This window comes from Burkholderia sp. AU45388 (assembly GCF_030481585.1).
Classification (GTDB): Bacteria; Pseudomonadota; Gammaproteobacteria; order Burkholderiales; family Burkholderiaceae; genus Burkholderia; species Burkholderia sola.
This window is the reverse complement of record NZ_JAUJPV010000023.1, coordinates 56,721-113,414: the sequence shown is the minus strand read 5'-3', so window position 1 is coordinate 113,414 and position 56,694 is coordinate 56,721. Positions and strand designations below refer to the sequence as shown.

General features: G+C 66.9%; 54 protein-coding genes and 1 tRNA gene (2 of these 55 running past the window's edge). 14 read left to right on the top strand and 41 right to left on the bottom strand.

The features are described 5' to 3' along the window. The 20 genes from QZM72_RS28560 to QZM72_RS28465 all read right to left on the bottom strand — a co-directional run. Window positions 1-1,043: the 5' portion of an NADH-quinone oxidoreductase subunit M gene (locus QZM72_RS28560; protein WP_089468013.1), read on the bottom strand. Its footprint begins 448 nt before the window's first position; the window shows 1,043 of its 1,491 coding nt (coding positions 1-1,043); it begins with the start codon at window positions 1,041-1,043; the stop codon falls past the left edge of the window. A gap of 18 nt (window positions 1,044-1,061) precedes the next feature. Beyond that, window positions 1,062-3,122: an NADH-quinone oxidoreductase subunit L gene (gene nuoL / locus QZM72_RS28555; protein ID WP_089468014.1), complete on the bottom strand. Its 2,061-nt coding sequence runs from the start codon at window positions 3,120-3,122 to the stop codon at window positions 1,062-1,064. A gap of 17 nt (window positions 3,123-3,139) precedes the next feature. After that, a complete protein-coding gene (nuoK, locus tag QZM72_RS28550) occupies window positions 3,140-3,445 on the bottom strand; it encodes an NADH-quinone oxidoreductase subunit NuoK (RefSeq protein ID WP_006478272.1) in 306 nt (101 codons plus the stop codon). Window positions 3,446-3,463: 18 nt separating this feature from the next. Next, entirely contained in the window at window positions 3,464-4,114 is a 651-nt protein-coding gene (locus QZM72_RS28545) for an NADH-quinone oxidoreductase subunit J (RefSeq protein WP_089468015.1), read from the bottom strand. Window positions 4,115-4,219: 105 nt separating this feature from the next. Continuing rightward, the gene (gene nuoI, locus QZM72_RS28540; protein ID WP_006484869.1) at window positions 4,220-4,708 is read right to left on the bottom strand and encodes an NADH-quinone oxidoreductase subunit NuoI; all 489 of its coding nucleotides are present in this window, start codon (window positions 4,706-4,708) and stop codon (window positions 4,220-4,222) included. Window positions 4,709-4,718: 10 nt separating this feature from the next. Beyond that, the gene (nuoH, locus tag QZM72_RS28535; protein ID WP_089468016.1) at window positions 4,719-5,786 is read right to left on the bottom strand and encodes an NADH-quinone oxidoreductase subunit NuoH; all 1,068 of its coding nucleotides are present in this window, start codon (window positions 5,784-5,786) and stop codon (window positions 4,719-4,721) included. Next, window positions 5,787-8,117 (bottom strand): NADH-quinone oxidoreductase subunit NuoG, encoded by a 2,331-nt coding sequence (gene nuoG, locus QZM72_RS28530; RefSeq protein WP_301739757.1) that lies wholly within the window; start codon window positions 8,115-8,117, stop codon window positions 5,787-5,789. Between the two features lie 85 nt (window positions 8,118-8,202). After that, a complete protein-coding gene (gene nuoF / locus QZM72_RS28525; protein WP_017331620.1) occupies window positions 8,203-9,525 on the bottom strand; it encodes an NADH-quinone oxidoreductase subunit NuoF in 1,323 nt (440 codons plus the stop codon). After that, window positions 9,522-10,007 carry an NADH-quinone oxidoreductase subunit NuoE gene (nuoE, locus tag QZM72_RS28520; RefSeq protein ID WP_006478266.1) on the bottom strand — a complete coding sequence of 162 codons (486 nt, stop codon included), beginning with the start codon at window positions 10,005-10,007 and terminating at the stop codon, window positions 9,522-9,524. The genes nuoF and nuoE overlap by 4 nt, the downstream gene beginning before the upstream one ends. A 184-nt stretch (window positions 10,008-10,191) precedes the next feature. Next, a complete protein-coding gene (locus QZM72_RS28515; protein WP_006478265.1) occupies window positions 10,192-11,445 on the bottom strand; it encodes an NADH-quinone oxidoreductase subunit D in 1,254 nt (417 codons plus the stop codon). A gap of 9 nt (window positions 11,446-11,454) precedes the next feature. Continuing rightward, complete coding sequence (locus QZM72_RS28510; protein WP_006478264.1) at window positions 11,455-12,057, bottom strand: NADH-quinone oxidoreductase subunit C; 603 nt, start codon at window positions 12,055-12,057, stop codon at window positions 11,455-11,457. Window positions 12,058-12,078: 21 nt separating this feature from the next. After that, entirely contained in the window at window positions 12,079-12,558 is a 480-nt protein-coding gene (locus QZM72_RS28505; protein ID WP_006398799.1) for an NADH-quinone oxidoreductase subunit B family protein, read from the bottom strand. A 62-nt stretch (window positions 12,559-12,620) separates the two neighbouring features. Next, window positions 12,621-12,980 (bottom strand): NADH-quinone oxidoreductase subunit A, encoded by a 360-nt coding sequence (locus QZM72_RS28500; protein WP_006398798.1) that lies wholly within the window; start codon window positions 12,978-12,980, stop codon window positions 12,621-12,623. Between the two features lie 153 nt (window positions 12,981-13,133). Then, a tRNA-Leu gene (locus QZM72_RS28495) sits at window positions 13,134-13,218 on the bottom strand. 110 nt (window positions 13,219-13,328) lie between these two features. Beyond that, window positions 13,329-13,706, bottom strand: coding sequence for a preprotein translocase subunit SecG (gene secG / locus QZM72_RS28490; protein ID WP_089468018.1), 378 nt, complete (start codon window positions 13,704-13,706; stop codon window positions 13,329-13,331). 72 nt (window positions 13,707-13,778) lie between these two features. Beyond that, window positions 13,779-14,534 (bottom strand): triose-phosphate isomerase, encoded by a 756-nt coding sequence (tpiA, locus tag QZM72_RS28485; protein ID WP_089468019.1) that lies wholly within the window; start codon window positions 14,532-14,534, stop codon window positions 13,779-13,781. A gap of 140 nt (window positions 14,535-14,674) precedes the next feature. Further along, window positions 14,675-15,694: an NAD(P)H-quinone oxidoreductase gene (locus tag QZM72_RS28480; RefSeq protein WP_301739756.1), complete on the bottom strand. Its 1,020-nt coding sequence runs from the start codon at window positions 15,692-15,694 to the stop codon at window positions 14,675-14,677. A gap of 149 nt (window positions 15,695-15,843) precedes the next feature. Further along, window positions 15,844-17,991 (bottom strand): polyribonucleotide nucleotidyltransferase, encoded by a 2,148-nt coding sequence (gene pnp, locus QZM72_RS28475; protein ID WP_050016459.1) that lies wholly within the window; start codon window positions 17,989-17,991, stop codon window positions 15,844-15,846. Between the two features lie 290 nt (window positions 17,992-18,281). Continuing rightward, window positions 18,282-18,551, bottom strand: a complete 270-nt coding sequence (gene rpsO / locus QZM72_RS28470; protein WP_006398792.1) for a 30S ribosomal protein S15 — start codon at window positions 18,549-18,551, stop codon at window positions 18,282-18,284. A gap of 107 nt (window positions 18,552-18,658) precedes the next feature. Next, entirely contained in the window at window positions 18,659-19,918 is a 1,260-nt protein-coding gene (locus QZM72_RS28465; protein ID WP_301739755.1) for a branched-chain amino acid ABC transporter substrate-binding protein, read from the bottom strand. A gap of 166 nt (window positions 19,919-20,084) precedes the next feature. Between QZM72_RS28465 and QZM72_RS28460 the strand changes: the two genes are divergently transcribed. The 3 genes from QZM72_RS28460 to QZM72_RS28450 all read left to right on the top strand — a co-directional run bounded on the left by QZM72_RS28460 (window position 20,085) and on the right by QZM72_RS28450 (window position 23,229). After that, the gene (locus QZM72_RS28460; RefSeq protein ID WP_089468023.1) at window positions 20,085-20,597 is read left to right on the top strand and encodes a hypothetical protein; all 513 of its coding nucleotides are present in this window, start codon (window positions 20,085-20,087) and stop codon (window positions 20,595-20,597) included. A gap of 383 nt (window positions 20,598-20,980) precedes the next feature. Then, window positions 20,981-21,640, top strand: a complete 660-nt coding sequence (locus QZM72_RS28455; RefSeq protein ID WP_301739754.1) for a carbonic anhydrase — start codon at window positions 20,981-20,983, stop codon at window positions 21,638-21,640. A 38-nt stretch (window positions 21,641-21,678) separates the two neighbouring features. Further along, window positions 21,679-23,229, top strand: a complete 1,551-nt coding sequence (locus tag QZM72_RS28450; RefSeq protein ID WP_089468025.1) for a SulP family inorganic anion transporter — start codon at window positions 21,679-21,681, stop codon at window positions 23,227-23,229. An 87-nt stretch (window positions 23,230-23,316) separates the two neighbouring features. Here the strand turns inward: QZM72_RS28450 and QZM72_RS28445 are convergent, their stop codons facing one another. The 6 genes from QZM72_RS28445 to QZM72_RS28420 form a co-directional block, all read right to left on the bottom strand. Beyond that, window positions 23,317-24,861, bottom strand: a complete 1,545-nt coding sequence (locus QZM72_RS28445; RefSeq protein WP_089468026.1) for a 2-isopropylmalate synthase — start codon at window positions 24,859-24,861, stop codon at window positions 23,317-23,319. 327 nt (window positions 24,862-25,188) lie between these two features. Beyond that, complete coding sequence (gene pssA, locus QZM72_RS28440; protein WP_089468027.1) at window positions 25,189-26,061, bottom strand: CDP-diacylglycerol--serine O-phosphatidyltransferase; 873 nt, start codon at window positions 26,059-26,061, stop codon at window positions 25,189-25,191. A gap of 15 nt (window positions 26,062-26,076) precedes the next feature. Continuing rightward, complete coding sequence (locus QZM72_RS28435; RefSeq protein ID WP_006491035.1) at window positions 26,077-26,721, bottom strand: phosphatidylserine decarboxylase; 645 nt, start codon at window positions 26,719-26,721, stop codon at window positions 26,077-26,079. Window positions 26,722-26,860: 139 nt separating this feature from the next. Next, entirely contained in the window at window positions 26,861-27,877 is a 1,017-nt protein-coding gene (ilvC, locus tag QZM72_RS28430) for a ketol-acid reductoisomerase (protein ID WP_034190794.1), read from the bottom strand. A gap of 106 nt (window positions 27,878-27,983) precedes the next feature. After that, a complete protein-coding gene (gene ilvN / locus QZM72_RS28425; RefSeq protein ID WP_006398781.1) occupies window positions 27,984-28,475 on the bottom strand; it encodes an acetolactate synthase small subunit in 492 nt (163 codons plus the stop codon). A 111-nt stretch (window positions 28,476-28,586) separates the two neighbouring features. After that, entirely contained in the window at window positions 28,587-30,350 is a 1,764-nt protein-coding gene (locus QZM72_RS28420; RefSeq protein ID WP_089468028.1) for an acetolactate synthase 3 catalytic subunit, read from the bottom strand. A gap of 355 nt (window positions 30,351-30,705) precedes the next feature. Here QZM72_RS28420 and QZM72_RS28415 point away from each other — a divergent pair, with 355 nt between their 5' ends. The 11 genes from QZM72_RS28415 to QZM72_RS28365 all read left to right on the top strand — a co-directional run bounded on the left by QZM72_RS28415 (window position 30,706) and on the right by QZM72_RS28365 (window position 40,195). Next, entirely contained in the window at window positions 30,706-31,269 is a 564-nt protein-coding gene (locus QZM72_RS28415; RefSeq protein WP_027784998.1) for an RNA polymerase sigma factor, read from the top strand. Continuing rightward, window positions 31,266-31,685, top strand: a complete 420-nt coding sequence (locus QZM72_RS28410) for a DUF3619 family protein (protein WP_089468029.1) — start codon at window positions 31,266-31,268, stop codon at window positions 31,683-31,685. Before QZM72_RS28415 ends, QZM72_RS28410 begins: the two co-directional genes overlap by 4 nt. Before the next feature lie 26 nt (window positions 31,686-31,711). Next, on the top strand, window positions 31,712-32,479 hold the full coding sequence (locus QZM72_RS28405) for a DUF3106 domain-containing protein (protein WP_301739753.1): 768 nt from the start codon (window positions 31,712-31,714) through the stop codon (window positions 32,477-32,479). Between the two features lie 6 nt (window positions 32,480-32,485). Next, entirely contained in the window at window positions 32,486-32,992 is a 507-nt protein-coding gene (locus QZM72_RS28400) for an RDD family protein (RefSeq protein WP_301739752.1), read from the top strand. A gap of 227 nt (window positions 32,993-33,219) precedes the next feature. Continuing rightward, a complete protein-coding gene (locus tag QZM72_RS28395) occupies window positions 33,220-34,158 on the top strand; it encodes a UDP-2,3-diacylglucosamine diphosphatase (protein ID WP_301739751.1) in 939 nt (312 codons plus the stop codon). A gap of 28 nt (window positions 34,159-34,186) precedes the next feature. Further along, on the top strand, window positions 34,187-35,221 hold the full coding sequence (locus QZM72_RS28390) for a glycosyltransferase family 1 protein (protein WP_301739750.1): 1,035 nt from the start codon (window positions 34,187-34,189) through the stop codon (window positions 35,219-35,221). Continuing rightward, entirely contained in the window at window positions 35,218-35,754 is a 537-nt protein-coding gene (locus tag QZM72_RS28385) for a diacylglycerol kinase (RefSeq protein WP_089468034.1), read from the top strand. The genes QZM72_RS28390 and QZM72_RS28385 overlap by 4 nt, the downstream gene beginning before the upstream one ends. Before the next feature lie 202 nt (window positions 35,755-35,956). Further along, window positions 35,957-36,715 carry a TetR/AcrR family transcriptional regulator gene (locus QZM72_RS28380; protein WP_050016436.1) on the top strand — a complete coding sequence of 253 codons (759 nt, stop codon included), beginning with the start codon at window positions 35,957-35,959 and terminating at the stop codon, window positions 36,713-36,715. After that, on the top strand, window positions 36,712-37,293 hold the full coding sequence (locus QZM72_RS28375) for a TIGR00730 family Rossman fold protein (protein WP_089468035.1): 582 nt from the start codon (window positions 36,712-36,714) through the stop codon (window positions 37,291-37,293). Before QZM72_RS28380 ends, QZM72_RS28375 begins: the two co-directional genes overlap by 4 nt. A 22-nt stretch (window positions 37,294-37,315) precedes the next feature. Then, a complete protein-coding gene (locus tag QZM72_RS28370; protein WP_301739749.1) occupies window positions 37,316-38,077 on the top strand; it encodes an SDR family oxidoreductase in 762 nt (253 codons plus the stop codon). A 225-nt stretch (window positions 38,078-38,302) separates the two neighbouring features. Beyond that, the gene (locus QZM72_RS28365) at window positions 38,303-40,195 is read left to right on the top strand and encodes a glycosyltransferase family 39 protein (protein WP_301739748.1); all 1,893 of its coding nucleotides are present in this window, start codon (window positions 38,303-38,305) and stop codon (window positions 40,193-40,195) included. Window positions 40,196-40,372: 177 nt separating this feature from the next. Here QZM72_RS28365 and QZM72_RS28360 read toward each other — a convergent pair whose 3' ends face one another. The 15 genes from QZM72_RS28360 to QZM72_RS28290 form a co-directional block, all read right to left on the bottom strand. After that, window positions 40,373-40,990 carry a DUF924 family protein gene (locus tag QZM72_RS28360; RefSeq protein WP_301739747.1) on the bottom strand — a complete coding sequence of 206 codons (618 nt, stop codon included), beginning with the start codon at window positions 40,988-40,990 and terminating at the stop codon, window positions 40,373-40,375. Further along, window positions 40,987-41,718, bottom strand: a complete 732-nt coding sequence (locus QZM72_RS28355; RefSeq protein WP_089468038.1) for an alanyl-tRNA editing protein — start codon at window positions 41,716-41,718, stop codon at window positions 40,987-40,989. Before QZM72_RS28355 ends, QZM72_RS28360 begins: the two co-directional genes overlap by 4 nt. A gap of 104 nt (window positions 41,719-41,822) precedes the next feature. Beyond that, window positions 41,823-42,233: a group II truncated hemoglobin gene (locus QZM72_RS28350; protein ID WP_089468039.1), complete on the bottom strand. Its 411-nt coding sequence runs from the start codon at window positions 42,231-42,233 to the stop codon at window positions 41,823-41,825. Between the two features lie 43 nt (window positions 42,234-42,276). Beyond that, complete coding sequence (locus tag QZM72_RS28345; RefSeq protein WP_367620043.1) at window positions 42,277-44,781, bottom strand: ABC transporter permease; 2,505 nt, start codon at window positions 44,779-44,781, stop codon at window positions 42,277-42,279. Window positions 44,782-44,888: 107 nt separating this feature from the next. Further along, on the bottom strand, window positions 44,889-45,506 hold the full coding sequence (locus QZM72_RS28340) for a DUF4126 domain-containing protein (protein WP_089468041.1): 618 nt from the start codon (window positions 45,504-45,506) through the stop codon (window positions 44,889-44,891). A 217-nt stretch (window positions 45,507-45,723) separates the two neighbouring features. After that, entirely contained in the window at window positions 45,724-46,044 is a 321-nt protein-coding gene (sugE, locus tag QZM72_RS28335) for a quaternary ammonium compound efflux SMR transporter SugE (protein WP_089468042.1), read from the bottom strand. Window positions 46,045-46,179: 135 nt separating this feature from the next. After that, complete coding sequence (locus QZM72_RS28330; RefSeq protein ID WP_089468043.1) at window positions 46,180-46,461, bottom strand: DUF333 domain-containing protein; 282 nt, start codon at window positions 46,459-46,461, stop codon at window positions 46,180-46,182. Window positions 46,462-46,611: 150 nt separating this feature from the next. Continuing rightward, window positions 46,612-47,310 (bottom strand): two-component system response regulator KdpE, encoded by a 699-nt coding sequence (kdpE, locus tag QZM72_RS28325; protein ID WP_060259571.1) that lies wholly within the window; start codon window positions 47,308-47,310, stop codon window positions 46,612-46,614. Then, a complete protein-coding gene (locus QZM72_RS28320) occupies window positions 47,303-50,158 on the bottom strand; it encodes a sensor histidine kinase KdpD (RefSeq protein WP_301739745.1) in 2,856 nt (951 codons plus the stop codon). Before QZM72_RS28320 ends, kdpE begins: the two co-directional genes overlap by 8 nt. 152 nt (window positions 50,159-50,310) lie before the next feature. After that, window positions 50,311-50,892, bottom strand: coding sequence for a potassium-transporting ATPase subunit KdpC (gene kdpC / locus QZM72_RS28315; RefSeq protein ID WP_301739744.1), 582 nt, complete (start codon window positions 50,890-50,892; stop codon window positions 50,311-50,313). A gap of 25 nt (window positions 50,893-50,917) precedes the next feature. After that, window positions 50,918-53,002 carry a potassium-transporting ATPase subunit KdpB gene (kdpB, locus tag QZM72_RS28310; protein WP_089468046.1) on the bottom strand — a complete coding sequence of 695 codons (2,085 nt, stop codon included), beginning with the start codon at window positions 53,000-53,002 and terminating at the stop codon, window positions 50,918-50,920. Window positions 53,003-53,054: 52 nt separating this feature from the next. Beyond that, the gene (kdpA, locus tag QZM72_RS28305) at window positions 53,055-54,860 is read right to left on the bottom strand and encodes a potassium-transporting ATPase subunit KdpA (protein ID WP_089468047.1); all 1,806 of its coding nucleotides are present in this window, start codon (window positions 54,858-54,860) and stop codon (window positions 53,055-53,057) included. Continuing rightward, window positions 54,857-54,949: a K(+)-transporting ATPase subunit F gene (gene kdpF, locus QZM72_RS28300; protein WP_006752209.1), complete on the bottom strand. Its 93-nt coding sequence runs from the start codon at window positions 54,947-54,949 to the stop codon at window positions 54,857-54,859. The genes kdpA and kdpF overlap by 4 nt, the downstream gene beginning before the upstream one ends. Window positions 54,950-55,294: 345 nt before the next feature. Further along, window positions 55,295-56,269 (bottom strand): quinone oxidoreductase, encoded by a 975-nt coding sequence (locus tag QZM72_RS28295; RefSeq protein ID WP_089468048.1) that lies wholly within the window; start codon window positions 56,267-56,269, stop codon window positions 55,295-55,297. 172 nt (window positions 56,270-56,441) lie between these two features. Then, on the bottom strand, window positions 56,442-56,694 hold the 3' portion of the coding sequence (locus QZM72_RS28290) for a methylglyoxal synthase (protein WP_301739743.1). Its footprint extends 140 nt past the window's final position; only the last 253 of its 393 coding nucleotides appear in the window; its start codon lies off the right edge, out of view; its stop codon occupies window positions 56,442-56,444.

Here is a 56,694-nt window from a genome sequence, read left to right as displayed (position 1 = left end):
CCGATGCAGAGGAACATCGCGCCCGACACGAAGCCGTGCGAGATCATCTGGATGATCGCGCCTTCGACGCCGAGCTGGTTGAAGATGAAGAAGCCGAGCGTGACGAAGCCCATGTGCGCGATCGACGAATACGCGACCAGCTTCTTCATGTCGGCCTGCACCATCGCGACGAGGCCGATGTAGATCACCGCGATCAGCGACAGCGTGATCACGACGGGCGCCAGGAAGTGGCTCGCGTCAGGCGTGATCGGCAGCGAGAAGCGCAGGAAACCGTAGGCGCCGAGCTTCAGCATGATCGCCGCCAGCACGACCGAGCCGCCCGTCGGCGCTTCCACGTGCGCGTCCGGCAGCCACGTGTGCACCGGCCACATCGGCACCTTCACCGCGAACGCGAGGAAGAATGCAATGAACAGCAGGATCTGCGGCGTCATCGCGATCTTCGCGTTCTGCCACGTCGCGAGGTCGAACGAGTGGGTCTGCGTGTACAGGTAGATCAGCGCGACCAGCATCAGCAGCGAACCGGCCAGCGTGTACAGGAAGAACTTGAACGCCGCATACACGCGGTTCGGGCCGCCCCACACGCCGATGATGATGTACATCGGGATCAGGGTCGCCTCGAAGAACACGTAGAACAGCAGGCCGTCCGCCGCCGAGAACACGCCGATCATGATCCCGGACAGGATCAGGAACGCCGCGAGGTACTGCGCGACGTTTTCGGTGATCACCTCCCACGCGGCGATCACGACGATCACCGTGATCAGCGCGGTCAGCACGACGAACCACATCGAGATGCCGTCGACGCCGAGGTGATACGCGATGTCGAAGCGTTCGATCCAGGTCGACTTCTCGACGAACTGCAGCGCAGCCGTGCTCGAGTCGAAGCCCGTGATCAGCGGGATCGTGACCGCGAGGCCGAGCAGCGCGCCGATCAGGGCGACCCAGCGGGCCGTCCCCGGATTTTTGTCGTTACCCACCGCCAGCACGAGGAGGCCGAAAACGATCGGCAGCCAGATCGCGGTACTGAGAATCGGAAAAGCGTGCATTAGTGTTGTCTCCCCGCCTTATTTGCCGCCGAGCGTTACAAACAGGGTCAGGAGCCCCAGCATGCCGATGATCATGGCGAACGCGTAGTGATAGATGTAACCGGATTGGAGGAAGCGGATCACGCCGGCGAACCAGCCGATGAACCGGGCGCTGCCGTTGACGAGGCCGTCGATCACCACGACGTCGCCCTCCTTCCACAGGCCGCGGCCGATCGCCACCGAACCGCGGGCGAACACCACTTCGTTGATCTTGTCCAGGTAGTACTTGTTGTCCAGCAGCGTGTAGATCGGGCCGAACGCGCGGCGGATCGACGCCGGCAGCTCCGGACGCTTCAGGTACAGGAACCACGCGACGACCACACCGGCGAGCGCGAGCCACACCGGCAGGCCCGACACCGAGTGCAGGCCCATGCCGACCCAGCCGTGGAATTCTTCGGCCATCTCGGCCAGCGCCGGGTGGTTTTCGCCGATGAAGATCACCTTGTCGAATGCGACGCCATGCTGGAAGAAATCGCCGAACAGCATCGGGCTGATCGCGATCGCGCCGATGATCACCGACGGGATCGCCAGCAGGACCAGCGGCACCCACACGACCCACGGGGTCTCGTGCGGCTCGTGCGCGTGGTCGTCATGACCGTGGTCGTGGCCATGGCCGTGATCGTCGTGGCCATGTGCGGCGGCCATGCCCATCGGCGATTCCGGATGCTTCGGCTGACGGAAACGTTCTTCGCCGTGGAACACCAGGAAGTACATGCGGAACGAGTACAGCGCCGTGACGAACACGCTCGCGACGACCGCGAAGTACGCGAAACCCGAACCCGGCAGGTGCGACAGCTTCACCGCGTCGATGATCGAGTCCTTCGAGTAGAAGCCCGAGAAGAACGGCGTGCCGATCAGCGCGAGCGAACCGACGAGCGACGTGATCCACGTGATCGGCATGTACTTGCGCAGACCGCCCATGTTGCGCATGTCCTGGTCGTGGTGCATGCCCATGATGACCGAGCCGGCGCCGAGGAACAGCAGCGCCTTGAAGAACGCGTGCGTCATCAGGTGGAACACGGCGACCGGGTAAGCGGACACGCCGAGCGCGACGGTCATGTAACCGAGCTGCGACAGCGTCGAATACGCGACCACGCGCTTGATGTCGTTCTGGACGATGCCGAGGAAGCCCATGAAGAGCGCCGTGATCGCGCCGATCACCGTGATGAACGACAGCGCGGTATCCGACAGCTCGAACAGCGGCGACATGCGCGACACCATGAAGATGCCGGCCGTGACCATCGTCGCCGCGTGAATCAGCGCCGAGATCGGGGTCGGGCCTTCCATCGAGTCCGGCAGCCACACGTGCAGCGGGAACTGCGCCGATTTACCCATCGCGCCGATGAACAGGCAGATACAGGCGACGGTCAGCAAGCCCCAGTCGGTGCCCGGGAAGTGCAGGCTCGCGAGTTCCGCGCGCTTCGCGAACACTTCGCCGTAGTTCATCGAGCCGGCGAACGCGAGCAGCAGGCCGATGCCGAGCAGGAAGCCGAAGTCGCCCACGCGGTTCACGAGGAACGCCTTCATGTTCGCGTAGATCGCGCTCTCACGCGTGAAGTAGAAGCCGATCAGCAGGTACGACACCAGACCCACCGCTTCCCAGCCGAAGAACAGCTGCAGGAAGTTGTTGCTCATCACGAGCATCAGCATCGAGAACGTGAACAGCGAGATGTACGAGAAGAAGCGCTGGTAGCCGTCTTCTTCCGCCATGTAGCCGATCGTGTACACGTGCACCATCAGCGAGACGAAGGTCACGACGACCATCATCATCGCGGTCAGCGAATCGACGAGGAAGCCGACTTCGAGCTTCAGCGAACCGACGTTCATCCATTCGTAGACGGTCGCGTTGAAACTTGCGCCGCCCATCACGTCGAAGAAGACTTTCGCCGACAGAAGGAACGCGATCAATACGCCGAGGATCGTGATCCGGTGTGCGCCCTTGCGCCCGACTGCGTTCCCGAACAGCCCCGCAATCAGCGAGCCGGCCAGCGGAGCGAGCGGAATCGCCAGCAGCAGGTTTTCATTGAGTGTCGTTGACATAACAGCGTTGCCTGAAATTAACCTTTGAGCTGATCGAGATCCTCGACATTGATCGTGTCGAGCTTACGGAACAGGGTCACCAGAATCGCGAGGCCGATCGCGGCTTCCGCTGCGGCGACGGTCAGCACGAAGAACACGAAGATCTGGCCGTGCACGTCGCCGAGGTAATGCGAGAACGCGACGAAGTTGGTGTTCACCGCCAGCAGCATCAGTTCGATCGACATCAGGATGATGATGACGTTGCGGCGGTTCAGGAAGATCCCGACGATCGCGATCGCGAACAGGATCGCGCCGAGCACAAGGTAGTGAGCAAGGGTCAGCATGGTTTTCTTTTCCTCCGCTTAGCCGTTGGTGCCCGAACCGGCTTCGCTCTGCGCCGTTTCCGGCAGCGGCTTGTCCGCTTCCATCTTCACGAGGCGCACGCGGTCGTTGCGGCGCACCTTGACCTGATCCGACACGCGCTGGCGCTTGCTGTCCTTGCCCTTGCGCTCGGTCAGCCCGATCGCGGCAATGATCGCGACCAGCAGCACGAGACCGGCGATTTCGAACGCGAAGATGTAGTCGGTGTAGATCACCTTGCCGATCAGGCGCGTATTCGACCAAGTGGCCATCTCGCCCGTCGCCATCGCATGTACGGTATGCGTGTCGCCGTAGCCGCGCCACAGGATCAGCGCGGTTTCGATCACGATGATCGCGCCGACCACGGTCGCCATCGGTACGAAGCGCTTGAAGTCGCGGCGCAGGTAGTCGATGTTGATGTCCAGCATCATCACGACGAACAGGAACAGCACCATCACCGCGCCCACGTAGACCAGAACCAGCAGGATCGCGAGGAACTCGGCTTCCAGCAGCATCCAGATCGCAGCGGCGTTGAAGAACGCCAGCACAAGGAAAAGCGCAGACGCCACCGGGTTGCGCGAAGTGATCACCTTCAGCCCTGATACCACCAGGAGCAGCGCGAAGATGTAGAACAGTACGGTCGTGAATTCCATGATTACCGGTTCATCGTTAGGCCATAGTCAGGCGCGGCTTGCGGAACGCCCGCACCCGTCGCGGCGGCTCGGCCCGTTCATGCCGGGCCGGCACTGCAAACACAATCAACGATACGGCGCGTCGGCAGCCTTCGCCGCTGCGATGTCCTTCTCGTAGCGATCGCCCACCGCAAGCAGCATATCCTTCGTGAAATACAGGTCGCCGCGCTTTTCGCCGTGGTACTCGAGAATCTGCGTCTCGACGATCGAATCGACCGGGCAGCTCTCTTCGCAGAAACCGCAGAAGATGCACTTCGTCAGGTCGATGTCGTAGCGCGTCGTGCGGCGCGTGTTGTCGGCGCGCGTTTCCGATTCGATCGTGATCGCGAGCGCGGGGCACACGGCCTCGCACAGCTTGCATGCGATGCAGCGCTCTTCGCCGTTTTCATAGCGGCGCAGTGCATGCAGCCCGCGGAAACGCGGCGAAATCGGGGTCTTCTCTTCCGGGAACTGCACGGTGAACTTGCGCTTGAACGTGTAACGACCGGTCAGCGCGAGCCCCTTCAGCAGCTCGGTCAGGAAGAAGGTCTTAAAGAAGTGTTGGATAGCCGTCATGATTTCGTCCTTACTTCGCCCAGATGTTCAGCGGCGACATCATCCAGAAGCCGACCACGATCACCCAGACCACCGTGACGGGCAGGAACACCTTCCAGCCCAGACGCATGATCTGGTCGTAACGGTAGCGCGGGAACGTCGCGCGCACCCAGATGAACACCGACAGCAGCGCGAAGACCTTCAGCACGAGCCAGAAGATGCCCGGGATGAACGACAGGAATTCGAACGGTGCATCCCAGCCGCCGAGGAACAGCGTCGCAGCCAGCGCCGAGATCACGATCATGTTGATGTACTCGGCGAGGAAGAACAGCGCGAACGCCATGCCCGAGTAATCGATCATGTGACCCGCGACGATCTCCGACTCCCCTTCCACCACGTCGAACGGGTGACGGTTCGTTTCGGCGATGCCCGAGATGAAGTAGACGACGAACGCCGGCAGCAGCGGCAGCCAGTTCCACGACAGGAAGTTCACGCCGTGGCCGGCGAAGAAGCCGTGCTGTTGCGAACCGACGATTTCCGACAGGTTCAGGCTGCCGGCCGTCATCAGCACGAGCACCAGCGCGAAGCCCATCGAGATTTCGTACGACACCATCTGTGCCGCGGCGCGCATCGCGCCGAGGAACGCGTACTTCGAGTTCGACGCCCAGCCGGCGAGAATCACCGCGTACACGCCGATCGACGAGATCGCCATCGCGTACAGCAGGCCCGCGTTCACGTTCGCGAGCACGGCTTCCGCCTGGAACGGAATCACGGCCCACACGGCGAACGCCGGCACGACGGTCATCACCGGTGCGATCAGGTACAGCCAGCGGCTGGCGGCGCTCGGCTGAATGACTTCCTTCAGCAGCAGCTTCAGCACGTCGGCGATCGGCTGCAGCAGGCCGCCGGGGCCGACGCGGTTCGGGCCGAGACGCACGTGCATCCAGCCGATCAGCTTGCGTTCCCACAGAATCAGGTACGCGACGCACAGCAGGATGACGACGGAGACGACGAGGATGCGCACGACTGCCCACACCGTCGGCCACGCGAAGCCGAGAAGCTCGGCCCCGCCCGCGTTGATCGTATCGAACAAGCTCATTTACGCCTTCTCCACCACCAGTTCACCGGACAGGCTGCCGAGCGCCGCGCCGGCAGGCGTCGCCGCCGACACGCGAACGACCGTCTCCGCAAGATTCGCGTCGCGCACGGCCGGCAACTGCACCGCACGCTCGCCCTGGCGCACGCGCACGGCGTCGCCTTCCTTCAAGCCCAGCTTGTCGAACAGCGCGGCCGGCAGGGCTGCGGCGTTCGCCGCCTTCGCGGCGGCCGTCAGGTGCAGCGCACCTGCGCGGCGCACGAGTGCGTCGGCGTGATAGATCGGCACGTCGGCCAGGCGCTCGAAACCGCCGTTCGCGGCATTCGCCGCGGCACGGGCCGGCGCGACCGACGTCTGGTTCGACAGGCGGCCCGCGACGCCGGCTTCGCCGAGCGCGGCGACACGCACTTCTTCCGCGGTCTCGTATTCGAAGTTCGGCAGGCCGAGCAGGCTGCCGAGCACGCGCAGCACCTTCCAGGCCGGACGCGTGTCGCCGAGCGGGCGCACGACGCCGTTGAAGCTCTGCACGGTGCCTTCGGCGTTGACGAACGTCCCGGCCGTTTCGGTGAACGGCGCAACCGGCAGCAGCACGTCGGCGTAGTCGAGGCCGTGCTTGAACGGCGACATCACGACGACCATTTCCGCCTGGTTCAGCGCGGCCAGTGCCTGCGCCGGATCGGCGGTATCGAATTCCGGTTCGACGTTCAGCAGCACGTAGCCCTTGCGCGGCTGCGCGAACGCCTCGCGTGCGTTCAGGCCGCCTTCGCCCGGCAGGGCACCGACGACGTGCGCGCCGACCGTGTTCGCCGCTTCCGTCAGGAAGCCGAACGTGGCGCCGGTGTTCTCGGCGATCCACTGCGCGACGGCGTGCAGCTTCGCGAATTGCGGATGACGGACCGCCACGTTGCCGAGCAGCACCGCGCGGCGCTCGCCGTTCGCGAGCGACTGCGCGACGGCTTGCGCGGCCGGCGATGCGGTGACGCCAGCCAGCGCGTCGGGCAGCGCGACGCCGCGCAGTTGCGCGACGGCCGCGGCGATGCCGGCCAGCTCGTCGAGCCATGCGGACGGCGCGGCGACGAGGCGTTGCGCGGTCGGGATCAGCGAATCGTCACCGGTCGCGTGCAGGAAGTGCAGCTTCGCGCCGTTCTTCGCCGCCTGACGCAGGCGCGATGCGAACAGCGGATGGTCGCGGCGCAGGAACGAACCGACGACGAACGCGGCGTCGACGTTCGACAGATCGGCGATCGGCATGCCGAGCCACGGTGCGCCCTGAACCGGCGCCGAGAAATCCTGCTGACGCAGACGGAAGTCGACGTTCGGCGTTTTCAGTTCGCTGGCGAGCTGCTTCACGAGGAACAGCTCTTCCGCGGTGCTGTGTGCGCTCGCGAGCATCGCCAACGCGTTCGCGCCGTGATCCGCGGCGATGCCCTTCAGGCCCTTCGCGACGTATTCGAGCGCGGTCTGCCAGTCGGTTTCGATCCACTGGCCGCCCTGCTTCAGCATCGGCTTCGTCAGGCGCTCTTCGCCGTTGAGGCCTTCATACGAGAAGCGGTCCTTGTCCGAGATCCAGCATTCGTTGATGGCCTCGTTCTCGAACGGCAGCACACGCATCACGCGGTTGTTCTTTACCTGCACGACGAGGTTCGCGCCGACGGAATCGTGCGGGCTCACCGACTTGCGGCGCGACAGTTCCCACGTGCGGGCGCTGTAGCGGAACGGCTTGCTGGTCAGCGCGCCGACCGGGCACAGGTCGATCATGTTGCCCGACATTTCGGAGTCGACCGTCTTGCCGACGAACGTCGTGATTTCCGAATGCTCGCCACGGCCCAGCATGCCGAACTCCATCACGCCGGCGACTTCCTGGCCGAAGCGGACGCAGCGCGTGCAGTGGATGCAGCGCGACATTTCTTCCATCGAGATCAGCGGGCCCACGTTCTTGTGGAACACCACGCGCTTTTCTTCCGAGTAGCGCGACGACGACTTGCCGTAGCCGACCGCCAGATCCTGCAACTGGCATTCGCCGCCCTGATCGCAGATCGGGCAGTCGAGCGGATGGTTGATGAGGAGGAATTCCATCACCGACTGCTGCGCCTTCACGGCCTTGTCGGACTGCGTATGGACGATCATGCCGGCCGACACGGGGGTCGCGCAGGCCGGCACGGCCTTCGGCATCTTCTCGACTTCGACGAGACACATCCGGCAGTTGGCCGCGACCGACAGTTTCTTGTGATAGCAGAAGTGAGGAATGTACGTGTCCGCCTTGTGCGCAGCCTGGATCACCATGCTGCCTTCGGGCACCTCGACCTTCTTGCCGTCTATTTCAAGTTCAACCATGATGGTGAATGGTCCTTAACCTATTTCCGCCCGTTCGCGCGTTTGCCCGACCGTGCGCTCAAATTCCGCAACCGGGTGTTTCGCTTCAGGCCGCCGCAGCCGAAGCCACATGCGGCGCGTGGCCGCCGACCATGCAATGCTTGTGCTCGACGTGGTACGCGAATTCGTCCCAGTAGTGCTTGAGCATCCCGCGCACCGGCATCGCCGCCGCATCGCCGAGCGCGCAGATCGTGCGACCCATGATGTTCTCGGCCACCGAGTTCAGCAGGTCCAGATCTTCCTGGCGCCCTTCGCCGTGCTCGATACGGTTCACGACGCGATACAGCCAGCCGGTGCCTTCACGGCACGGCGTGCACTGGCCGCACGATTCCTCGTAGTAGAAGTACGACAGGCGCAGCAGCGAACGCACCATGCAGCGCGTCTCGTCCATCACGATCACCGCACCGGAACCGAGCATCGAGCCCGCCTTCGCGATCGAATCGTAGTCGAGATCCGTCTGCATCATGATGTCGCCCGGGATCACCGGCGCCGACGAACCGCCCGGAATCACGGCCTTAATCTTCTTGCCGCCGCGCATCCCGCCGGCGAGCTCCATCAGCGTCGCGAACGGCGTGCCGAGCGGCACTTCGTAGTTGCCCGGACGCTCGACGTCGCCCGACACCGAGAAAATCTTCGTGCCGCCGTTGTTCGGCTTGCCGATCTCGAGGTAATTCTGCGGCCCGATGGACAGCAGGAACGGCACCGCGGCGAACGTCTCGGTGTTGTTGATCGTGGTCGGCTTGCCGTACACGCCGAAGCTCGCCGGGAACGGCGGCTTGAAGCGCGGCTGGCCCTTCTTGCCTTCGAGCGACTCGAGCAGCGCCGTTTCCTCGCCGCAGATGTACGCGCCGTAACCGTGGTGCGCGTGCAGCTGGAACGAGAATTCCGAGCCCATGATGTTATCGCCGAGGAACCCGGCCGCGCGCGCTTCATCCAGCGCGGCTTCGAAGCGTCGATACACTTCGAAGATCTCGCCGTGGATGTAGTTGTAGCCGACGGTGATGCCCATCGCGTATGCGCCGATGGCCATGCCTTCGATCAGCGCGTGCGGGTTCCAGCGCAGGATGTCGCGATCCTTGAACGTGCCCGGCTCGCCTTCGTCCGAGTTGCAGACGAGGTACTTCTGCCCCGGGAACTGACGCGGCATGAAGCTCCACTTCAGGCCGGTCGGGAAGCCCGCACCGCCGCGGCCGCGCAGGCCCGACGCCTTCACGTCGGCGATCACCTGCTCGGGCGGAATCTTTTCTTCGAGAATGCGGCGCAGCTGCTTGTAGCCGCCGCGCGCAACGTAGTCTTCGAGATGCCAGTTCTCGCCGTTCAGACCAGCGAGGATCAGCGGTTTGATGTGACGGTCGTGGAGGGACGTCATTTCGAGAGCTCCTCAAGCAGCTGGTCGATCTTCTCGCGGCTCATGAAGCTGCACATTCTGTGATTGTTCACCAGCAGCACCGGCGCATCGCCGCACGAGCCCATGCATTCGCCTTCCTTCAGCGTGAACTTGCCGTCGGGCGTGGTCTCGCCGAAGCCGATGCCCAGCTTCTGTTTCAGGTAGTCGGCAGTCGCTTCCGCGCCGCCATGCGGGCCGAGCTGGCACGGCAGGTTCGTGCAGAGCGTGATCTTGTGCTTGCCGACCGGTTTGAGCTCGTACATCGTGTAGAACGTCGCGACTTCCTGCACGGCGACGGCCGGCATGCCGAGATAGTCCGCGACGAACTGCATCAGTTCGGGCGACAGCCAGCCATGCTCTTCCTGAGCCACGGCCAACGCCGACATCACGGCGGACTGTTTCTGATCGGCGGGATACTTCGTCAACGCTCGATCGATTTCCTTCAGGCCTTCAGCTGAGATCATTTTCAGACACGACTCTTTCAATTCCTACCGAACGAACAACCTGCCGCACACTGGGGTGCATGGACGGCAGACCTGGCGCTCACTCTGTTGACAGCTTGCGAAGCCGCGCCGGTTCGGCGCATACCGCTTGTGACTTCACGTGTGACTGACTGCTCGCCGCCCGCGCGCGCGGGCGGCGCAACCCTTAGCGATCGATTTCGCCGAACACGATGTCCTGCGTACCGATGATCGTGACGGCGTCGGCGATCATGTGACCGCGCGCCATTTCGTCGAGCGACGCCAGGTGCGCGAAACCCGGCGCGCGAATCTTGAGGCGATACGGCTTGTTGGCGCCGTCCGACACGAGATAGATGCCGAACTCGCCCTTCGGATGCTCGACCGCCGCGTACGCTTCGCCTTCCGGCACATGGAAACCTTCGGTGAAGAGCTTGAAGTGGTGAATCAAGTCTTCCATGTTGGTCTTCATGCCGACGCGCGACGGCGGCGCAACCTTGTGATTGTCCGTCATCACCGGGCCCGGATTCTTGCGGAGCCACTCAATACACTGTTTCGCGATGCGGATCGACTGGCGCATTTCTTCGACGCGCACCAGATAGCGGTCGTAGCAATCGCCATTCACGCCGACCGGCACGTCGAAATCCATCCGATCGTACACTTCGTAGGGCTGCTTCTTGCGCAGGTCCCACGCGATGCCCGAGCCGCGCAGCATCGGGCCCGTCAGGCCCATCTGCAGCGCACGTTCCGGGCTCACCACACCGATCCCGACCAGACGCTGTTTCCAGATCCGGTTGTCGGTCAGCAGCGTTTCGTATTCGTCGACGCACTTCGGGAAGCGCGTGAAGAAATCGTCGATGAAGTCGAGCACCGAGCCGCTGCGCGCTTCGTTCATCTTCGCGAGCGCCTTCTCGTTGCGAATCTTCGACGCCTTGTATTGCGGCATTGCGTCAGGCAGATCGCGATAGACGCCGCCCGGACGATAGTAGGCCGCGTGCATCCGGGCGCCGGACACCGCTTCGTACACGTCCATCAGGTCTTCGCGTTCGCGGAACGCGTACAGGAACACCGCCATCGCGCCGACGTCGAGCGCGTGCGCGCCGATCCACATCAGGTGGTTCAGCACGCGCGTGATTTCGTCGAACAGCACGCGGATGTACTGCGCGCGCTCCGGCACTTCGATGCCGAGCAGCTTTTCGATCGCGAGCACGTAGCCGTGCTCGTTGACCATCATCGACACGTAGTCGAGACGGTCCATGTACGGCACGGACTGGATGAAGGTTTTGGATTCCGCGAGCTTTTCCGTCGCGCGGTGCAGCAGGCCGATGTGCGGATCGGCACGCTGGATGACTTCGCCGTCGAGCTCGAGCACGAGGCGCAGCACGCCGTGCGCTGCCGGGTGCTGCGGGCCGAAGTTGAGCGTGTAGTTCTTGATTTCTGCCATGACGCCCCCTTAATGTTTCAGACCGCCATAGCGATCCTCGCGGATCACGCGCGGCGTGATTTCGCGCGGCTCGATCGTCACCGGCTGGTACACGACCCGCTTCTCTTCCGGGTCGTAACGCATTTCGACGTAGCCCGACACCGGGAAGTCCTTGCGGAACGGGTGACCGATGAAGCCGTAGTCGGTGAGGATGCGGCGCAGGTCGGGGTGGCCTTCGAACACGATGCCGTACAGGTCGAACGCTTCGCGCTCGTACCAGTTCGCCGAGGTCCAGATGTCGACCAGCGACGCCACGATCGGCAGATCGTCGTCCGGCGCGAACGCGCGCAGGCGCAGACGCCAGTTGTTCGTGACCGACAGCAGGTGCGACACGGCCGCGAAGCGCGGGCCGTCGTAGGCGCCGTCGCCGAAGGTCTGGTAGTCGACGCCGCAGAGGTCGATCAGCTGCTCGAAACGGAGCTTCGGATCGTCGCGCAGCGTCTTTGCGACTTCGAGGTAATCGCTCGCCTTCACGACGAGCGTCAGTTCACCGATCGCTTCGGTGAGGCTCACCACGCGCGCGCCGAGCGCGGCTTCGAGGTTTGCCTTGAGAGTCTCGATTTTGCTTGCCATATTGAGGGGACGCTCGGGGCTTTATTGACGGGCGATGGTATTGGTGCGGCGGATCTTCGCCTGAAGCTGGATCACGCCGTAGACCAGCGCCTCGGCCGTGGGCGGACAGCCCGGCACGTAGACGTCGACCGGCACGATCCGGTCGCAGCCGCGGACCACCGAGTACGAGTAGTGGTAATAACCACCGCCGTTTGCGCACGACCCCATCGAGATCACCCAGCGCGGCTCGGCCATCTGGTCGTACACGCGGCGCAGCGCGGGCGCCATCTTGTTGCACAGCGTGCCGGCGACGATCATCACGTCCGACTGACGCGGGCTCGGACGGAACACGACCCCGAACCGGTCCAGATCGTAACGGGCCGCGCCCGCATGCATCATCTCGACGGCGCAACACGCGAGCCCGAACGTCATCGGCCACAGCGAGCCGGTACGCGTCCAGTTGATCAGCTTGTCAGCCGTCGTGGTGACAAACCCTTCCTTCAAGACCCCTTCGATACTCATTTGCTTTCCACTCCAGACGAGCGACCGAGCGTGGCCGCCCATGCAAACCGGCGATTAACCCATCACTCCCAGTCGAGGCCGCCTTTCTTCCAGATATAGGCAAAGCCCAGCAGGAATTCGAGCAGAAAAATCATCATTGCGATGAAACCCGGCCAGCCGATGTCCCGGAGCGCGACGCCCCACGGGAACAGGAATGCGGTTTCGAGATCGAAGATGATGAACAGGATGGCGACGAGGTAATACCGAACGTCGAACTTCATCCGGGCGTCTTCAAAGGCTTCGAAGCCGCACTCGTACGGTGCGTTCTTCTCGACGTCCGGCTTGTTGGGACCAAGGAGCTTGCCGATGCTGACCAGCGCTATACCTAAACCAGTGCCCACGAGGAGGAACAACAAGACGGGGTAATAGGCTGCGAGGTTCAAGGCAATCCTCTATCGGTTGGTTCTGAGCGTCCGGAGAATACCACTTCCGGCGGAAGGAATCATTTCGGAGTACAGGCGATCGCAAGACAACCGCAAGCACACCCCAGAAATGAAAAATGCCAGCCACTAGAAGCGGCTGGCATTGAGTAACTTTGGTGCCGACGGCGAGACTCGAACTCGCACAGCTTTCGCCACTACCCCCTCAAGATAGCGTGTCTACCAATTTCACCACGTCGGCACTGCATGCAACTCGGGTTGTGCTGCTTGTTCCCGCGAATCGCTTCAAGAATTAAATTCTAACCCGAGTTCCAGATTTGTTCAACGCACAACCGCAAAAAAATTAACTTTTTATTTCGGGACATCCTGGCCCGGCGCGCTCGCGGCCGAACCGGCTGCAGCGGACGCCGCGACGGCCGGCGCCGATGCCGCGGGCGCCGATGCCGGCGCGGTCGCGGCCGTGCCGAGCACGCCTGCCGACGGCGTCGACTTGTACGAACCGAGGTACGTCAGCGCAAGCGTCGAGACGAAGAAGATCGCCGCGAGAATGCCCGTCGTGCGCGACAGGAAGTTCGCCGAGCCCGTCGCACCGAACAGGCTGCCCGACGCGCCGCTGCCGAACGCGGCGCCCATGTCGGCACCCTTGCCGTGCTGCAGCAGCACCAGCCCGATCACACCGAGTGCAGACAGCACCTGCACCACAATAATCAACGTCTTGAATAACAGCATCACACCCACCCGATTGGATCGGGCGACCGGACCGACCGGCCGCCGTCATGGTTCAATTCGATCTCGGACCGCTCAATGCGCGGCCCGGCAGATCGCCAGGAAATCTTCCGCCTTCAGCGACGCGCCGCCGATCAGGCCGCCGTCGATGTCCGGCTGCGCGAACAGCTCTTCCGCGTTGTCCGGCTTCACGCTGCCGCCGTACAGCACGGACACGTCCGCCGCCCCCTTCGCCGCGAGACGCGTACGCAGGAACGCGTGCACGTCCTGCGCCTGCGCCGACGTCGCGCTCTTGCCCGTACCGATCGCCCAGACCGGCTCGTACGCGACGACGATGCGCGCGGCTTCGTCGGCCGTCAGCACGGCCAGCACCGCGTCGAGCTGCGCACCGACGACCTGCGCCGTCGCACCCGACTCGCGCTCGTCGAGCGTCTCGCCGACGCACACGACCGGCGTGAGGCCCGCAGCGAGCGCGCGTTGCGCTTTCGCGGCGACCGTCTCGCTGCTTTCGCCGTGATACGCGCGACGCTCCGAATGGCCGACGATCGCATACTGCGCGCCGAACTCCGCCACCATCGCGGCCGCCACCTCGCCGGTAAACGCGCCTTGCTCGTGCGCGGACACGTCCTGCGCACCGAACGCGACACGGCCACCGCCGAGCTGCGCCTGAACCTGCGCGAGATACGGGAACGGAACACACACGCCGATGGACGTTTCAGCCGCCACCGCGCCCGCACCCTGCACCACTTCGTTCAGCAGCGCCTGGTTGCCGGCCAGCCGGCCGTGCATCTTCCAGTTGCCGATCACTCGCTTTGTTCGTTGTTTCGACATCGTGTCCGTCTCGTCACTATCTTGTCATTAACGTGCCGGAACCCGGCCGTCAGGTTGGATCTGGCGAAGCAAACCCGCGATTTTACTGCGCGCGGCTTGAACCGGTCAAACCGCGTATGTCAAGCCCGCCACCCGGGCCCTCATGCGTTCGCGCCCCAATCGAGCACGATCTTGCCGATGTGCTCGCCGCTCTCCATCAGCGCATGCGCCTGCGCGGCCTCGCCGGCCGGCAGCACACGGTAGATCACGGGTTTAATGCGACCGTCGGCGAGCAGCGGCCATACGCGCGCCTTCAATTGCGCGGCGATGCGCGCCTTGAACTCGACCGGGCGCGGGCGCAGCGTCGAGCCCGTCACTGTCAGCCGGCGGCGCAGGATCTCGTTCAGGTTGACCTCGGCCTTCGCGCCGCCGAGCAGCGCGATCAGCATGAGACGACCGCCGTCCGCGAGCGCGGACAGCTCGCGCGGCACGTACGAGCCCGCCACCATGTCGAGGATCACGTCGACGCCTCGATCGTGCGTCAGCGACTTCACGACCTCGACGAAGTCTTCGGTCTTGTAGTCGATCGCACGCTCGGCGCCGAGCGCCTCGCACGCGCGGCACTTGTCGGCGGTGCCGGCCGTCGCGAACACGCGAAAGCCAAGCGCATGCGCGATCTGGATCGCCGTCACGCCGATGCCGCTCGAGCCGCCCTGCACGAGCAGCGTCTCCTGATCGCCGCCCTCGCCCGCGCCGAGCTGCGCACGGTCGAACACGTTGCTCCACACGGTGAAAAACGTTTCGGGCAGCGAGGCGGCCTCGATATCCGTGAGGCCGTCCGGCACCGGCAGGCACTGCGGCAGCGGCGCGACCGCATATTCGGCATAGCCGCCGCCCGCGAGCAGCGCGCACACGCGATCGCCGAGCTTCAGGCCGAACGGGTTCAGCGCCGCATCGGACACGTCCCCGCCGACGATCTCGCCCGCGACCTCAAGGCCCGGCAGATCCGACGCCCCCGGCGGCGGCGCATAGGCGCCCTTGCGCTGGAACACGTCGGGCCGGTTCACGCCGGAAGCCGCCACCTTGATCAGCACCTCGCCGCGCTTCGGTTCGGGGCGCGGACGCTCCGCGAGCTTCAGCACGTCGGGGGCGCCGAATTCGGTGATTTCGATGGCTTTCATGGTGAGAATCGCTCCAGGATCGGAATCGGATGGCACGCCCGCGCGCACGGCGGCGGGCGCCTCGCCGGCGCTGCTGCGCCGCACAACGATGCTACAGAAAAAACGGCCGGCACGCTTTCGCACTGCCGGCCGTTGATCCGCCTGTCCGCTTACTGCTGCGGCGGCGTATCCGACTGCGCTGCCGCCGCTGCTTCATTCAGCAGCGCCTTGGCCGACAGACGCACGCGACCCTTCTCGTCCGTCTGGATCACCTTGACCTTCACCTGCTGGCCTTCCTTCAGGTAGTCGTTGATGTCCTTCACGCGCTCGTTGACGATTTCCGAGATGTGCAGCAGGCCGTCCTTGCCCGGCAGCAGGTTCACGATCGCACCGAAATCGAGCAGCTTGAGCACCGTGCCTTCGTACACCTGGCCGACTTCGATTTCAGCCGTGATCTGCTCGATGCGCTTCTTCGCTTCGGCCATGCCTTCGCTGCTCGTGCTCGCGATCGTCACGACGCCGTCGTCCGAGATGTCGATCGTCGTGCCCGTTTCCTCGGTCAGCGCGCGGATCACCGAACCGCCCTTGCCGATCACGTCGCGGATCTTTTCCGGGTTGATCTTGACCGTGATCATGCGCGGCGCGAATTCCGACAATTGCGTGTTCGCGCCGGACACCGCCGACGTCATCTTGCCGAGGATGTGCATGCGGCCTTCCTTCGCCTGCGCGAGCGCGACCTGCATGATTTCCTTCGTGATGCCCTGGATCTTGATGTCCATCTGCAGCGCGGTGACGCCTTGCTCCGTGCCCGCGACCTTGAAGTCCATGTCGCCGAGGTGATCTTCGTCGCCGAGGATGTCGGTCAGCACCGCGAACTTGTTGCCTTCGAGGATCAGGCCCATCGCGATACCCGCGACGTGCGCCTTCATCGGCACGCCGGCGTCCATCAGCGCGAGGCAGCCGCCGCACACCGACGCCATCGACGACGAACCGTTCGATTCGGTGATTTCCGACACGACGCGGATCGAGTAGCCGAATTCGTCGGCGCTCGGCAGGCACTTGACCAGCGCGCGCTTAGCCAGACGGCCGTGGCCGATTTCGCGGCGCTTCGGCGAGCCGACGCGGCCCGTTTCGCCGGTCGCGAACGGGGGCATGTTGTAGTGGAGCATGAAGCGCTCGCGGTATTCGCCTTCGAGCGCATCGATGATCTGCTCGTCACCCTTCGTGCCGAGCGTCGCGACGACCAGCGCCTGCGTCTCGCCGCGCGTGAACAGCGCCGAGCCGTGGGTACGCGGCAGCACGCCGGTGCGGATCTCGATCGGGCGCACGGTGCGCGTGTCGCGGCCGTCGATGCGCGGCTCGCCGTTCAGGATCTGCGAACGGACGATCTTCGCCTCAATGTCGAACAGCACGTTGCCGACCGTTGCCTTGTCGGCCGCGACCGTACCGGCCGCCAGCGCGTCTTCCTCGAGCTTCGCCGACGTCGCCGCGTAGACTTCCTTCAGCTTCGCCGAACGCGCCTGCTTGTCGCGCAACTGATAAGCGGCGAGCAGATCGTTCTGCGCCAGCTCGGTCACGCGTGCGATCAGCGCCTCGTTCTTCGGCGCCGGCTGCCAGTCCCACTCGGGCTTGCCGCCGTCGCGCACCAGTTCGTGGATCGCGTCGATCGCGATCTGCATCTGCTCGTGGCCGAACACCACGGCGCCCAGCATCACTTCTTCCGACAGTTGATCGGCTTCCGACTCGACCATCAGCACGGCGCGCTCGGTACCCGCGACGACGAGGTCGAGGCTCGATGCCTTGAGCTGGTCGCGCGTCGGGTTCAGCACGTACGCGTTGTCGATGTACGCGACGCGCGCGGCGCCGACCGGGCCGTTGAACGGCAGGCCCGACACGGCGAGCGCGGCCGATGCGCCGATCAGCGCGGGGATGTCCGCCGGGATTTCCGGGTTCACGGACAGCACGTGGATCACGACCTGGACTTCGTTGTAGAAGCCTTCCGGGAACAGCGGGCGCAGCGGACGGTCGATCAGGCGCGACGTCAGCGTTTCATGCTCCGACGGACGGCCTTCGCGGCGGAAGAAGCCACCCGGGATCTTGCCGGCCGAGTAGGTCTTCTCGAGGTAGTCGACGGTCAGCGGGAAGAAATCCTGGCCCGGCTTCGCCGACTTCGCGCCGACGACGGTTGCCAGCACGACGGTGTCCTCGACGTCGACGATCACGGCGCCGCTCGCCTGGCGGGCGACTTCACCGGTTTCGAGGCGCACCTTGTGCTGGCCCCATTGGAATTCCTTCACGACCTTGTTGAACATGGACATGGTTGCTCCTTTGTATTCATGCATTTCATTCGCCGCGCCGGCCATCCCGCGCGGCGGCGTCCCGACCGAATCACCCGGAGCAAGGTGTGTTTTTTATGCCATTCCAGCGCGGCGCTCAGGCAGCGACGCGCTGGAATGACACAAATCCTGCCCCGGTATCGATCGCGGCGGCGGCCCCGCACGAACGTACGGGACAGCCTGCGATGCGTGTGACGCTACGCACCGCGCAAAAACAAAATGCCTGCATCAGCGGACTGACACAGGCATCTTGCTGGCGGCAATCGCCTCGATTACTTACGCAGACCCAGCTTCTCGATCAGTGCGCGGTAACGGTCGGCATCCTTGCCCTTGAGGTAGTCGAGCAGCTTGCGGCGGCGGCTCACCATGCGCAGCAGGCCGCGGCGGCTGTGGTGATCCTTCGCGTGGGTCTTGAAGTGACCCGTCAGTTCGACGATACGTGCGGTCAGCAGTGCGACCTGGACTTCGGGCGACCCCGTGTCGTTGGTACCGCGGGCGAACTGAGCAACGACTTCCGACTTCTTGATATCTGCAACAGACATGTGATTTCCTTTCTAACTGAACAGGCGGACACGGAAGAATGGCCGTGCCGTGACTTACAACCGGCGCGCATTGTAGCACAACTCGGTGCCGTTCTTACCGCTTCCCGTCACGGGCGCGTCATCGAACACGTCGACGGCATCTCCGTGCGTTGCGCCGGCACCGCGAGCACCGTCCGGAAGCCATAGCCCGACCCCTCGTTGTCGAAGCGCACGCCCGGCGTGCCCGCCTTGTCCATTTCCATCACGTAAAGGGGCTGGATCAACTGGTGATCCTGCGCGCGCATCCGCGACGCGTGGAAGCCGTCGTCGAACGACAGCCCCTCGAGCGCGTGCGCGACCGCGACGGGGTCGGCCGAACCCGCGCGGGTCATCGCGGCGGCCAGGATCTGGATCATCTGGCTCATCCGTCGTACCGGGTAATCGTCCTGGGCGGCCGGGAAACGGGTCCGGAACGCGCGGTAGAACGCATCGGACGCAGCGCCGCCCGCGTTCGGGTGCCAGTCGGCCACCGCCACGACGCGGCCGACACCCGCGTCGCCGAGGGCCGCCGGCGCGCCGAGGCTGTTGCCGTAGAACGTATAGAACTTCGCGTTCAGCCCCTGTTCGCGCGCCGCCTTCACGAGCAGCGTGAGGTCGTTGCCCCAGTTGCCGGTCACGACGGCGTCCGCGCCGCTCGCGCGGATCTTCGCGATATACGGCGAGAAATCCTTGATCCGGCCGATCGGATGGAATTCGTCGCCGGCGATCGTCACGTCCGGGCGCCGCGCGGCCAGCGCCTGCCGCGCGAGGGTGCTGACGTCGTGGCCGAAGCTGTAGTCCTGGTTCAACAGATAGACCTTGCGCAGCGCACGATCGCGCGCCATCACGTCCGCGAGCGCCGCCATCCGCATGCCGGCATGCGCATCGAAGCGGAAATGCCAGAAACTGCAGCGCGCGCCGGTCAGCGCGGGATCGTCGGCCGAGTAGTTCAGGAACAGCATCCGGTTGTCCGGATCGCGTGCGTTCAGCTTGTCGAGCGCCGCGACGAGCGCGGCCGCGACGGCGGAGCTGTTGCCCTGCGCGACGAAGCCGACATGGCGATCGGCGGCCGCGCGCAACTGCACGAGCGCCTCCTCGGGGCTGCCCTTGCTGTCGAGCACGACGAGCTCGAGCGGGTGCGCGCCATCGCGCAGCTTCACGCCGCCCGCCGCGTTGACCTGCTCGACGCCGAAACGCAGGTTGCGCTCGACCGCCGCGCCCGCGTTCGCGAACGGGCCCGACATCCCTTCGATCAGCGCGATCCGCACCGGCTCCCCGCCGGCAAACGCGGACGCCGCCAGCATCCACCCCGCGCCCCACGCGAGCGCGCACCGCTTCCATCCCTGCATCGGCCACCTGCCCTTCAATCTGCCCGAGAAGCGCGGATCATAGGCCGCGGCGCCCGCCGCCCGCAAGCGCGACGGGCGGCGATCCGCACCGATTTTTTCCGCGCGATGCGCGATCGCGCGCCGTCCGTGATAAAACGGGACTTGTTTCCGTGTTCAGGAGAATCCGATGCGCTCTCGCATTCCCGTGCGCCTGCCGGTACTGGTCGCTTGCACGGCCGCGCTGCTGGCCGGTTGCGCGCAACCGTGGCAGCAATACCAGGCCGGCCAGGACGAGTCGGCGATCGTCGCGCGCATGGGGCCGCCGCGCGAGATCTACGACCTGCCGGGCGGCGGCAAGCGCCTGATGTGGCCGACCCAGCCGATGGGCGAGATCACGGTCGCGGCCGACGTCGACGCGGCCCACCGGATCGTCAACGTGCGCCAGGTGCTGCAGCCGAGCGAGTTCTATCGCGCGGAGATCGGCAAGTGGACGAAGACCGACGTCCTCGTCAATTTCGGACGCCCGGTCGAGACGTCCTACTTCCCGCTGATGAAGCGCGAGGTGTGGACGTACCGGTATCTCGAGGACAACGTCTGGTACATGATGTACAGCTTCTACTTCGATCCGCAGGGCATCCTGCGCACCACGCAGAAAACGCCGGACCCGCTGCACGATCCCGATCGCCGCACTCTGTTCTGATCGATTGCGCATTGACGCGCAATTGTCGCAATGGCCATTTACGAATGATTGCGTGAATGGCCATTTCTTTTTTTCCGCTGCCTTATTTAATTTCGCGAATTACACGGAAAACTTTTCCGATCGTTAACATTTCGATGACAATACGCTGAACGCCCCGTCATGCGGGCGCCCGCGCATAAACAGGCATATCTGACGCATATCATGCGTCTCACTGGTGCATGCAATGCACTACGCCCAATCAATTTGAAACAATTTGTTTCAACCCACCCGGACTGCTAGGGCATACCCCTAATATCAGTCGAAATCGAACCTTTCAACTTAGAAAGAATGTCGTTCCGTCGTTTCGAGCGATATTTATTCGCCTTGATCACAAAGGAGTCCTCATGAACCGCCCCAAGAGCATGCTGGTTGCCAACATTGCCTGGGCCCGCGAGACGCGCGAACACACGCCGGGCTTCTTCGACGCGCTCGCGCGCGGCCAGAACCCGCGCGTCCTGTGGATCGGCTGCGCCGACAGCCGCGTGCCGGCCGAAACCATCACGCACTGCGCGCCCGGCGAGCTGTTCGTCCATCGCAACATCGCGAACCTGTTCCAGCCGGACGACGACAATTCCGCCAGCGTGCTCGAGTACGCGGTGCGGGTGCTGAAGGTCGACCACGTGATCGTGTGCGGTCACTACGGGTGCGGCGGCGTGCGCGCATCGCTGCTGCCGCCACCCGCCGACCTGCCGCACGTCGCGCGCCGCATCGCGCCGCTCTGCGCGCTCGCGCGGCGCCATCGCGACGCGCTCGACGGGCTCGACGACCTGGCCGCCGCCGATCGCCTCGCCGAGCTGAACGTGCTCGAACAGGTGCGGCTGCTGCGCGCGTCGCCGATCGTGCGCGGCCGCGAACGGCCGCCGCTCGTGCACGGCTGGATCTTTTCGCTCGCCGACGGCCGCCTGAAGGAGCTCGATTCCGGCTATGCAGCACCGCCGGCCGAAGCCGACGCCGAAGCCGAAGCCGAGCCCGAGCCTGTTGCGACCGCCGCCGCGCTCGGTTGACCCGCGCCGCCCTCCACGCCAACGACACCACCCCAACCATGAAACTGAACGAGCGCCTGTCCACCCTGCCGCGCGACATCGTCGCCGGCATCGTCGTTTTTCTCGTCGCGCTGCCGCTCTGTCTCGGCATCGCCAATGCCTCCGGCGTCGAACCGTTCGCCGGGCTCGTGTCCGGCATCGTCGGCGGCATCGTCGTCGCGCTGCTGAGCGGCTCGTCGCTGTCCGTCAGCGGGCCGGCCGCCGGCCTCGTCGTGATCGTCGTCGAAGGCATCGCGCAACTCGGCAGCTTCTCCGCGTTCCTGCTCGCGGTGCTGCTGTCCGGCGTGCTGCAGTTCGGCTTCGGCATGTTGCGCGCCGGCCGTTTCGCCGCCTACGTGCCGTCGCCCGTCATCAAGGGCATGCTCGCCGCGATCGGCCTGCTGCTGATCGTGAAGCAGATTCCGTTCGCATTCGGCATCGGCGGCCAGCCCGCGCAATCGTTTGCGAGCTGGCTGGCGCTGCCGACCGCATGGGCCGCCACGGCGATCGCGCTTGCGTCGCTGGCGCTGCTGATCGCATGGGACACGCCGGCACTCAAGCGCTTCGCGTGGGTGCGTTCGGTACCGGCTCCGCTCGCGGTCGTCGTGCTCGGCATCGGCGCGACGCTCGTGCTCGGCATGGTCGCACCGGCAGCCGCGCCGGGCGCCGCGCATCGCGTCACGCTGCCCGAATTCGACTCGTTCGCGGCGCTCGCGGCATCGCTCAAGCATGCGGAACTCGGCCCGAACTTCGCGCACCTGGTCAATCCGGACGTCTGGCGGGTTGCGATCACGCTCGCGGTCGTCGCGAGCCTCGAGACGCTGCTGTGCCTCGAAGCGGTCGAACAGATCGATCCGAAGCGGCGGCCGACGCAACCCGATCGGGAGCTGAAGGCCCAGGGCGTCGGCAATCTGGTCGCGGGCGCGGTCGGCGGCCTGCCGATCACGTCGGTGATCGTGCGCAGTTCGGCCAACGTCAACGCCGGCGCGCAAAGCCGGATGTCCGCGATCGTGCACGGGATCCTGCTGCTCGCGAGCGTATTCGCGCTCACCGGCCTGATCAACCTGATCCCGCTCGCGAGCCTGGCCGCGATCCTGATCCACACCGGTATGAAGCTCGCGAAACCGGCGCTGTTCCGCTCGGTGATGAAGCAAGGCCCGGCCGCGTTCGCGCCGTTCGCCGCGACGATCGTCGGCGTGCTCGCAGTGGACCTGCTGTTCGGCATCGCGCTCGGCCTTGCGTGCAGCGTGCTGGCCGTCGCCGTCGCGAATCTGAAGAGCCCCGTCACGCTCGCGCAGCATGACGACCACTTCCTGCTGTCGTTCCGCAAGGACGTGTCGTTTCTGGGCAAGGTGCAGGTCAAGCACCACCTGCGGCACATTCCGGACCGGGCGGCGGTGATCATCGACGCGACGCGTGCCGACTACATCGACCACGACGTGCTCGAACTGCTCGATGGGTTCGTCGCCGATGCGCCGCGGCGCGGGATCGCGGTCGAGTTCCGCCGGCGTCAGCCGGCGGCACGCACGGCTGCGCGCCGCTGGCTGTTCCGCGCGCCGGCCGCCGAATGAGCGGCCAATGAAAAAACGCCCCGGGCGGCGCAGGGCCGCACGGGGCGTTTCGGAGCCGTGTAACGCGCGCGCGGCGGCGCGCGACGCTTACGAGCGCTGCGGGTTGACCTTGTCGTCCTTCGAGTGCAGCTTGTTCAGCGCGGAAATGTACGCCTTCGCGGATGCGGCGACGATGTCCGGATCGGTGCCGACGCCGTTGACGATCCGCCCGCTCTTCGACAGCCGGACCGTCACCTCGCCCTGCGCCTGCGTGCCGGTCGTGATCGCGTTCACCGAGTACAACAGCAGCTCGGAGCCGCTACCGACTTCGCCCTCGATCGCATTGAACGTCGCGTCGACCGGGCCGTTGCCGCGCGCCTCGCCGGTCACTTCCTTGCCCTCGACCGCGAACACGACCTTGGCCTGCGGCTGCTCGCCCGTTTCCGAACGCTGCGACAGCGACACGAACTTGAAGTGCTCCTGCTCCTGCGCGAGCGCCGATTCCTCGGACACGATCGCGATGATGTCCTCGTCGAAGATCTCCGCCTTGCGGTCGGCCAGATCCTTGAAGCGCATGAACGCGGCATTCAATTCGGCTTCGCTGTCGAGCGATACGCCGAGTTCCTGCAGGCGCTGTTTGAACGCGTTGCGGCCCGACAGCTTGCCGAGCACGATCTTGTTCGCGGTCCAGCCCACGTCTTCCGCGCGCATGATCTCGTAGGTGTCGCGCGCCTTCAGCACGCCGTCCTGGTGGATGCCCGACGCGTGCGCGAACGCGTTCGCGCCGACCACCGCCTTGTTCGGCTGCACGACGAAGCCGGTGATCTGCGACACGAGCTTCGACGTCGGCACGATCTGCGTGGTGTCGATGCCGACGTCGAGGCCGAAGTAGTCCCTGCGCGTCTTCACGGCCATCACGATCTCTTCGAGCGACGTGTTGCCCGCGCGCTCGCCGAGGCCGTTGATCGTGCACTCGATCTGGCGCGCACCGCCGATCTTCACGCCGGCGAGCGAGTTCGCGACCGCCATCCCGAGGTCGTTGTGGCAATGCACCGAGAAGATCGCCTTGTCCGAGTTCGGAATGCGCTCGCGCAGCGTCTTCACGAGGTTGCCGTAGAGTTCCGGCACGCCGTAGCCGACCGTGTCGGCGATGTTGATCGTCGTCGCGCCTTCGGCGATCACGGCTTCCAGCACGCGGCACAGGAAGTCGAGATCCGAGCGGCTGCCGTCTTCCGGCGAGAATTCGACGTTGTCGGTGAACTTGCGCGCGAAACGCACCGCGAGACGCGCCTGCTCGAACACCTGGTCCGGCGTCATCCGCAGCTTCTTCTCCATGTGCAGCGGCGACGTCGCGATGAACGTGTGGATCCGCGCGCTGTTGGCCGGCTTCAGTGCGTCGGCGGCGCGCTGGATGTCCTTGTCGTTGGCCCGCGCCAGCGAGCAGATCGTGCTGTCCTTCACGAGACCGGCGATCGTGTGGATCGCGTCGAAATCGCCGTTCGAGCTGGCCGCGAAGCCGGCCTCGATCACGTCGACCTTCATCCGCTCGAGGTGCTTCGCGATGCGGATTTTCTCTTCCTTCGTCATCGACGCACCGGGCGATTGCTCGCCGTCACGCAACGTCGTATCGAAAATGATCAGCTTGTCTGTCATGGGGGGCTCCAGGGCTCTTTATACGGAAGTCAAACGTAATGAGATCGCGCCACCGCTGGCGACGCTCAACAACAGACGAGGCTTGAGACGGGGGGCGAGAACGGTCAGCGCGGCAGGCGCGCCAAAGCTAGCGCGCGTAGCGGCGCACCGGCTAGAAGGAGGGAGAAGCGGGGAAATGCGGTCATGGCGGAGACTATAGCGACATTCCGCTGGCCGCGCAATCGGACGGCACCCGGGAATCGACGCGGCCCGGCTCGAAAAAGGGGCAAATGAAAACGGCGGCTCCGAGGCCGCCGTTTCCGGGCAGATCAACGATCGTGCGCGGCGTCAGTGATCGCGCTGCGACGAGCGCGCCGGATTCGCCCGCCCACGAATGGCCATGTAGGCCCAGAACACGTAGCCGGACAGCCCGTACAACACGAACAGGCAGAACAGCATCAGCGGCGGATCCGACGACACGAGCACGAACGCGACGACGACGAGCAGGATTGCCGCGAACGGCACGCGGTGCCGCACGTCGAGCGCCTTGCCGCTGTAGAACGGCGCGTTCGACACCATCGTCACGCCCGCGTAGATCGTCAGCGCGAACGCGACCCATGGCAGCCAGCCGAGCTTCATCGGCACGCGGTTGTCGGTCGCGAGCCACACGAAGCCCGCGATCAGCGCGGCGGCGGCCGGGCTCGGCAGCCCCTGGAAGAAGCGCTTGTCGACGCTGCCGATGTTCGTGTTGAAGCGCGCGAGGCGCAGCGCGGCGCCCGAGCAATAGACGAACGCGGCGAGCCAGCCCCAGCGGCCGAGATCCTTCAGCACCCACTCGTACATCACGAGCGCGGGCGCGACGCCGAACGACACCATGTCCGACAGGCTGTCGAACTGCTCGCCGAACGCGCTCTGCGTATGCGTCATGCGCGCGACGCGCCCGTCCATCCCGTCGAGCACCATTGCGACGAAAATCGCGATCGCGGCGATCTCGAAGCGCACGTTCATCGCCTGCACGACCGCGAAGAAGCCGCAGAACAGCGCGGCGGTCGTGAACGCGTTCGGCAGCAGATAGATGCCGCGCGTCTTCAGGAACCGCTGGCGCGCGGCGCGGCGGCTTTCGAGCGGCGCCGCATCGGGCGCCATCACCTTGTTGCGGCGGAACGGGCGTGGCGTCTGGCCGGAGCCGTTACGCGGCCGACGCGGTTTGAATGCGGCCATCGTGCGCCCCGCCCCTTACTGTTCGAGCTCGGCGAGGATCGTCGACGACGCGTAGACCTTCTCGCCGATCGACACCTTCGCGCGGCTGCCGAGCGGCAGGTACACGTCGACGCGCGAACCGAAGCGGATGAAACCGTAGCGCTGGCCGCGCGACAGCGGCTCGCCGGCGCGCACGTAGCACAGGATCCGGCGCGCGATCAGGCCGGCGATCTGCACGGACGTGACGGTCTTGCCGCTCGCCGTCTGGATCACGACCGCGTTGCGCTCGTTCTCGGTCGACGCCTTGTCGATCGCCGCGTTCAGGAACGCGCCGGGGAAGTACTCGACCTTCGAGATCGCGCCATCGACCGGCGAACGCTGCGAATGGACATTGAAGACATTCATGAACACGCTGATCTTCAGCGCTTCGCGGTTCGCGTACGGATCCTGCGCGGTCTCGACCGCGACGATGCGGCCGTCCGCCGGGCACAGCACCGCGTTCGGCTGCGCCGGGATCGGGCGCTGCGGATCGCGGAAGAACTGGACGACGAAGACGAGCAGCAGCCAGAACGGCCACGCGAAGCCGAAGCCCCCGACGGCATGGATCAACAGCGCGATGACGGCTGCAATCGCGATGAACGGCCAGCCTTCGCGCGCGATGATCGGATGAGGATAGTTCATGGATTCGTTCTGTGTTCGGTGAATTGCAAAGCCCGTAGCATAACAAAAGCCGCCCGGGGCACTGCTGCCTTCGGACGGCTTTTTGATGCCGGCCCTTCGCTTGAAGGGCCGGAACAGCACCTTTTGCTGCTGACGGTGCTTAGTTCTTCGTCTGGTCGACGAGCTTGTTCTTCGCGATCCACGGCATCATCGCGCGCAGCTTCGCGCCGACCTGCTCGATCTGGTGCTCGGCCGTCAGGCGGCGGCGCGACTGCAGCGTCGGCGCGCCTGCCTTGTTCTCGAGAATGAAGCTCTTCGCGTACTCGCCCGTCTGGATGTCGGTCAGGCACTGCTTCATCGCCTTCTTCGTCTCTTCCGTGACGACGCGCGGGCCGGTCACGTATTCGCCGTACTCGGCGTTGTTCGAGATCGAGTAGTTCATGTTCGCGATGCCGCCTTCGTAGATCAGGTCGACGATCAGCTTCAGTTCGTGCAGGCACTCGAAGTACGCCATTTCCGGCGCGTAGCCGGCTTCGACCAGCGTCTCGAAACCTGCCTTGATCAGCTCGACGGTACCGCCGCACAGCACGGCCTGCTCGCCGAACAGGTCGGTTTCGGTTTCTTCACGGAAGTTCGTCTCGATGATGCCGGCACGGCCGCCGCCGTTCGCCGCCGCGTACGACAGCGCGATGTCGCGTGCCGCGCCCGACTTGTTCTGTGCCACAGCGATCAGGTGCGGCACGCCGCCACCTTGCGAGTACGTGCCGCGCACGGTGTGGCCCGGTGCCTTCGGCGCGATCATGATCACGTCGAGGTCGGCGCGCGGAATCACCTGGCCGTAGTGGACGTTGAAACCGTGCGCGAACGCGAGCGCCGCGCCTTGCTTGATGTTCGCGTGCACTTCCTTCGCGTACACGTCGGCGATCTGCTCGTCCGGCAGCAGCATCATGACGACGTCCGCGCCCTTCACCGCCTCCGCGACTTCCTTGACCGACAGGCCGGCGTTTTCGGCCTTGCTCCACGACGCGCCGTCCTTGCGCAGGCCGACCGTCACGTTCACGCCGCTTTCCTTCAGGTTCAGCGCGTGTGCATGGCCTTGCGAGCCGTAGCCGATGATCGTGACTTGCTTGCCCTTGATGAGGGAGAGGTCGGCGTCTTTGTCGTAGAAAACGTTCATGATGGTTCCTTCGCTAATTCAAAAAATTCAATAATTCGTTCGGATGGAATACTGCGGGCCGGGACATGACGGCGCACCCGGCGTGCCATTTTTGGCTATGTCGGCATCACACCTTCAGGATGCGCTCGCCGCGTCCGATGCCGGAGCTGCCGGTGCGCACGGTCTCGAGGATCGCGCCCGCGTCCAGCCCCTGGATGAATGCGTCGAGCTTGTCGCTCGCGCCCGTCAATTCGATCGTGTAGGTCTTCTCGGTCACGTCGATGATGCGGCCGCGGAAAATATCCGACATCCGCTTCATTTCTTCACGCTCCTTGCCCACTGCACGTACCTTGATCAGCATCAGCTCGCGTTCGATGTGTGCACCGTCGGTCAGGTCCACCACTTTCACCACCTCGATCAGGCGGTTCAGATGCTTCGTGATCTGTTCGATCACGTCGTCGGAGCCAATGGAAACGATGGTGAGCCGCGACAGCGATTGGTCTTCGGTCGGCGCCACCGTCAAGGTTTCGATGTTGTAGCCGCGTGCGGAGAACAGGCCGACCACGCGCGACAGCGCGCCCGGTTCGTTCTCCAGCAGGACGGAAATGATGTGTCTCATGTTCGCTTCTTCCAGAATGTGTCCGTGTCGATTCACTCGCGCCGCGCGCCGCCGCGTGCCGCACCGCCCTTCGTGAAGGCGGCCGCATCGGGCCGGGCGCGCGTCGCGCCGTTACAGATCTTCCGATCCGAGCAGCATCTCGGTGATGCCCTTGCCGGCCTGTACCATCGGCCAGACGTTTTCGGTCGGATCGGTCTGGAAGTCGAGAAACACGGTGCGGTCCTTCAGGCGCAATGCTTCCTTCAGCGCCGGCTCCACATCCGAAGTCTTTTCGATCCGCATGCCGACGTGGCCGTACGCTTCGGCGAGCTTCACGAAATCGGGCAGCGCATCCATGTACGAATGCGAATAGCGCTTGCTGTATTCGATCTGCTGCCACTGGCGGACCATGCCGAGATAGCGGTTATTCAGCGAAATGATCTTCACGGGCGTGTCGTACTGCAGGCAGGTCGACAGTTCCTGGATGCACATCTGGATCGAGCCTTCGCCCGTGATGCACAGCACGTCGTCGTCCGGATGGGCCATCTTCACGCCCATCGCCGCCGGCAGGCCGAAGCCCATCGTGCCGAGGCCGCCGGAGTTGATCCAGCGACGCGGCTTGTTGAAACGGTAGAACTGCGCGGCCCACATCTGGTGCTGGCCGACGTCCGAGCACACGAACGCATTGCCGTCCGTCAGCTCCCACGCCTTCTCGACCACGTACTGCGGCTTGATGATCTCGCTTTCGCGGTCGAACTTCAGGCAGTCCTTCGCGCGCCAGCCCTCGATGTCCTTCCACCATTGCGCGAGCGCCTCGGTGTCGGGGCCATGCTCGGCCGTCTGCAGCTGCTCGATCAGCTCCTTCAGCACTTCCTTCACGTCGCCGACGATCGGAATGTCGACCTTCACGCGCTTCGAGATCGACGACGGGTCGATGTCGATGTGAATGATCTTGCGCGGGCGCGACGCGAAGTGCGCCGGGTCGCCGATCACGCGGTCGTCGAAGCGCGCGCCGATCGCGATCAGCACGTCGCAGTGCTGCATCGCCATGTTCGCTTCGTAGGTGCCGTGCATGCCGAGCATGCCGAGGAATTTCCTGTCCGACGCGCGATAGCCGCCGAGACCCATCAGCGTGTTCGTGACCGGGTAGCCGAGCAGATCCGCGAACTGGTTCAGTTCACGCGACGCATCGGCGAGGATGATGCCGCCCCCCGTATAGATGTACGGACGCTTGGCCGTCAGCAGCAGCGACACGGCCTTGCGGATCTGGCCCGAATGGCCCTTCGTGACGGGGTTGTACGAACGCAGCGACACGCTCTTGATCGGCTCGTACTGGCACGGCGTCTTCGAGATGTCTTTCGGGATGTCGATCAGCACCGGGCCCGGACGGCCGGTGCGGGCGATGTAGAACGCCTTCTTGACGGTTGCCGCGAGGTCGCGCACGTCCTTCACGAGGAAGTTGTGCTTCACGCACGGACGCGTGATGCCGACGGTGTCGCATTCCTGGAACGCATCCTGACCGATCGCGGCAGTCGGCACCTGGCCGCTGATCACGACCATCGGGATCGAATCCATGTATGCCGTTGCGATGCCGGTCACCGCGTTGGTGACACCGGGGCCGGACGTCACGAGACAGACGCCGACGTTGCCGGTGGAGCGCGCATACGCATCGGCTGCGTGCACGGCCGCCTGTTCATGGCGCACCAGCACGTGCTGAATCTTGTCCTGCTTGTACAGCTCGTCGTAGATGTAGAGAACCGAGCCGCCGGGGTAGCCCCAGATGAATTCGACGTTTTCGTCGGCCAGTGCCTTCATGAGCACGGTGCCGCCGATGGAGTCGCTATCGGGAGGGGAAAGGGGTTCCGACGTGGAGAATTCCGCGCTGGGCATGTTCATTTTGACCTTTCGAATTTTCGGCAAAAAATTGATCGGGTGCTCTCTGCCGGGCTTGTGGCTCGGGTTCAAGCGGCGCGTCCAGTTTGAAGGGCGGGCTTCTTGGGCCAGCCTCAAATGAGACCATCACTTCATGTTGCGAATCGCTGACGATAGCGGGTCGCGATGGGGCCGTCAAGCAAAATATCCCGCAGCGCATCATGCGCGCCGCCCGGCGCCCGGCCGGCGCGGCTCGCGCGCAACGTGCGGCGCCCGACCCGGTGCCAAGCCGCGCGAAAATTTGATAGCATCCGCGGGTTTTACGAAATTTTTCGACCTTTTACACCACGCAGCGGGCCGCAGCGCATACCTTCACGGAATGGCATCAGACAAGGAACTCGCCGACTTTCTGGCGGGCGTCGAAAGGCGCGCGTTCAAGCAGGCTGCGTACGCCGTACGTGACGACGATGCATCGCTCGACATCGTGCAGGACGCGATGATCAAGCTCGCGGAAAAGTACGGCGACCGGCCGGCGGCCGAGCTGCCGCTGCTTTTTCAGCGGATCCTGCAGAACGCGATCCACGACTGGTTCCGCCGGCAGAAGGTCCGCAACACGTGGGTGACGCTCTTCTCGTCGCTGAACAACACCGACGACGACGACTTCGACCCGCTCGAAACGCTTGAATCCGCGGACGACAACGCGGGCGTCGAGAGCAGCGAGCACCGCCTCGAAAGAGAGCAGGTCCTGGCCCTGATCGACGAAGAAATCCAGAAGCTTCCGACGCGTCAACGGGAAGCGTTCCTGATGCGTTATTGGGAAGATATGGATGTCGCCGAGACTGCCGCCGCAATGGGGTGCTCCGAGGGCAGCGTCAAGACGCACTGCTCGCGAGCCACTCATACCCTGGCGCAAGCGCTCAAGGCCAAAGGAATCACGCTATGAGCTCCGCAAACCGAGAACACGAATTCGCGTTGAAGGTGCGTCGCGCGCTGGACGAGCGCGCGGCCGCGCTGCCTGCCGCGACCACCGATCGGCTGGCCGTCGCCCGCCGGGCCGCGCTCGCGCGCAAGAAGCCCGAAGCCGCGAGCGCGCCGGTGTTCGTGCCGGCCTTCGCCGGCGCGGCCGGCGCCTACGGCCCGACGCCCGCGAACCGCGTGCCGACGTCGTTCGCCCGCCGCCTGCTGCGCGCGTGGCCGCTCGCGTTGCTGCTCGCGGGGCTCGTCGGCATCGCGTACTGGGAAGACATGCAGCGCACCGCCGAACTCGCCGACATCGACGCGGCGATGCTCAGCGACGACCTGCCGCTCAATGCGTATCTCGATCACGGGTTCAACGCGTATCTTTCGCGCGCTCACTAACAGACAATAACGAGGGGATCGCACGGGTGAGTCAGAAGCGCGGCCTGGCCGTATTTTTCGGATGCGTGATCGCGATCGCCGTTTCCTACGTCGCCACGTATCCCCGATTCCACCCGGCCCCCGCGACGGCGCCCGTCGCGACCACCAGTCCCGCCGCGCCCGCGTCGACCGCGACCGGGCTGACCGCCGAACTCCCGCCGCTGCCCCTTCCGCTGCCGTTGCCGGCCGCCACCGGCCCGCTGTCGTGGGCACGCCTCACGCCGGCGCAGCACGCGGCCCTCGCGCCGTTCGCCGACCAGTGGGACGGCTTCAGCGATGCCCGCAAGCGTAAATGGCTGAAGATCGCATCGCGTTTCGCGAAGTTGTCGCTGGATAACCAGAAACGCCTGCAGGAGCGGATGACCGAGTGGGCGAAGATGACGCCCGAACAGCGCCGCGTCGCGCGCGAGAACTACCAGAGCGCGAAGGAGCTGTCCGCGCAGGCGCGCGAGCGCGCGTGGAAGGCCTACCAGCAACTCCCCGAGGAGCAGAAGGAACGGCTTGCCGCCGCCGAGCGCCGCCGCCGGCCGAGCGTCGTCAGCGCGCCGCCGACCGTCGCCGACCGTGACGTCCGCCGCCTCGTCAACTCGCACGAACACCCGGCGAGCGGCGCGGCTGCCGCCCCGGCGCCCGCGTCGACCGGTGCCGCCGCGCAGCCGGTGCCGGCATCGTCGACGTCCGGCACCGCATCGGCACCGGCCGCGGTCGTGCCGGTGTCGCCCGCCGACGCGCCTTCGCTGTTCAAGGGCTCCTGAGCGGCCGTGGCGAACGCCCGCGCGCCCGAGTCCCCGGCCGCCGCGCCGTCCGTACGGCGGCGCCTCGCCGCGCTGCTCTACGAAGGCGTGCTGCTGTTCGGCGTCGTGTTCTTCGCCGGGCTCGCGTTCAGCCTGGCGACGCAACAACGCAACGGCCTCGTTCATCACAATCTGCTTGCCGCGTGGATCGCGCTCGTCGTCGGCGCGTATTTCGTGTGGTTCTGGACGCACGGCGGCCAGACGCTGCCGATGAAAACCTGGCGGCTGCGGCTCGAATCGTCGAGCGGCCGGCCGCTGAGCGCCGGCCACGCGCTCGTCCGCTACGCGCTCGGCTGGCTGTGGTTCCTGCCGCCGCTCGCGCTGCACCCGCTGCTCGGCCTGTCGGTACCCGTCACGCTCGCGCTCGCCGCCGCATGGATCGTCGTGTGGGCCGGCGCCGCCCGCTTGCACGCCGGCCGCCAGTTCCCGCACGACCGGCTCGCGCGCACCCGCGTCGTCGCGATACCGCGCTGACGCGCCACATTCGCCAGACGAAAGCCGCTCGCCCATCCCGCCCCCGATCGAGCCGGACGGCCTTGCCGGACAAGCGCCGGCCGTTCGGTGCGGCAGCTAACGCAACGCCCGCTCGTTCACGGCTAAACATCCTTCAACGGTCGTAATAAGAACGTCTCGTGACTGTCACGGCACAGTCACGCCCGCATGGCGGAATGCCGGGTAATGTCAACCGGCGCGAGTCATGCATGGGCCAGAAAACGTCCGCGACTTCATTGTTTCGTCATCCCATCGGCGCCCGCGCCGCCACCGCGTTCCTGTCCGGTTCGGGGGCAACCGACGGCGTGGTGTCGCACCAGCCGCCGGTCGCGCACACCACGCAGCACGACGACCCCGAGCCGTCCACCCATCGCTACCGCACCATCTGGCTGTCCGACATCCACCTCGGCTCGAGCGGCTGTCAGGCGCCCTACCTGCTGGATTTCCTGCGTCACAACGACTCGGAATACCTGTACCTCGTCGGCGACATCATCGACGGCTGGCAACTGAAAAAAGGCTGGTACTGGCCGCAGGCGCACAACGACGTCGTGCAGAAGATCCTGCGCAAGGCGCGCAAGGGCACGCAGGTCGTCTACATCCCCGGCAACCACGACGAAGGCGCGCGGCAGTTCTGCGATCTCGCGTTCGGCGACATCCAGGTGCGCGGCGAGGCGTTCCACACGACGCTCGCGGGCAAACGTTTGTGGATCGTGCACGGCGACCTGTTCGACGGCGTGATCCAGCACGCGAAATGGCTCGCGTACCTCGGCGACACGCTCTACACGCTGATCCTCGTGCTGAACCGCTGGTTCAACCGGATCCGCAGCCGGCTCGGCTTCCAGTACTGGTCGCTGTCGCAGTACCTGAAGCACCAGGTCAAGAACGCGGTCAACTTCATCTCGCAGTTCGAGACCGTGATGACCGACGAGGCGCGCCGCCGCGGCTGCGACGGCGTCGTGTGCGGCCACATCCACAAGGCCGAGATTCGCGACATCGACGGCGTGATGTACTGCAACGACGGCGACTGGGTCGAAAGCCTGTCCGCGCTCGTCGAAACGATGGAAGGCGAATTGAAGATCGTCTACTGGACGGTGATGCGCAGCGCGCCGTCGGAGACCACGTCGCGCAAGGCCAAGGCCACTGCCTGACACAACCCTACTTACAGGACATGCCGCGATGAAGATCATGATCGTCACCGACGCGTGGGAACCGCAGGTCAACGGCGTCGTGCGCACGCTGAAGAGCACCTCCCGCGAACTCACCGCGCTCGGCCACCGCGTCGAAATGCTGACGCCGCTGGAATTCCCCACGGTGCCCTGCCCGACCTACCCGGAAATCCGCCTGTCGATCCTGCCGTACCGCAAGCTGCGCGCACGGATCGATGCGTTCGCACCCGACGCGCTGCACATCGCGACCGAAGGCCCGCTCGGCCTCGCCGCGCGGCGCTATGCGCGCGCCCGCAAGCTGCCGTACACGACCGCCTACCACACGCGCTTCCCGGAATACGTGCAGGCGCGCTTCGGCATTCCGCTGGCGGCGACCTACAAGTTCCTGCACTGGTTCCACGGCCCGTCGCTCGCGGTGATGGCGCCGACGCCGGTCGTCAAGCAGGACCTCGAGAAATTCGGCTTCACGAACGTCGTGCTGTGGACCCGCGGCGTCGACCTCGACATCTTCCGGCCGATGGAGTCGAAGGTGCTCAACACCGCGCGGCCGATCTTCCTGTACGTGGGCCGCGTCGCGATCGAGAAGAACGTCGAGGCGTTCCTGCGCCTCGACCTGCCCGGCTCGAAGTGGGTCGCGGGCGAAGGCCCCGCGCTCGCGGAGCTGAAGTCGCGCTACCCGGAGGCGAACTATCTCGGCGTGCTGTCACAGACGGAGCTCGCGAAGGTGTATGCTGCGGCCGACGTGTTCGTATTCCCGAGTCGCACCGACACGTTCGGCCTCGTGCTGCTCGAAGCCCTCGCCTGCGGCACGCCGGTGGCCGCGTATCCCGTCACGGGCCCGATCGACGTGCTCGGCGGAGGCGATGCCGGCGCGATGCACGAGGACCTGCAGGAAGCCTGCCTCGAGGCGCTGAAGATCGAACGCACGACTGCGCGCGCGTGGGCGGAACGCTTCTCGTGGCGCGCCGCATCCGAGCAATTCGCGTCGCATCTGAAGCCGCTGCCGAAGACCGCGTACTCGCCAGCCGAAGGTGCAGCCGTTTGAAACGAGACCTGAACGACAAGATCCCGCCCCCCGCCGCGACGCCGTCGCGGCACCGCCCGTTCGACGAGGAAGAGCCGCATGCCGACGCGGACGTGCAACCGCATGAGCCGCTCGGCCCCGACGACCGGCTCGCGGCGCTGCCGCCGAATCCGTACAAGCGCCACCGCGGCATCACGCGTGCGTGGTTCGCGCTCAAGCATTCGCTGAACGGCTTTCGCGTCGCGATCCGCGAGGAAAGCGCGTTTCGCCAGGAACTCACGCTCGCCGCGCTGATGCTGCCGATCGGCGCATTCGCGCCGGTGCCGGCCGCGTCGCGCGCGCTGCTGATCGGCTCGGTGCTGCTGGTGCTGATCGTCGAGCTGCTGAACTCGAGCGTCGAAGCCGCGATCGACCGCATCTCGCTCGAGCGCCACGAACTGTCGAAGCGCGCGAAGGACCTCGGCAGCGCGGCCGTGACGGTCGCGCTGTTCGCGTGCGTGACGACGTGGGGCTTCGTGCTCGGGCCGGTCGTCGCACGCTGGCTCGGCTTCTAGGCAAGCGCCGGGCGCCTTTCGCCACGCCCGCATGCGGCGCCGCACCATGCGCCGCGCGGGGGCCGCGATCACGAAATGCCCCGACGTGGCGAAACCCCGGTTTATAATCGTCCGCCAGACATAGAACAGCAACCCGCGCCGGACGAATCACGCAGCATCGATTGCAGCGCCCGCCAGTCCGGCACACACAGGGCCGGACGACATGGAAGCGAAACCTCCCCGCCGCACCCGCGAACGGATTCTCGAGTTGTCGTTGAAACTCTTCAACGAGATCGGCGAGCCGAACGTCACCACCACGACGATCGCCGAGGAAATGGAAATCAGTCCAGGCAACCTGTACTACCATTTCCGCAACAAGGACGACATCATCAACAGCATCTTCGCGCAGTTCGAACAGCAGATCGAACGGCGGCTGCGCTTTCCCGAAGATCACCGTCCGACGATCGACGAAACGTGGTCGTACCTGCAGTACATGGCCGATTTCATGTGGACCTACCGGTTCCTGTATCGCGACCTCAACGACCTGCTCGCCCGCAACCGCACGCTCGAGACGCACTTCAAGCAGATCATCAGCCACAAGGTGCGCTTCGCGCACGACATGTGCGAGCTGCTCGTCTCCGATGCCGAAATGGTCGCGACGCCCGCGGAGATCGAGGTCATCGCCACCAACATGGCGGTGATCTCGACGTACTGGCTGTCGTACCAGTACGTGATGCATCCGCGCAAATACAACGATCAGGACGCGATCCGCGAAGAGCTGCACCAGGTCAGCATGCACGTGATCTCGATCATGGCGCCGTACCTGCGCGGCCGTTCGCGCCAGCTGTTCGACGATCTCGTGTCCGGCAAGCTGCCGAAGCGCCAGTTCACCGACTACCTGCCGCCGCGCGACGGTTCGCCGCGCCCGGCGGGCGGCCCCGTCGCCACCGGCCAGGCCCCCGCCAAGGACGCGAAGCAATGAAGGCGGTCTGCGTTTACTGCGGCTCGTCGTCCGGCGTGCGGCCCGTCTATGCCGACGCCGCGCGCGCGTTCGGCCGCGCGCTCGTCGATGCGGGCCTCACGCTCGTATACGGCGGCGGCCGCGTCGGCCTGATGGGCGTGATCGCCGACGAAGTGATGGCCGCCGGCGGCCGTGCGGTCGGCGTGATCCCCGAGTTGCTGGTCGACAAGGAAGTCGGCCATACGGGGCTGTCGGAACTGCACGTCGTGCCCGACATGCACCATCGCAAGAAAATGATGGCCGACCTGTCCGACGCGTTCGTCGCGATGCCCGGCGGCGCCGGCACGCTCGAGGAGCTCTTCGAGGTCTACACGTGGGCCCAGCTCGGCTATCACCGCAAGCCCGTCGCGCTCTACAACATCGATTCGTTCTACGATCCGCTGATCGCGCTGCTGCGTCATACGGTCGACGAAGGCTTCATGCGGCCGGCCTATTTCGACGCGCTGTGCGTCGAACCGGAACCCGTCGCGCTGATCGAGCGGCTGCGCCGCTACCAGCCGCCCGCCCGCGACAAGTGGGCGCCCGACGCCGCGAAGTAACCGTCACCGGAAACCGCACGCGATGACCGCACCGTCCGACCGCAAGGCTGTCCTCGTCACCGGCGCGAGCCGCGGCATCGGCCGTGCGACCGCCGTGCTCGCGGCCGAACGCGGCTGGGACGTCGGCATCAACTATGCACGCGACGCAGCCGCGGCCGAACTGACCGCGCAGGCCGTGCGCGACGCGGGCGGCCGCGCGTGCATCGCCGCGGGGGACGTCGCGAACGAGGCGGACGTCGTCGCGATGTTCGACACCGTTGCGGCCGCGTTCGGGCGCCTCGACGCGCTCGTCAACAATGCCGGCATCGTCGCGCCGTCGATGCCGCTCGCCGACATGCCCGCCGACCGCCTGCGGCGGATCTTCGATACCAACGTGCTCGGCGCCTACCTGTGCGCGCGCGAAGCCGCGCGTCGGCTGTCCACCGACCGCGGCGGCCGCGGCGGCGCGATCGTCAACGTGTCGTCGATCGCGTCGCGGCTCGGCTCGCCGAACGAGTACGTCGATTACGCGGGCTCGAAAGGCGCGGTCGATTCGCTGACGATCGGCCTGGCCAAGGAACTCGGCCCGCACGGCGTGCGCGTCAACGCGGTGCGCCCCGGCCTGATCGAGACCGATATTCATGCAAGCGGCGGCCAGCCAGGCCGCGCGGCCCGGCTCGGCGCGCAGACACCGCTCGGCCGCGCGGGCGAAGCGCGGGAGATCGCCGAGGCGATCGTCTGGCTGCTAGGCGATGCGGCGTCCTACACGACGGGCGCCCTGCTCGACGTTGGTGGCGGCCGCTAAGCTGACGCGCGGCGCAACAATAAAGCGATCGAAAACGCCATGGTCGCCGCGCCACAAATCTCCACAATTCCGCGACACTTCCAGTAAACATCCGTAACAATTCCGTGCTCTACTAGCGGCCATTCAGACAGGTGTCTCAAACACGCTGTCCGTTACCCGGATGTAGCCCCTTATCGGTCCAGCCCATGTCGCCGGACCGGCTCGACTCGACCCGAGATCTTTTCCATGCCTGGAACCGCAGCGCCCAGCCGGCGACGCACGCCCGTGCCCGCCCCGGCCACGCACACCCGCTCGACCGCCGATACCGACGTCATCGCGACGCTGGACGTCGCCGGCACGCCCGTCGCGGCCTCGACCGCCGCCATCAGCGCCCCGCGCGACCGCTCGCTGCTGCTCGGCTGGCGCGCATGGCTGTTCGTCGTCGCGCTGGTGTGCGCGTACACGCTGCCCGGCGTGCTCGGGCACGATCCGTGGAAACAGGACGAAACCTACACGTTCGGCATCATCCAGCACATGCTCGAGACCGGCGATTTCGTCGTGCCGACCAATGCCGGCCTGCCGTTCATGGAAAAACCGCCGCTTTACGCGTGGGTCGCGACCAGCCTCGCGTGGCTGCTGCAGCGCGTGATGCCGCTGCACGACGCGGCGCGCCTCGCGAGCGCCTTGTTCGCCGCGCTTGCGTTCGGCTTCATCGCGCGCGCGGCCCGCGTGGCCAGCCGGACCGAGAGTTGGTTCGACCTGCGCGTGATCGGCCCGGTCGTGCTGAGCGCGAGCACGCTCGTCGTCATCAAGCACGTGCACGACATGATGACGGACGTCGCGCTGTTTGCCGGCACCGCCATGGCGTTCTGCGGACTGCTCGAACTCGTGATGCGGCACGTCGCGCGTGCGCAGCAGTTGCGTCACGGGCTGCCGGCGCATCCGGCGGGCCGCTGGGCCGCGCCGATCTTCGGCGCGGGCGTCGGCATCGCGCTGATGGCGAAGGGGTTGTTCGTGCCGCTCGTGTTCGCGGCCACGCTCGTCTGCACGGTGGTGCTCTATCCGGCCTGCCGCACCCGGTCGTTCGCCCGCGCGCTCGGCGTCGCCGCGCTCGTGTTCGCGCCGTTCGCGCTGATCTGGCCGACCGCGCTGTTCCTGCGCTCGGAAACGCTGTTCATGACGTGGTTCTGGGACAACAACGTCGGCCGCTTCTTCGGCTTCTCCGTTCCCGAGCTGGGCGCGGAAAACGACAAGCCGTTCTTCATCCTGCGCGCGTTCCTGCTCGTCGGGTTCCCGGTCGCCCCGCTCGCGATCGTCGCGCTCGCCCGCGGCGCATGGCGCGACTGGCGTACGCCGCGCATCGCGCTGCCCGTGATGTTCGCCGGCATCGGGCTCGTGGTGTTGCAGGTGTCCGCGACGTCGCGCCAGCTCTACATCCTGCCGTTCTTCGCACCGCTCGCGCTGGTCGCCGCGCAGGCGATCGACCGCCTGCCGCGCCGGCTGCATCTCGCATGGGATTACCTGAGCCGCCTCCTGTTCGGCACCGTCGTCGTGCTCGCGTGGGCGATCTGGGCGGTAATGGCCGATCCGGCCGCGCCGCGCGCGAGTCTCGCGCTGCTCGGACGCTGGCTGCCGCTCGACTGGACGATGCCGATCCAGCCCGCGCTCGTGACCGGCGCGCTTGCGCTAACGGTCGGCTGGCTGACGCTGCTGCCGAAGCTGCGCACGACGGGCCTATGGCGCGGCGCGCTGTCGTGGGGCGCCGGCGCGCTCGTCGCGTGGGGGCTCATCTATACGCTGCTGCTGCCGTGGCTCGACGTCGCGAAGAGCTACCGTTCGGTGTTCGACGACCTGAACGCGCATCTCGCGCTCGAATGGAACGACGGCGACTGCATGGCGAGCCTGCACGGGCTCGGCGAATCGGAAGCGCCGATGCTGTATTACTTCTCCGGCATCCAGCACACGCCGATCGACGACGCGAAGACGACGCGCTGCACGTGGATGATCGTGCAGGGCGTGCGGGCCGTCGATCCGGCGCCCGGCGACGAATGGAAGCTGTTCTGGACCGGCGCCCGCCCGGGCGACAACGACGAACTGCTGCGCGTCTACGTGCGCACGCCCGAACAGCACCAGCGGTGACACAGGGCGGCGCGATGCGCTGCCCTTGCCGCCTTCACGTTCTTCTTCGGCACGGGCCGCGTTCATCCGTCCGAGCGACCGGCGCGCAGCCTTTGCTGCAATACCGGCGCCGACACGAACCCGCAAGCGTCCCAGGGTTCGCCGCGCCCTCCCCTCATCCCGCCGACATCCGGATCATCAGAACGACGAGCCGGGCTCCCGCAGAAACGCCGCTTCCTCGTCGGTCGACGCACGGCCGAGAATCGCGTTCCGGTGCGGAAAGCGGCCGAAGCGCTCGACGACCGCCGCATGCAGCAACGCGTAGCGGTGATAGCGCTCACACCCGGCCTCGTCGCGGATGCCCGCGCACAGGCGCACGGCCTCGCGCTGGCTCTCGACCGACTCGTCGTGCTCGAACGGCAGATACGCGAACGCACGGTGATGCCCGCTCGGCAACCGCGCGTCCCAGCCGGCCGCGACGACGCGGCGGGCCAACGCGAGCGCCTTCGGATCGGCGGCAAACGCGCGCGGCGTGCCGCGATGGATGTTGCGCGAGAACTGGTCGAGCACGACGATCAACGCCAGCGCGCCCGACGGCGAATCGGCCCAGTGATCGCACGCGCCGTCGCACGCAGCGTCGAGCAGCGCGCCGTAACGCGTGCGCAACACGTCGTCGAACGCCGCGCCGCCATTGAACCAGACTTTGCGGTTCTGCCCGAACTCGGCCGAGCCCGGCGCGCCGAACCAGAAATCGAGAATTTCCCGTGCCTGCGGATCGAGCGTCGCCGCGCCCGCTTTCCCGGTATCGATCGTCATGCAAACTCCAGAACGAGGCGCCGCGTGCGCGCACTCTTCTTTTCCAGTTTCGCGACCCGCAGCCCGCCGATTTCGGACGTGTTGCGCACGTGCGTGCCGCCGCACGGCTGCAGGTCGACGTTCTCGATGCGCAGCAGCCGCACGCGGCCGAGACCCATCGGCGGCTTCACGCTCATCGTGCGCACGAGTTCGGGCCGCTCGGCCATCTCGTCGTCGGTGATCCACTCGGTCGTGACCGGATGCGCGCCGGCGACGAAGCCCGCGAGGCGCCGCTCGACGTCGTCGCGGTCGATCGCGTCGGACGTCGCGAAATCGAGCCGCACGTAGTCGACCGTCACGCTGCAGCCGTCGACCGCGTACGGCAGCACCGCGCACATCAGGTGCGCGGCCGTATGCAGGCGCATGTGCCGGTAGCGGCGCTGCCAGTCGATCGCCGCGACCACGCGCGTGCCGGGGGCGAGCGTCGCGATGCGCGCGTCCTGGCCCGGCGCGGGCACGTGCACGGCGTCGTCGGGCGTCGCGCCGTCGAATTTCGCCTTGCGCGTATCGGCAATCGCGATCGTGCCGCCGTCGGGCAGCGTCAGCGTGCCGGTGTCGCCGGCCTGGCCGCCGCCGAGCGGATAGAACACGGTGCGATCGAGCCGGATGCCGTCGTCGCCGACGGCCTCGACGATCGCGTCGCATTGCGTGCGGTACGCGTCTTCGCGAAACAGCGCTAGTGTCGTCATCGGACGAGCCTCGTATCGATGGGGGAAGCGGCCAGTGTCGCGCCGGGCCGCACGCGCGCCCAGACGCAGATCGTCCCGCGCACGGGCAGCGGCGTACCGGTCGATCAACCGGGCCGGTTGCGCATCCAGTCGGCCGTGTCGTAGAACGAATGCATGAGCCGCTCGCGCAGCGGCTCCGGCAGCCCGACATCCTCCATCGCCCACGCCATGCAGCGCAGCCACTGGTCGCGCTCGACCGACGCGATCGGGAACGGCAGGTGCCGCGCGCGCAGCCGCGGATGACCGAACCGGCTGATGTAGTGGTCGGGGCCGCCGAGCCAGCCGCACAGGAACCAGAACAGCTTGTCGCGCGAACCGTCGAGCGACGGCGGATGCAGCGCGCGAATCTGCGCGAACTCGGACTCGAGGTCCATCAGGTCGTAGAAGCGGTCCACCATTTCGCGCACGCGGGCTTCGCCGCCCACGAGCTCGAACGCCGTCGGCTGCGACGGCGCATCGTCATTCACATCGGTCATACGGATAGTCGGAAAACGGGATCTTCGGGGCCGCCGGCGACGCTCATGCGTCGCGCAGCGACTGCAGCGCGGGGCGCCGCAACACATTATGCAGGCTCAGCCAGCCGGCCGCACCGGCGCAGACGACGCCGGCCGCGATGCCGGCCGGCACGAGCCACGGATCGACGGCGAGCTGGAAGTCGAACACGCGCGACGCGAGCACCCAGCCGACCGCGATCGCGCCCGCCGACGCCAGCACGCCGGCCAGCGCGCCGACCACGACGAATTCCGCGCGCTGCACCGCATTGACCTGCGCGCGCGACGCGCCGAGCGCGCGCAGCAGCGCGGCCTCGCGCACGCGCTCGTCGCGCGAGCCGGCGAGCGCGGTGTACAGCACGAGCACGCCGGCCGCGAGCGTGAACAAGAACAGGAACTGCACGGCGCCGACCACCTGCAGCATCATCCGCTGCAGTTGCGCGAGGATCGGCGCGACGTCGATCGCGGTCAGGTTCGGGTAGCGCGCGATCAGCGGATCGAGCAGCGCGGCGTTCGATGCGGGCAGATGGAAGCTCGTCAGGTAGACGGCCGGGAAATCCTTCAGCACGGGCGGCGGCATCAGCACGAAGAAGTTGACGCGGAACGAACCCCAGTCGAGCTTGCGCACGCTCGTGATCGGCGCGTCGACCGTCAGCCCCGTCACGTCGAAGCGCAGCGTGTCGCCCGGTTTCACGTTCAGCGTCTTCGCGAGGCCGGCTTCGATCGAGATCTGCGGCGTGGCCGCGGTGCCGAACCAGTCGCCTTCGACGATCCGGTTGTCGGACGGCAGTTCGGTCGTATACGACAGGTTGAATTCGCGATCGACGAGCCGGCGCGCCTCTTCCGACGGGTACGCGTCCGGATTCACCGGCTTGCCGTTGATCGCGACGAGGCGGCCGCGCACCATCGGCGCGGGCACCGCGTCGCGCACGCCGTGCGCGGCCAGATAGGCGGCGACATCGGCGCGCTGATCGGGCTGGATATCGATCAGGAACTGGTTCGGCGCATCGGGCGGCGTCGACTGCCGCCAGCCCGCCACGAGGTCGTTGCGCGTGATCGCGATCAGCAGCAGGCACATCAGGCCGAGCGCGAGCGCGGTGATCTGCAGCGCGCTGGCCGTGCCGCGCCGGTGTAGCGACGCCAGCGCGTAACGCCAGCCGACGCCCGCGGCCACGCGCGCATTGCGCACCGCGCGCGCGGCGGCGAACAGCAGGAGCCGCGCGATCAGCGCGAATCCGACCAGCGCGCCGGCAAAACCGCCCGCGACGATCAGGCCGAGCTTCAGGTTGCCGGCGGCCGCGATCAGCAGCCCCGCGAACAGCACGACACCGATCGCATACCCGGCCCATGCGGTGCGAGACGCGTCGCCCCAGTCGCGCCGCAGCACGCGTACCGGCGGCACGCGCGTGAGCGGCACGAGCGGCGGCAGCGCGAAACCGAGCAGCAGCACGAGCGCGGCGCCCATGCCGATCAGCGCCGGCCACAACGTGGGTGGCGGCAGCACGACGTCGATCAGGCTGCCGAGCGCGGCCAGCAGCGCCCAGTGGCCGCCGTAGCCGAGCACCGCGCCCGCGGCGCCCGACACGACGGCGACACCGACGAATTCGAGCGCGAACAGCGCGCCGAGCGTGCGGCGGCTCACGCCGAGGCAGCGCATCGTCGCGCAGCCGTCGAGATGGCGCCGCATGTAGCGCTGCGCGGCCATCGCGATCGCGACCGCCGCGAGCAGCGCGGTCAGCAAGGCGACGAGCGTCAGGAAGTGGCGCGCGCGATCCAGCGTCTGCCGCACCTGCGGCTGCCCTTCCTGCAACGACTCGAGCCCGACGCCGCGCAGTTTCCCGCCGTCGACGCGCGAGTGCGCATAGGTTTCGAAGCGCGCGACGGCCGCTGCGTCGCCGGCGACCAGCAGCCGGTACGTGACGCGGCTGCCATAGCCCGTGAGCCCCGTCGCGGCAAGCTCGTCCGCGCGCATCATCAGCCGCGGCGAAAAATTGACGAACGAAAAGCCGCGATCGAGTTCGCGGGTGATCGCCGCCGCGACCGTGAACGTGCACAGCCCGACGCGCACCGTATCGCCCGCCTTCAGATGCAGCGCGTCGAGCAGCGCCGGGTCGGCCCACACCGTGCCCGGCGCGGGGATCGCGGAGGCCTTCTGCGCGGCGGTGGCGCCGGCCGGCAGGATTTCGACCGCGCCGCGCAGCGGATAGCCGGGCGACACGGCTTTCACGGCCGCGAGGCGCGACGGCGCGGCGTCGGCGGCCTGGCCGCCCGCGGCGGACGCGATCATGCTCGGGAAGATGGCGGTCGTCGCGGTACGCAGGCCGAGCGCGCGCGCCTCGCGGTCGAACGACGGATCGACCGGACGATCGGCGCGCACGACGAAATCGGCGCCGAGCATCTGGCGCGCGTCGCGCTCGAGGCCCTGGCGCAGCCGATCGGCGAGAAAGCCCACGCTCGTCAGCGCCGCGACCGCGAGCACCAGCGCGAGGACCAGCAGTGTCAATTCGCCCGCGCGCCAGTCGCGCGCGGTCATCCGGGCAGCCTGGTGGATCAGGTCGCGCAGGCCGAAGCGGCCGGCATGCGCGCGCCCGTCATGGCCGGGGTGCCCGGCCGGCGGCTGCGCCGCGTGTTGCGGCCCCTTCAATCGCGTTTCCCTCCGATCGAGTTGAGCCGCGACACCATGTGGTTCGCCATCCCGCGAAAGCCGCCCGACACGCCGCGCCACAGGCGCGGCAGCGCCCACGCCGACGCCGCGATGAACGCGGCGAGCAGCACGAGGAACGCGAGCGGAACGAAGAACGCGAGGACGAGCCCGCCGACCACGAGACCGTCCTCGGTCGACGACGCGACCCAGTTCGAAATCGGTTCGGGAGACAGGTTGATCAGCGCGCGCGTGCCGGCTTTCGCCACGTGCGCGGCGCCGGCGAGCGAGCCGCCGGCGAGCCCCGCGACCGCCAGCATGGTCGGATCGGCATGGCCGAGCGCGCCGGCCGCGAGCACGGCGCCGGCCGGAATGCGGATGAAGGTATGCACGGCATCCCACAGCGAGTCGAACGCGGGGATCTTGTCGGCAAGGAATTCGGTGACGGCGAGCACGGCCGCGGCGCCGATGACCCACGGCGACATCAGCACGGCCAGCGTGTCGGGCAGATGGAGCCAGCCGAACCGCGCCAGCACGCCAGCGATCAGCACCGTCAGGTACAGGCGCAGGCCGCTCGCCCACGCGAGTCCCGCGCCGAGCGAAATGGCTTCGATCATGGCCCTCTCCTTGCACTTTCCGTGCGTTTTGCCGATTGATCGGATCGGGGCGGACAGACCGGCCGCGCGGCGCGTGGCGGCCGGCCCCGCGTGCCGCGAGCAGCACGACGGGATTCAGGCCCGAATACGTTCCATTATAGACAGGCTGGACCGGCGACCGGCGCAATTCCGCGGCGCGGGGCGGCGGCCCGGCACATGCGCGCCCGGGATACCGTCGTCAGCCGGCCGACGACAATTTCAGGCCGACCAGCCCCGCGACGATCAACGCCGCGCTCGCCACGCGCGCGACGCTCAGCGCCTCGCCCATCATCACGATACCGAACACGAACGCGCCGACCGCGCCGATGCCCGTCCACACCGCGTATGCGGTGCCGAGCGGCAACTGGCGCATCGCGACCGCGAGCAGCCCGAAACTGGCCAGCGCCGTCACGATCGTGAACACCGACGGACCGAGCTTCGTGAAGCCGTCCGACAATTTCAAGCCGGCCGCCCAGGCCACTTCCAGCAAACCGGCGATCAACAACCATACCCACGCCATCTCGACGTACTCCGTACCGGATGGGGCCGTCCCCGTCGAAGCGAATGTCCCGGGGTCGTCCCCGGGCGGCGCCGAGTATAACAACAGGCTTACAGGCTTGCCCTCGGCCGATACGGGGCGACCGGCCGGCCGCGGTCAGTTCGCCACGCGCTTCGGCGCGACGCCGCCGACGCAGCGGTCGTCGCGATACAGCGCCCACTCCTCGCACACGCGGCCATCCTTGAACAGGCACATGCCGACCTGCCCGCTCGACAGGTTGCGGATCACGTGGCGACCGCCGAGCTTCTCGCAGTTGACCGATGCGGGATTGGCCAGCGCCATCTGCGCGGGCGGCTGCTGCCCGGGCGGCAACGGCTGGGCGAACGCGCCGGGCGCAGCGAGCGCCAGCGCACAGATGACGACCGGACGGACGGACATTGCACGCTCCTCGTTTTCGTTCGGGGAACGGTCAGGATAGCGGGGATTGCGCAGCCGGTGTGCAAGGCCGGCGCTCATCGCGAGACTGTCGCGCCGACGCAACCCTGTCGGCGCGGCGTCACGGCCGCATGGGCCGCCGCCCACCGCCCGTCACACGGCGCCGACGAGCCGATAGCCGACGCCCGTCTCGGTGACGATGTGCTCGGGCTGCGCGGGATCGGCCTCGAGCTTCTGGCGCAGGTGCGCCATGTAGATGCGCAGGTAGTGATGGCTCTCGACGTGCGACGGTCCCCACACGTCGCGCAGCAGTTGGCGATGCGTGAGCACGCGCCCCGCGTGACGCACGAGCGTCGCGAGCAGCCGGTATTCGAGCGGCGTCAGGTGCACGATCGCGTCGTCGCGCCACACCTGGCGCAGCGCGAGATCGACGGTCACGGCGCCGAAGGTCACCTTCGGCGACTCGTTCGCCCCGCCCTGGTTGCGCCGGCGCAGTTGCGCGCGAATCCGCGCACGCAGTTCGGACACGCCGAACGGCTTGGTCAGGTAGTCGTCGGCGCCCGCGTCGAGCGCGGCGACCTTCTCCTCTTCCTGCGTGCGGGCGGACAGCACGATCACCGGCACCTCGGACCAGCCGCGCAGCTCGCGGATCACGTCGAGGCCGTCGGTGTCGGGCAGGCCGAGATCGACGATCACGAGGTCGGGCTTGCGCGTCGCCGCGTCGATCAGCCCCTGCTTGCCCGTCTCGGCTTCGAACACCGCGATGTCCTCCTCCTCGAGCGCGGCGCGCACGAAGCGGCGGATCTGCTTTTCGTCCTCGATCAGGACGACGGTCAGGCTGGGTTCACTCATGGTCGGGCAATGACTCGGATGGGGGCGATGCGGCCGGCAGGTCGGATTCGTCGTCGGGCACGGCCGGCGCGGCCGGCGGCGTGTCGACCGGCAGCGTGAACCAGAAGCGCGCGCCCGTCACGCGGCCGTCGGGCGCGGTGCGGTTGAGCGCGCCGATTTTACCGCCATGCGCCTCGACGATCGCGCGGCAGATCGCGAGACCGAGCCCGATGCCCGGCGTCGCCGATTCCTTCTCGCCGCGCGTGAACTTGTCGAAGATGCGTACTTCCATCCCGGCCGGCAGGCCCGGGCCGTGATCGTCGACGTGCACGCGCACGAACGGGCTCCCGTAGGGCTGGCCGTCGTCGGTCACGCGCTCCGCGCCGATCTCGAGCGACGTATCGGGCGGCGTGTACTTCGCCGCGTTCTCGAACAGGTTGGTAAACAGCCGCTCCATCAGCACCGCGTCCATCTGCAGCAGCGGCAGGTCGGCCGGCAGCGCGACGCGCACCGGATGGCGCGCGAGCACCCGGCGGCAGGCGGCGAGCGCGGCGCCGACGGTTTCCTCGAGCAGCGACCACTGACGCTTGAGCTGGAGGCTGCCGGCCTGCAGCCGCGCCATGTCGAGCAGGTTCGTGACGATGCCCGTCATGCGTAGCGCCTCGTCGTGAATCGCGTCGACGAGTTCGCCCTCGCGCTGCGCGAGCCGCCCGGCCGCCGCGGCGTCGCCGGCCTGCGCGGCCGCGCGTCCGTTCGCGAGCATCGACGAAAAACCGACGATCGTCGTGAGCGGCGTGCGCAGGTCGTGCGAGATCGCCGACAGCAGCGAGTTGCGCAGCCGCTCGGACTCCATGTTGACGAGTGCGTCGCGCGCGATCTCGACGTAGTGCACGCGTTCGAGCGCGAGCGCGATCTGCGCGGCGAATGCGTCGAGCATCCGCTGCTGCTCGGGCACCTCGAGTTCGCGCGGCTCGCGCGACGCGACCGCGAGCACGCCGCGTGTGCGCATCGGCGCCTTCAGCGGCAGGTACAGCGCGGCCGTCGCCGGCAGCGTATCGGTGCCGCGCCCGGCCGGCTTCTGCTGGTCGTACACCCACTGGCCGACGTCGCTGTCGAGCTCCGCGCCCGTCAGCGTGACGGCCGCGTCGGGCTCCTCGATCTTCTGCCGCACCTGGTCCGCGCTGTCGGGCAGCAGGAACGCGACGCGCGCGCGGAACACCTCGCCCACGTGGCGGCTGCCGATCTCGACGATCTGCTCGGTCGTCAGCGCCGCGCCGAGCTCGCGCGCCATCGCGTAGATCGCGCCGGTGCGGCGCTCGCGGCGCTGCGCGACGCTCGCCTGGCGCGTGAGCGTCGACGTCAGGTGGCTGATCACGAGCGACGTCAGCAGCATCCCGAAGAAGGTCAGCAGGTATTGCGTGTCGCTGACCGAGAACGACATGCGCGGCGGCACGAAGAAGAAATCGAACGCGGCCACCGACAGGAACGACTGCAGCACGCCCGGGCCGCGGCCGAGCCGCACCGCCGAAAACACCACGCCGAGCAGGTACAGCATCACGAGGTTCGTGAGGTCGAGCCGCCCGGACACGACGCTCGCGACGACGGTGATCGCCGCGCAGATCGCGGCCGCATACGCGTAGTGGCGCGGCGGCGAACGGTGCGTGCCGAACTGCGCGAACGCATCGCGCCAGTCGCGTGCCCGCGCGTCGAGCGGCGCGGCGCGCGTCTCGTCGCTCGCGGACGCGCGGATCAGCATCAGGTCGACGTCGCCCGCGCGCTCCGCCAGTTGCTCGCCGAACGGCCGCGCGAAGCGGCGCGCGAGCCCGACCTTCGGCGAGCCGCCCGCGACGAGCTTCGACACGTTGCGCACCTTCGCATAGCCGATCAGCGCGGCGACCGCGTCGGCGCCTGCGAGCGTGGCCGTCTCCGCGCCGAGCTCGGCCGCGAGCTTCAGCGCGTCGAGCGTGCGCTGCCGCCGCGCGTCGGGCAGCCGCTGCAGGCGCGGCGTCTCGACGTACACGGCGATCCAGTCGGCCTTCAGGCTCGCGGCGAGGCGCGCCGCCGCGCGCACGAGCGTCGGCGCTTCGGGGCCGGGCCCGACGCACACCAGCAGCCGCTCGCGCGCCTGCCAGATGCGCTGGATCGAACGATCGGCGCGGTACTCGCGCATCTGCGCGTCGACGCGATCGGCCGTGCGCCGCAGCGCGAGCTCGCGCAGCGCGATCAGGTTGCCCTTGCGGAAGAAGTTGCGCACCGCGCGCTCGGCCTGCTGCGCGAGATAGACCTTGCCGTCGCGCATCCGGCCGAGCAATTCCTCGGCCGGCAAGTCGACGAGCGTGACTTCGTCGGCCGCGTCGAACACGCGGTCGGGCACGGTCTCCCACACGCGGATGCCGGTGATCGCGCCGACCACGTCGTTCAGGCTCTCGAGGTGCTGGACGTTGACGGTCGTATACACGTCGATGCCCGCGTCGAGCAGCTCGTAGACGTCCTGCCAGCGCTTCAGGTGCCGCGCGCCCTGCACGTTCGAATGCGCGAGCTCGTCGACGAGGATCAGTTGCGGCGCGCGCGCGAGCGCCCCGTCGAGATCGAATTCGACGAGCGAGCGGCCGCGATAGTCGAGGCGGGCGGGCGGCAGCACGTCGAGGCCGTCGAGCAGCGCGGCGGTTTCGGCGCGGCCGTGCGTCTCGACGATGCCGACGACGACGTCGACGCCATCCTGCCGGCGCTGGCGCGCGGCCTGCAGCATCGCGTAGGTCTTGCCGACGCCGGCGGACGCGCCGAAGAAGATCTTGAGCTGGCCGCGGCGCTGCTTTTCTTCATCGCGCTGCAGCTTGTCGAGGAGTTGGTCGGGATCGGGGCGGTTCATGCGTCAGGAGGGCGACGCGCCGGATGGCGCGCGAGATAGGGCCATTGTGGTTCCAAATCGCCGCAAAAGGCAAAGACGGCGCGAGCGCCGTCGGAACAAGGTCGGGCCCGGCGCGCGGCAAGCCGCGCCGGGGAGCCCGCACGCACGCTCGCTCAGTGCTCGGCCTGCGCCGCATCGAGCGCGAGATTCAGCTTCAGCACGTTCACGCGCGGCTCGCCGAGCACGCCGAACTGGCGGCCCGTCGTGTTCGCGGCGACGAGCCGCGCGACCGCGTCCGGCGCCAGGTGGCGCGCCTTCGCGACGCGCTCGACCTGGTACGCGGCCGCGGCCGGCGTGATCTCCGGATCGAGGCCGCTGGCCGACGCCGTCACGAGGTCGACCGGCACCGGCGTCGACAGGTCGGTGCCCGCTTCGCGCAGCGCGGCGATGCGCGCCTTCACCTGGTCGGCGAGCGACGGATTCAGCGGGCCGAGGTTCGAGCCGCCGGAGCCGGCCGCGTTGTACGGCATCGGCGCGGTGGCCGACAGCCGGCCCCAGAAATACTTCGGCGCATCGAACTGCTGGCCGATCAGCGCGGAGCCGACGACCTTGCCGTTCTGCTCGATCAGGCTGCCGTTGGCCTGCGACGGGAACACGGCCTGACCGAACACGGTCATCACGGCCGGGTAAGCGAGCCCCGTCACGGCGGTCAGGATGACGAACAGCACGACGAGCGGGCGAATCAACGATTTCATGATGGTTCCTTCAAGGACGGCCGGCTCAGGCCCAGCCGAGCGCGGCGAGCGTCATGTCGATCAGCTTGATGAACGGGAACGGCAGCAGCACGCCGCCGAGGCCGTACACCAGCAGGTTGCGGCGCAAGAGCGACGCGGCGCCGAGCGGCCGGTAGGTCACGCCCTTCAGCGCCAGCGGAATCAGCGCGACGATGATCAGCGCGTTGAAGATCACCGCGGACAGGATCGCGGACGCCGGCGACGTCAGGTGCATGATGTCGAGGACGCGCAGTTGCGGATAGGTCGTCACGAACGCGGCCGGGATGATCGCGAAGTACTTCGCGATGTCGTTCGCGATCGAGAACGTGGTCAGCGAGCCGCGCGTCATCAGCATCTGCTTGCCGATCTCGACGATCTCGATCAGCTTCGTCGGGTTCGAGTCGAGGTCGACCATGTTGCCGGCTTCCTTCGCCGCCTGCGTGCCGGTGTTCATCGCGACCGCGACGTCGGCCTGCGCGAGCGCCGGCGCGTCGTTGGTGCCGTCGCCCGTCATCGCGACGAGGCGCCCGGCCGCCTGGTGCTCGCGGATCGTCGCGAGCTTGGTTTCCGGCGTCGCTTCCGCGAGGAAATCGTCGACGCCCGCTTCCGCCGCGATCGCCGCGGCCGTCAGCCGGTTGTCGCCCGTCACCATCACGGTCTTGATGCCCATCTTGCGCAGCTCCGCGAAGCGCTCCTTGATGCCGCCCTTCACGATGTCCTTCAGCTCGATCACGCCGAGCACGCGCGCCGCCCCGTCCTGCAGGTCGGCCACGACGAGCGGCGTGCTGCCGCGGCGCGCGACGTCGTCCACCGCGCGGCGCACTTCTTCGGGGAAACGGCTGCCGTGGGTTTCGACGTAGCGGCGGATCGCGTCGGCCGCGCCCTTGCGGATCTCGCGGCCGGGCAGATCGACGCCGCTCATCCGCGTCTGCGCGGAAAAACCGAGGAACGTCGCGTGCAGTTGCGCCATGTCGCGCTGGCGGATGTTGAAGCGCTCCTTCGCGAGCACGACGATGCTGCGGCCTTCCGGCGTTTCGTCGGCGAGCGACGACAGTTGCGCGGCATCGGCCAGCGCTTCCTCGGTCACGCCCGGCGCCGGCACGAACGTCGATGCCTGGCGGTTGCCGAGCGTGATCGTGCCGGTCTTGTCGAGCAGCAGCACGTCGACGTCGCCGGCCGCTTCCACCGCGCGGCCCGACGTCGCGATCACGTTCGCCTGCATCATCCGGCTCATCCCGGCCACGCCGATCGCGGACAGCAACCCGCCAATCGTCGTCGGAATCAGGCACACGAGCAGCGCGACGAGCGCGGTGATCGTCACCACGTGGCCGGCCTTCATCGCGTCGACCGAGAACATCGAGAACGGCAGCAGCGTCGCGGTCGCGAGCAGCATCACGATCGTCAGCGCGACGAGCAGGATCGTCAGCGCGACCTCGTTCGGCGTCTTCTTGCGCTTCGCGCCTTCGACCATCGCGATCATCCGGTCGAGGAACGCCTCGCCGGGGTTCGCGGTGACCCTGACGACGATCCAGTCGGACAGCACGCGCGTGCCGCCCGTCACCGACGAGAAGTCGCCGCCCGATTCGCGGATCACCGGCGCGGATTCGCCGGTGATCGCCGATTCGTCGACCGACGCGACGCCGTCGACGACCTCGCCGTCGGCCGGGATCACGTCACCGGCCTCGACCAGCACGACGTCGCCTTTGCGCAGGTCGGACGCGGTCGTGATGCGGATCGGCGACTTCGGATGCGGCTCGTTGAGCTTCTTCGCCATCACGTCCTTCTTCGCGCTGCGCAGCGACGCGGCCTGCGCCTTCGAGCGCCCTTCGGCGAGCGCTTCGGCGAAGTTCGCGAACAGCACGGTGAACCACAGCCACAGCGCGATCGCGAGGATGAACCCCGCGGGCGCTTCGGCCTGGCCGGAGAGCGCCGCGATCCACAGGATCGTCGTGAGGATGCTGCCCACGTACACGCAGAACATCACCGGGTTGCGGAACTGCGTGCGCGGCGTGAGTTTCTTGAACGAATCCACGATCGCCGGGCGCAGCAGCGCCGGATCGAACATGGACCGTGTTGCGGAATGTTGAGTCATTGCGATCTCTTCAATCTCTTCAGTCTTTTCAATGTGTCGCCATGCGGGCGCGTCACGCGCCCAGCCACATCATCAGGTGCTCGACGCCCGGGCCGAGCGCGAGCGCCGGCACGTAGGTCAGCGCGCCCACCAGCATCACCGTGCCGAGCAGCAGCACGACGAACAGCGGGCCGTGCGTCGGCAGCGTGCCGCTCGTCACCGCGATGCGCTTCTTCGCGGCGAGGGAACCCGCGATCGCCAGCACCGGCACGATCGTGCCGAAGCGGCCGAACCACATCGCGATCGCGGTCATCCAGTTGTAGAACGGCGTGCCGACCGTCAGGCCCGCGAACGCGCTGCCGTTGTTGTTCGCGGCCGAGCTGAACGCATAGAGGATTTCCGAGAAGCCGTGCGGGCCCGGGTTCGCGATGCCGGCCTTGCCCGCGTCCGCCAACACCGCGATCGACGTGCCGACCAGCACGAGCAGCGGCGTGAGCAGCACGACGATCGACACCATCTTCATCTCGTACGACTCGATCTTCTTGCCGACGTATTCCGGCGTGCGGCCGATCATCAGGCCGGCGACGAACACCGCGAGCAGCGCGAACACGAGCATCCCGTAAAGGCCGGAGCCGACCCCGCCGTAGATCACCTCGCCGAGCTGCATCAGCAGCATCGGCACGAGGCCGCCGAGCGGCGTCAGCGAATCGTGCATCGTGTCGACCGCGCCGCACGACGCGGCCGTCGTCGCGACCGTGAAGATGCCGCTCTGCGCGATCCCGAAGCGCGTTTCCTTGCCTTCCATGTTGCCGCCCGGCTGCAGCCCGCTCGCCGACTGGTCGACGTGCAGCGCGGCGAGCGTCGGGTTGCCGCCCTGCTCGGCGTTCACCTCGACGCCGATCGCGACCGCGAACGCGACCGTCATCGCCGCTAGCACCGCGATGCCCTGCCGGCGGTCGCCGATCATGCGGCCGAACACGAGACACAGCGCGGCCGGGATGATCAGGATCGAGAAGATCTGCAGAAAGTTCGCGAACGGCGTCGGGTTCTCGTACGGGTGCGACGAGTTCGCGTTGAAGAAGCCGCCGCCGTTGGTGCCGAGCATCTTGATCGCTTCCTGCGACGCGACCGGACCCATCGCGAGCGTCTGCTTCGTCAACGGCGTCGGCACCGTGACCGCGTTACCCTTGTCGTCCTTCACCGGGTTGCCCTGCGCGTCGAGCTTCGGCGCCGCATAGGTGCTCGTCTGCAGCACCGGCACGTCCCGATACGCCTTCATGTTCTGAATCACGCCCTGGCTCATCAGCAGCGCGGCGATCACGACCGACATCGGCACGAGCACGTACATCGTCACGCGCGTGAGGTCGACCCAGAAGTTGCCGATCGTCTGCGCGGTGTGGCGCGCGAAACCGCGGATCAGCGCGATCACGACGACGATGCCGGTCGCCGCCGACAGGAAGTTCTGCACGGTCAGGCCGAGCATCTGCGTCAGGTAGCTGACGGTCTGCTCGGGCGTGTAGTCCTGCCAGTTCGTGTTGGTGACGAAGCTGACGGCCGTGTTGAACGCGCCGTCGGGCGTCATCGCGCCGAATTGCTGCGGGTTGCCGGGCAACAGGCCCTGCAGGCGCAGCAGCCCGTACAGGAACAGCGCGCCGAGCGCGTTGAACGCGATCGTCGCGATCGCGTACTGCTTCCAGTTCATCTCGCTGCCCGCATCGACGCCGGCGACGCGGTACAGCACGCGTTCGAGCGGCCCGAACACGCGCACGACGCGCGAGCTACCGTCCATCACCGCGCTCAGGTAGCGCGCGACCGGCACGGCCGCCGCCAGCAGCACGGCGATGAACAGCAGCGTCTGCAACAGATTGTTCGCGTTCATTCGATGTCCTCCGCGCGCAGCAGCGCAAAGACGAGATACGCGAACAGCAGGGCCGTCGAAGCGCCCGCCAGCCAAAGCATCCAGGTCATGCGCGCCCCCCGCGACCGTATTGCGCGAGCTTGTCGCAACCGGCAAGCAAACCGCGGATCAGCGCGGTGAAGAGCACCAGTGCGCCGATGAAAACCCCATCCATTTTTGTTCTCCGTCGTCGAAATCGGACGACTGGAACCTTATGGGAACGCGCGTAAAGGGCGGGTCAAAGGTGTCGGGGCGGGTGTAAAAAACACGTAAACGCGTGCGGCGGGGAACGGCGGGCCGAACGTGCGGCGGGACGTCGGGCGGGTCGGGAGGCAGGTCGGGAGACAAGACGGGCGGCACGCCGGCGCCGCCCGCAACGGGACGTGCCGGCGTGGCGCCGGCACGAACGGGATGCGTCAGGGAACGAGGATCGTCGAGCCGGTGGTCTTGCGCGCTTCGAGATCGGCATGCGCGCGGCCGACTTCCGCGAGCGGGTAGCGCTGGTTGATGCTCGTCTTGACCTTGCCCGACAGGATCACGTCGAACAATTCGGCGGCCGCGGCCTCGAGATCGGCACGCTTCGCGATGTACGAGAACAGCGTCGGGCGCGTGAAGAACAGCGAGCCGCGCGACGAGAATTCCTTCGAGTCGATCGGCGGCAGCGGGCCCGACGCGTTGCCGAAGCTGACGAAGTAGCCGAGCGGCGCGAGGCTGTCGAGCGAACCGACGTAGGTGTCCTTGCCGATCGAATCGTAGACGACCGGCACGCCCGCGCCGTGCGTGATCTCCTTCACGCGCTGCGTGAAGTTCTCGCGCGTGTAGACGATCGGATGATCGCAGCCGTGCGCCTTCGCGAGCCCGGCCTTCTCGTCGGAGCCGACCGTGCCGATCACGGTCGCGCCGAGCGCCTTCGCCCACTGGCACACGAGCAGCCCGACACCGCCGGCCGCCGCGTGGATCAGGATCGTGTCGCCGGCCTTCACCGGGTACGTGCGGCGCAGCAGGTAATGCGCGGTCAGGCCTTGCAGCATCACCGACGCCGCGTCGTCGTAGCTGATCCCGTCCGGCAGCTTCACGACGCGCTCGGCCGGCATCACGCGCTCCTGCGCATAGGCGCCGGGCGGCTGGCCGACATAGGCGACGCGGTCGCCGGCCTGGAACCCAGTCACGCCGTCGCCGACGGCCGTCACCTCGCCCGCCGCCTCCATCCCGAGGCCGCCGGGCAGCGGCTGCGGATACAGGCCCGTGCGGAAATACACGTCGATGTAGTTGAGCCCGACCGCGTGTTGCCGGATGCGGACTTCGCCCGCCTTCGGCGCGCCGACCTCGACATCGACCCACTTCATCACGTCCGGGCCGCCCGGCTGGTCGTATCGGATTGCTTTCGGCATCGTTTTGCTCCTCTTCTGTCTGTCAGTCAGGAAAATCCGGGGCGCCGATGCGCGCGCCACACCGATTCGTGGGAGTGCCGGCAGGCGCGCGTGGCGACGCACGATTCTCGCGCGTCGCCGCCGTCGGTGCATGGCCCTGCCGCCGGCAGGGACAATCGCGCCCGACCCACGCCTAGCAAACGTCCTGCATGTTCCGCGCCAGATCGTCGAGCAGCATCCGCGCGGTCGCGACGTTGGTCGCGACCGGCACGTCGCGCACGTCGCACGCGCGCACCAGCGCGGTGATGTCGGGGTCGTGCGGCTGCGCGGTCATCGGGTCGCGCAGGAACACGACGATGTCGACACGCCCGTCGGCCAGTTCCGCGCCGATCTGCAGGTCGCCGCCGAGCGGCCCCGACAGCTTGCGCTCGACTTCGAGCCCGTGC

What these genes read in the sequence shown, in the direction of transcription:
- QZM72_RS28510 (WP_006478264.1), bottom strand. Translation starts at nt 12,057, where the DNA reads ATGGCAAGCAAAATCGAGACTCTCAAGGCAAACCTCGAAGCCGCGCTC.
- nuoL (WP_089468014.1), bottom strand. Translation starts at nt 3,122, where the DNA reads ATGTCAACGACACTCAATGAAAACCTGCTGCTGGCGATTCCGCTCGCT.
- QZM72_RS28355 (WP_089468038.1), bottom strand. Translation starts at nt 41,718, where the DNA reads ATGACGACACTAGCGCTGTTTCGCGAAGACGCGTACCGCACGCAATGC.
- QZM72_RS28435 (WP_006491035.1), bottom strand. Translation starts at nt 26,721, where the DNA reads ATGAACTATCCTCATCCGATCATCGCGCGCGAAGGCTGGCCGTTCATC.
- QZM72_RS28330 (WP_089468043.1), bottom strand. Translation starts at nt 46,461, where the DNA reads ATGTCCGTCCGTCCGGTCGTCATCTGTGCGCTGGCGCTCGCTGCGCCC.
- nuoK (WP_006478272.1), bottom strand. Translation starts at nt 3,445, where the DNA reads ATGCTGACCCTTGCTCACTACCTTGTGCTCGGCGCGATCCTGTTCGCG.
- sugE (WP_089468042.1), bottom strand. Translation starts at nt 46,044, where the DNA reads ATGGCGTGGGTATGGTTGTTGATCGCCGGTTTGCTGGAAGTGGCCTGG.
- QZM72_RS28415 (WP_027784998.1), top strand. Translation starts at nt 30,706, where the DNA reads ATGGCATCAGACAAGGAACTCGCCGACTTTCTGGCGGGCGTCGAAAGG.
- QZM72_RS28515 (WP_006478265.1), bottom strand. Translation starts at nt 11,445, where the DNA reads ATGGCAGAAATCAAGAACTACACGCTCAACTTCGGCCCGCAGCACCCG.
- QZM72_RS28320 (WP_301739745.1), bottom strand. Translation starts at nt 50,158, where the DNA reads ATGAACCGCCCCGATCCCGACCAACTCCTCGACAAGCTGCAGCGCGAT.
- QZM72_RS28360 (WP_301739747.1), bottom strand. Translation starts at nt 40,990, where the DNA reads ATGACGATCGATACCGGGAAAGCGGGCGCGGCGACGCTCGATCCGCAG.
- QZM72_RS28390 (WP_301739750.1), top strand. Translation starts at nt 34,187, where the DNA reads ATGAAGATCATGATCGTCACCGACGCGTGGGAACCGCAGGTCAACGGC.
- QZM72_RS28505 (WP_006398799.1), bottom strand. Translation starts at nt 12,558, where the DNA reads ATGAGTATCGAAGGGGTCTTGAAGGAAGGGTTTGTCACCACGACGGCT.
- QZM72_RS28455 (WP_301739754.1), top strand. Translation starts at nt 20,981, where the DNA reads ATGAACCGCCCCAAGAGCATGCTGGTTGCCAACATTGCCTGGGCCCGC.
- QZM72_RS28465 (WP_301739755.1), bottom strand. Translation starts at nt 19,918, where the DNA reads ATGCAGGGATGGAAGCGGTGCGCGCTCGCGTGGGGCGCGGGGTGGATG.
- kdpF (WP_006752209.1), bottom strand. Translation starts at nt 54,949, where the DNA reads ATGACCTGGATGCTTTGGCTGGCGGGCGCTTCGACGGCCCTGCTGTTC.
- QZM72_RS28450 (WP_089468025.1), top strand. Translation starts at nt 21,679, where the DNA reads ATGAAACTGAACGAGCGCCTGTCCACCCTGCCGCGCGACATCGTCGCC.
- QZM72_RS28350 (WP_089468039.1), bottom strand. Translation starts at nt 42,233, where the DNA reads ATGACCGATGTGAATGACGATGCGCCGTCGCAGCCGACGGCGTTCGAG.
- QZM72_RS28395 (WP_301739751.1), top strand. Translation starts at nt 33,220, where the DNA reads ATGGGCCAGAAAACGTCCGCGACTTCATTGTTTCGTCATCCCATCGGC.
- QZM72_RS28340 (WP_089468041.1), bottom strand. Translation starts at nt 45,506, where the DNA reads ATGATCGAAGCCATTTCGCTCGGCGCGGGACTCGCGTGGGCGAGCGGC.
- ilvN (WP_006398781.1), bottom strand. Translation starts at nt 28,475, where the DNA reads ATGAGACACATCATTTCCGTCCTGCTGGAGAACGAACCGGGCGCGCTG.
- QZM72_RS28445 (WP_089468026.1), bottom strand. Translation starts at nt 24,861, where the DNA reads ATGACAGACAAGCTGATCATTTTCGATACGACGTTGCGTGACGGCGAG.
- rpsO (WP_006398792.1), bottom strand. Translation starts at nt 18,551, where the DNA reads ATGTCTGTTGCAGATATCAAGAAGTCGGAAGTCGTTGCTCAGTTCGCC.
- kdpA (WP_089468047.1), bottom strand. Translation starts at nt 54,860, where the DNA reads ATGAACGCGAACAATCTGTTGCAGACGCTGCTGTTCATCGCCGTGCTG.
- QZM72_RS28460 (WP_089468023.1), top strand. Translation starts at nt 20,085, where the DNA reads ATGCGCTCTCGCATTCCCGTGCGCCTGCCGGTACTGGTCGCTTGCACG.
- QZM72_RS28345 (WP_367620043.1), bottom strand. Translation starts at nt 44,781, where the DNA reads ATGACCGCGCGCGACTGGCGCGCGGGCGAATTGACACTGCTGGTCCTC.
- nuoI (WP_006484869.1), bottom strand. Translation starts at nt 4,708, where the DNA reads ATGACGGCTATCCAACACTTCTTTAAGACCTTCTTCCTGACCGAGCTG.
- kdpB (WP_089468046.1), bottom strand. Translation starts at nt 53,002, where the DNA reads ATGACTCAACATTCCGCAACACGGTCCATGTTCGATCCGGCGCTGCTG.
- nuoG (WP_301739757.1), bottom strand. Translation starts at nt 8,117, where the DNA reads ATGGTTGAACTTGAAATAGACGGCAAGAAGGTCGAGGTGCCCGAAGGC.
- QZM72_RS28380 (WP_050016436.1), top strand. Translation starts at nt 35,957, where the DNA reads ATGGAAGCGAAACCTCCCCGCCGCACCCGCGAACGGATTCTCGAGTTG.
- QZM72_RS28365 (WP_301739748.1), top strand. Translation starts at nt 38,303, where the DNA reads ATGCCTGGAACCGCAGCGCCCAGCCGGCGACGCACGCCCGTGCCCGCC.
- QZM72_RS28420 (WP_089468028.1), bottom strand. Translation starts at nt 30,350, where the DNA reads ATGAACATGCCCAGCGCGGAATTCTCCACGTCGGAACCCCTTTCCCCT.
- nuoE (WP_006478266.1), bottom strand. Translation starts at nt 10,007, where the DNA reads ATGATCTCAGCTGAAGGCCTGAAGGAAATCGATCGAGCGTTGACGAAG.
- pssA (WP_089468027.1), bottom strand. Translation starts at nt 26,061, where the DNA reads ATGGCCGCATTCAAACCGCGTCGGCCGCGTAACGGCTCCGGCCAGACG.
- kdpE (WP_060259571.1), bottom strand. Translation starts at nt 47,310, where the DNA reads ATGAGTGAACCCAGCCTGACCGTCGTCCTGATCGAGGACGAAAAGCAG.
- ilvC (WP_034190794.1), bottom strand. Translation starts at nt 27,877, where the DNA reads ATGAACGTTTTCTACGACAAAGACGCCGACCTCTCCCTCATCAAGGGC.
- QZM72_RS28370 (WP_301739749.1), top strand. Translation starts at nt 37,316, where the DNA reads ATGACCGCACCGTCCGACCGCAAGGCTGTCCTCGTCACCGGCGCGAGC.
- secG (WP_089468018.1), bottom strand. Translation starts at nt 13,706, where the DNA reads ATGCTGTTATTCAAGACGTTGATTATTGTGGTGCAGGTGCTGTCTGCA.
- QZM72_RS28545 (WP_089468015.1), bottom strand. Translation starts at nt 4,114, where the DNA reads ATGGAATTCACGACCGTACTGTTCTACATCTTCGCGCTGCTCCTGGTG.
- kdpC (WP_301739744.1), bottom strand. Translation starts at nt 50,892, where the DNA reads ATGAAATCGTTGATTCGCCCGCTCGTCGTGCTGTTCGTCATCCTGACC.
- QZM72_RS28295 (WP_089468048.1), bottom strand. Translation starts at nt 56,269, where the DNA reads ATGCCGAAAGCAATCCGATACGACCAGCCGGGCGGCCCGGACGTGATG.
- QZM72_RS28410 (WP_089468029.1), top strand. Translation starts at nt 31,266, where the DNA reads ATGAGCTCCGCAAACCGAGAACACGAATTCGCGTTGAAGGTGCGTCGC.
- QZM72_RS28480 (WP_301739756.1), bottom strand. Translation starts at nt 15,694, where the DNA reads ATGAAAGCCATCGAAATCACCGAATTCGGCGCCCCCGACGTGCTGAAG.
- QZM72_RS28375 (WP_089468035.1), top strand. Translation starts at nt 36,712, where the DNA reads ATGAAGGCGGTCTGCGTTTACTGCGGCTCGTCGTCCGGCGTGCGGCCC.
- nuoF (WP_017331620.1), bottom strand. Translation starts at nt 9,525, where the DNA reads ATGACGTCCCTCCACGACCGTCACATCAAACCGCTGATCCTCGCTGGT.
- pnp (WP_050016459.1), bottom strand. Translation starts at nt 17,991, where the DNA reads ATGTCCATGTTCAACAAGGTCGTGAAGGAATTCCAATGGGGCCAGCAC.
- nuoH (WP_089468016.1), bottom strand. Translation starts at nt 5,786, where the DNA reads ATGAGCTTGTTCGATACGATCAACGCGGGCGGGGCCGAGCTTCTCGGC.
- tpiA (WP_089468019.1), bottom strand. Translation starts at nt 14,534, where the DNA reads ATGTCGAAACAACGAACAAAGCGAGTGATCGGCAACTGGAAGATGCAC.